The 54,975-nt window shown below is 64.6% G+C and carries 58 protein-coding genes and 2 tRNA genes (1 of these 60 only partly in view); 23 read left to right on the top strand and 37 right to left on the bottom strand.

Translation table 11 applies throughout. The annotated features are described in order from the left end of the window. From ABT23_RS04805 to ABT23_RS04940, 28 genes are all read right to left on the bottom strand, one after another. Nucleotides 1–73, bottom strand: a tRNA-Gly gene (locus ABT23_RS04805). Between the two features lie 47 nt (nucleotides 74–120). After that, nucleotides 121–693 (bottom strand): CDP-diacylglycerol--glycerol-3-phosphate 3-phosphatidyltransferase, encoded by a 573-nt coding sequence (gene pgsA, locus ABT23_RS04810; protein WP_296631938.1) that lies wholly within the window; start codon nucleotides 691–693, stop codon nucleotides 121–123. Next, entirely contained in the window at nucleotides 693–2,489 is a 1,797-nt protein-coding gene (gene uvrC, locus ABT23_RS04815) for an excinuclease ABC subunit UvrC (protein WP_296631941.1), read from the bottom strand. The genes pgsA and uvrC overlap by 1 nt, the downstream gene beginning before the upstream one ends. A gap of 180 nt (nucleotides 2,490–2,669) precedes the next feature. Beyond that, nucleotides 2,670–2,858, bottom strand: coding sequence for a 4-oxalocrotonate tautomerase family protein (locus ABT23_RS04820; RefSeq protein ID WP_296631946.1), 189 nt, complete (start codon nucleotides 2,856–2,858; stop codon nucleotides 2,670–2,672). Nucleotides 2,859–2,860: 2 nt separating this feature from the next. Beyond that, complete coding sequence (locus ABT23_RS04825; RefSeq protein WP_296632276.1) at nucleotides 2,861–3,484, bottom strand: uracil-DNA glycosylase; 624 nt, start codon at nucleotides 3,482–3,484, stop codon at nucleotides 2,861–2,863. A 55-nt stretch (nucleotides 3,485–3,539) separates the two neighbouring features. After that, nucleotides 3,540–4,019 (bottom strand): bacterioferritin, encoded by a 480-nt coding sequence (bfr, locus tag ABT23_RS04830; protein ID WP_296631948.1) that lies wholly within the window; start codon nucleotides 4,017–4,019, stop codon nucleotides 3,540–3,542. Nucleotides 4,020–4,175: 156 nt separating this feature from the next. Beyond that, nucleotides 4,176–4,388: a (2Fe-2S)-binding protein gene (locus ABT23_RS04835; RefSeq protein ID WP_296631951.1), complete on the bottom strand. Its 213-nt coding sequence runs from the start codon at nucleotides 4,386–4,388 to the stop codon at nucleotides 4,176–4,178. A gap of 282 nt (nucleotides 4,389–4,670) precedes the next feature. After that, nucleotides 4,671–5,237: a cytochrome b/b6 domain-containing protein gene (locus tag ABT23_RS04840; protein WP_296631954.1), complete on the bottom strand. Its 567-nt coding sequence runs from the start codon at nucleotides 5,235–5,237 to the stop codon at nucleotides 4,671–4,673. After that, on the bottom strand, nucleotides 5,237–5,503 hold the full coding sequence (locus ABT23_RS04845; protein ID WP_296631959.1) for a PepSY domain-containing protein: 267 nt from the start codon (nucleotides 5,501–5,503) through the stop codon (nucleotides 5,237–5,239). Before ABT23_RS04845 ends, ABT23_RS04840 begins: the two co-directional genes overlap by 1 nt. A 40-nt stretch (nucleotides 5,504–5,543) precedes the next feature. Then, entirely contained in the window at nucleotides 5,544–6,227 is a 684-nt protein-coding gene (locus tag ABT23_RS04850; protein WP_296631962.1) for a Fe2+-dependent dioxygenase, read from the bottom strand. A 78-nt stretch (nucleotides 6,228–6,305) separates the two neighbouring features. After that, entirely contained in the window at nucleotides 6,306–8,576 is a 2,271-nt protein-coding gene (locus ABT23_RS04855) for a TonB-dependent siderophore receptor (RefSeq protein WP_296631965.1), read from the bottom strand. A gap of 91 nt (nucleotides 8,577–8,667) precedes the next feature. Beyond that, the gene (locus ABT23_RS04860; protein WP_296631968.1) at nucleotides 8,668–10,602 is read right to left on the bottom strand and encodes a ferrous iron transporter B; all 1,935 of its coding nucleotides are present in this window, start codon (nucleotides 10,600–10,602) and stop codon (nucleotides 8,668–8,670) included. Continuing rightward, a complete protein-coding gene (locus tag ABT23_RS04865; protein ID WP_296631971.1) occupies nucleotides 10,599–10,859 on the bottom strand; it encodes a FeoA family protein in 261 nt (86 codons plus the stop codon). The genes ABT23_RS04860 and ABT23_RS04865 overlap by 4 nt, the downstream gene beginning before the upstream one ends. A 19-nt stretch (nucleotides 10,860–10,878) precedes the next feature. Next, a complete protein-coding gene (locus ABT23_RS04870; RefSeq protein ID WP_296632280.1) occupies nucleotides 10,879–11,304 on the bottom strand; it encodes a biopolymer transporter ExbD in 426 nt (141 codons plus the stop codon). After that, complete coding sequence (locus tag ABT23_RS04875; RefSeq protein WP_296631974.1) at nucleotides 11,304–12,059, bottom strand: MotA/TolQ/ExbB proton channel family protein; 756 nt, start codon at nucleotides 12,057–12,059, stop codon at nucleotides 11,304–11,306. The genes ABT23_RS04870 and ABT23_RS04875 overlap by 1 nt, the downstream gene beginning before the upstream one ends. 3 nt (nucleotides 12,060–12,062) lie before the next feature. Continuing rightward, nucleotides 12,063–12,824, bottom strand: a complete 762-nt coding sequence (locus ABT23_RS04880; RefSeq protein WP_296631976.1) for an energy transducer TonB — start codon at nucleotides 12,822–12,824, stop codon at nucleotides 12,063–12,065. Nucleotides 12,825–13,071: 247 nt separating this feature from the next. Further along, nucleotides 13,072–13,395: a hypothetical protein gene (locus tag ABT23_RS04885; RefSeq protein ID WP_296631979.1), complete on the bottom strand. Its 324-nt coding sequence runs from the start codon at nucleotides 13,393–13,395 to the stop codon at nucleotides 13,072–13,074. Nucleotides 13,396–13,453: 58 nt separating this feature from the next. Continuing rightward, entirely contained in the window at nucleotides 13,454–13,765 is a 312-nt protein-coding gene (locus ABT23_RS04890; RefSeq protein WP_296631982.1) for a hypothetical protein, read from the bottom strand. An 11-nt stretch (nucleotides 13,766–13,776) separates the two neighbouring features. Further along, nucleotides 13,777–14,298 (bottom strand): peroxiredoxin, encoded by a 522-nt coding sequence (locus ABT23_RS04895; protein WP_296631985.1) that lies wholly within the window; start codon nucleotides 14,296–14,298, stop codon nucleotides 13,777–13,779. 16 nt (nucleotides 14,299–14,314) lie between these two features. Next, nucleotides 14,315–14,557, bottom strand: coding sequence for a hypothetical protein (locus ABT23_RS04900; RefSeq protein ID WP_296631988.1), 243 nt, complete (start codon nucleotides 14,555–14,557; stop codon nucleotides 14,315–14,317). 97 nt (nucleotides 14,558–14,654) lie between these two features. Continuing rightward, nucleotides 14,655–14,873 (bottom strand): hemin uptake protein HemP, encoded by a 219-nt coding sequence (locus tag ABT23_RS04905; RefSeq protein WP_296631991.1) that lies wholly within the window; start codon nucleotides 14,871–14,873, stop codon nucleotides 14,655–14,657. Between the two features lie 201 nt (nucleotides 14,874–15,074). Beyond that, nucleotides 15,075–15,998: a cation diffusion facilitator family transporter gene (locus tag ABT23_RS04910; RefSeq protein ID WP_296631994.1), complete on the bottom strand. Its 924-nt coding sequence runs from the start codon at nucleotides 15,996–15,998 to the stop codon at nucleotides 15,075–15,077. Between the two features lie 40 nt (nucleotides 15,999–16,038). Further along, entirely contained in the window at nucleotides 16,039–17,118 is a 1,080-nt protein-coding gene (gene nagZ, locus ABT23_RS04915; RefSeq protein ID WP_296631997.1) for a beta-N-acetylhexosaminidase, read from the bottom strand. 22 nt (nucleotides 17,119–17,140) lie between these two features. Then, a complete protein-coding gene (acpS, locus tag ABT23_RS04920; protein ID WP_296632000.1) occupies nucleotides 17,141–17,521 on the bottom strand; it encodes a holo-ACP synthase in 381 nt (126 codons plus the stop codon). Then, complete coding sequence (locus ABT23_RS04925) at nucleotides 17,518–18,399, bottom strand: radical SAM protein (RefSeq protein WP_296632003.1); 882 nt, start codon at nucleotides 18,397–18,399, stop codon at nucleotides 17,518–17,520. The genes acpS and ABT23_RS04925 overlap by 4 nt, the downstream gene beginning before the upstream one ends. A gap of 57 nt (nucleotides 18,400–18,456) precedes the next feature. Beyond that, nucleotides 18,457–19,974: a glycosyltransferase family 39 protein gene (locus ABT23_RS04930; protein ID WP_296632006.1), complete on the bottom strand. Its 1,518-nt coding sequence runs from the start codon at nucleotides 19,972–19,974 to the stop codon at nucleotides 18,457–18,459. A gap of 56 nt (nucleotides 19,975–20,030) precedes the next feature. Continuing rightward, nucleotides 20,031–21,434, bottom strand: coding sequence for an ATP-binding protein (locus ABT23_RS04935; protein WP_296632009.1), 1,404 nt, complete (start codon nucleotides 21,432–21,434; stop codon nucleotides 20,031–20,033). Next, the gene (locus tag ABT23_RS04940; protein WP_296632012.1) at nucleotides 21,418–22,101 is read right to left on the bottom strand and encodes a response regulator; all 684 of its coding nucleotides are present in this window, start codon (nucleotides 22,099–22,101) and stop codon (nucleotides 21,418–21,420) included. Before ABT23_RS04940 ends, ABT23_RS04935 begins: the two co-directional genes overlap by 17 nt. Nucleotides 22,102–22,188: 87 nt before the next feature. Here ABT23_RS04940 and ABT23_RS04945 point away from each other — a divergent pair, with 87 nt between their 5' ends. Next, the gene (locus ABT23_RS04945) at nucleotides 22,189–23,262 is read left to right on the top strand and encodes a glycosyltransferase family 2 protein (RefSeq protein ID WP_296632015.1); all 1,074 of its coding nucleotides are present in this window, start codon (nucleotides 22,189–22,191) and stop codon (nucleotides 23,260–23,262) included. Beyond that, nucleotides 23,259–24,839 carry a glycosyltransferase family 39 protein gene (locus ABT23_RS04950; protein ID WP_296632018.1) on the top strand — a complete coding sequence of 527 codons (1,581 nt, stop codon included), beginning with the start codon at nucleotides 23,259–23,261 and terminating at the stop codon, nucleotides 24,837–24,839. The genes ABT23_RS04945 and ABT23_RS04950 overlap by 4 nt, the downstream gene beginning before the upstream one ends. Here the strand turns inward: ABT23_RS04950 and ABT23_RS04955 are convergent. Then, nucleotides 24,766–25,158, bottom strand: a complete 393-nt coding sequence (locus ABT23_RS04955) for a GtrA family protein (RefSeq protein ID WP_296632021.1) — start codon at nucleotides 25,156–25,158, stop codon at nucleotides 24,766–24,768. The genes ABT23_RS04950 and ABT23_RS04955 overlap by 74 nt on opposite strands. Before the next feature lie 38 nt (nucleotides 25,159–25,196). Here ABT23_RS04955 and ABT23_RS04960 point away from each other — a divergent pair, with 38 nt between their 5' ends. Further along, nucleotides 25,197–26,066 (top strand): ChbG/HpnK family deacetylase, encoded by an 870-nt coding sequence (locus ABT23_RS04960; protein WP_296632023.1) that lies wholly within the window; start codon nucleotides 25,197–25,199, stop codon nucleotides 26,064–26,066. A 10-nt stretch (nucleotides 26,067–26,076) separates the two neighbouring features. Here ABT23_RS04960 and ABT23_RS04965 read toward each other — a convergent pair. Beyond that, nucleotides 26,077–26,166: transfer RNA gene (locus ABT23_RS04965), tRNA-Ser, on the bottom strand. A gap of 375 nt (nucleotides 26,167–26,541) precedes the next feature. Here ABT23_RS04965 and ABT23_RS04970 point away from each other — a divergent pair. Then, entirely contained in the window at nucleotides 26,542–28,047 is a 1,506-nt protein-coding gene (locus ABT23_RS04970; protein ID WP_296632025.1) for a hypothetical protein, read from the top strand. Between the two features lie 13 nt (nucleotides 28,048–28,060). Here the strand turns inward: ABT23_RS04970 and ABT23_RS04975 are convergent, their stop codons facing one another. Beyond that, the gene (locus ABT23_RS04975) at nucleotides 28,061–28,594 is read right to left on the bottom strand and encodes an NUDIX hydrolase (protein ID WP_296632028.1); all 534 of its coding nucleotides are present in this window, start codon (nucleotides 28,592–28,594) and stop codon (nucleotides 28,061–28,063) included. Between the two features lie 126 nt (nucleotides 28,595–28,720). Here ABT23_RS04975 and ABT23_RS04980 point away from each other — a divergent pair, with 126 nt between their 5' ends. The 19 genes from ABT23_RS04980 (at nucleotide 28,721) to ABT23_RS05070 (ending at nucleotide 47,823) form a co-directional block, all read left to right on the top strand. Then, nucleotides 28,721–29,764, top strand: a complete 1,044-nt coding sequence (locus ABT23_RS04980; RefSeq protein ID WP_296632031.1) for a MoxR family ATPase — start codon at nucleotides 28,721–28,723, stop codon at nucleotides 29,762–29,764. A 6-nt stretch (nucleotides 29,765–29,770) separates the two neighbouring features. Next, on the top strand, nucleotides 29,771–31,027 hold the full coding sequence (locus ABT23_RS04985; protein WP_296632034.1) for a VWA-like domain-containing protein: 1,257 nt from the start codon (nucleotides 29,771–29,773) through the stop codon (nucleotides 31,025–31,027). Then, on the top strand, nucleotides 31,024–31,866 hold the full coding sequence (locus ABT23_RS04990; RefSeq protein ID WP_296632036.1) for an Hsp33 family molecular chaperone HslO: 843 nt from the start codon (nucleotides 31,024–31,026) through the stop codon (nucleotides 31,864–31,866). Before ABT23_RS04985 ends, ABT23_RS04990 begins: the two co-directional genes overlap by 4 nt. An 11-nt stretch (nucleotides 31,867–31,877) precedes the next feature. Beyond that, nucleotides 31,878–32,162: a hypothetical protein gene (locus ABT23_RS04995; RefSeq protein ID WP_296632038.1), complete on the top strand. Its 285-nt coding sequence runs from the start codon at nucleotides 31,878–31,880 to the stop codon at nucleotides 32,160–32,162. 115 nt (nucleotides 32,163–32,277) lie between these two features. Then, complete coding sequence (locus ABT23_RS05000; protein WP_296632040.1) at nucleotides 32,278–34,020, top strand: ATPase, T2SS/T4P/T4SS family; 1,743 nt, start codon at nucleotides 32,278–32,280, stop codon at nucleotides 34,018–34,020. Next, entirely contained in the window at nucleotides 34,020–35,246 is a 1,227-nt protein-coding gene (locus ABT23_RS05005; protein WP_296632043.1) for a type II secretion system F family protein, read from the top strand. Before ABT23_RS05000 ends, ABT23_RS05005 begins: the two co-directional genes overlap by 1 nt. Before the next feature lie 122 nt (nucleotides 35,247–35,368). Next, nucleotides 35,369–35,935, top strand: a complete 567-nt coding sequence (locus ABT23_RS05010; protein ID WP_296632046.1) for a type II secretion system protein — start codon at nucleotides 35,369–35,371, stop codon at nucleotides 35,933–35,935. Between the two features lie 13 nt (nucleotides 35,936–35,948). Further along, nucleotides 35,949–36,416: a type II secretion system protein gene (locus tag ABT23_RS05015; RefSeq protein WP_296632050.1), complete on the top strand. Its 468-nt coding sequence runs from the start codon at nucleotides 35,949–35,951 to the stop codon at nucleotides 36,414–36,416. Continuing rightward, nucleotides 36,406–36,966 (top strand): type II secretion system protein, encoded by a 561-nt coding sequence (locus ABT23_RS05020; protein WP_296632053.1) that lies wholly within the window; start codon nucleotides 36,406–36,408, stop codon nucleotides 36,964–36,966. The genes ABT23_RS05015 and ABT23_RS05020 overlap by 11 nt, the downstream gene beginning before the upstream one ends. Then, entirely contained in the window at nucleotides 36,950–37,768 is an 819-nt protein-coding gene (locus ABT23_RS05025) for a prepilin-type N-terminal cleavage/methylation domain-containing protein (protein WP_296632056.1), read from the top strand. The genes ABT23_RS05020 and ABT23_RS05025 overlap by 17 nt, the downstream gene beginning before the upstream one ends. Beyond that, nucleotides 37,765–38,199, top strand: a complete 435-nt coding sequence (locus tag ABT23_RS05030; protein ID WP_296632058.1) for a hypothetical protein — start codon at nucleotides 37,765–37,767, stop codon at nucleotides 38,197–38,199. Before ABT23_RS05025 ends, ABT23_RS05030 begins: the two co-directional genes overlap by 4 nt. Further along, nucleotides 38,196–41,486 (top strand): LamG domain-containing protein, encoded by a 3,291-nt coding sequence (locus ABT23_RS05035; RefSeq protein ID WP_296632061.1) that lies wholly within the window; start codon nucleotides 38,196–38,198, stop codon nucleotides 41,484–41,486. The genes ABT23_RS05030 and ABT23_RS05035 overlap by 4 nt, the downstream gene beginning before the upstream one ends. 68 nt (nucleotides 41,487–41,554) lie before the next feature. Continuing rightward, nucleotides 41,555–42,463 carry an agglutinin biogenesis protein MshI gene (locus ABT23_RS05040; protein ID WP_296632062.1) on the top strand — a complete coding sequence of 303 codons (909 nt, stop codon included), beginning with the start codon at nucleotides 41,555–41,557 and terminating at the stop codon, nucleotides 42,461–42,463. Beyond that, nucleotides 42,460–43,110, top strand: coding sequence for a PilN domain-containing protein (locus ABT23_RS05045; RefSeq protein ID WP_296632065.1), 651 nt, complete (start codon nucleotides 42,460–42,462; stop codon nucleotides 43,108–43,110). Before ABT23_RS05040 ends, ABT23_RS05045 begins: the two co-directional genes overlap by 4 nt. Further along, nucleotides 43,100–43,756 carry a hypothetical protein gene (locus ABT23_RS05050; protein ID WP_296632067.1) on the top strand — a complete coding sequence of 219 codons (657 nt, stop codon included), beginning with the start codon at nucleotides 43,100–43,102 and terminating at the stop codon, nucleotides 43,754–43,756. The genes ABT23_RS05045 and ABT23_RS05050 overlap by 11 nt, the downstream gene beginning before the upstream one ends. Continuing rightward, complete coding sequence (locus ABT23_RS05055) at nucleotides 43,741–44,064, top strand: hypothetical protein (RefSeq protein WP_296632069.1); 324 nt, start codon at nucleotides 43,741–43,743, stop codon at nucleotides 44,062–44,064. The genes ABT23_RS05050 and ABT23_RS05055 overlap by 16 nt, the downstream gene beginning before the upstream one ends. 19 nt (nucleotides 44,065–44,083) lie before the next feature. Next, nucleotides 44,084–45,748 carry a pilus (MSHA type) biogenesis protein MshL gene (mshL, locus tag ABT23_RS05060; RefSeq protein ID WP_296632071.1) on the top strand — a complete coding sequence of 555 codons (1,665 nt, stop codon included), beginning with the start codon at nucleotides 44,084–44,086 and terminating at the stop codon, nucleotides 45,746–45,748. After that, nucleotides 45,745–46,749 carry an AAA family ATPase gene (locus tag ABT23_RS05065; RefSeq protein WP_296632074.1) on the top strand — a complete coding sequence of 335 codons (1,005 nt, stop codon included), beginning with the start codon at nucleotides 45,745–45,747 and terminating at the stop codon, nucleotides 46,747–46,749. The genes mshL and ABT23_RS05065 overlap by 4 nt, the downstream gene beginning before the upstream one ends. Nucleotides 46,750–46,779: 30 nt before the next feature. After that, a complete protein-coding gene (locus ABT23_RS05070) occupies nucleotides 46,780–47,823 on the top strand; it encodes a tetratricopeptide repeat protein (protein ID WP_296632077.1) in 1,044 nt (347 codons plus the stop codon). Between the two features lie 442 nt (nucleotides 47,824–48,265). Here the strand turns inward: ABT23_RS05070 and ABT23_RS05075 are convergent, their stop codons facing one another. The 6 genes from ABT23_RS05075 to ABT23_RS05100 all read right to left on the bottom strand — a co-directional run. Next, a complete protein-coding gene (locus ABT23_RS05075; RefSeq protein ID WP_296632080.1) occupies nucleotides 48,266–49,435 on the bottom strand; it encodes a pyridoxal phosphate-dependent aminotransferase in 1,170 nt (389 codons plus the stop codon). Next, nucleotides 49,432–50,205: a M90 family metallopeptidase gene (locus ABT23_RS05080; RefSeq protein ID WP_296632082.1), complete on the bottom strand. Its 774-nt coding sequence runs from the start codon at nucleotides 50,203–50,205 to the stop codon at nucleotides 49,432–49,434. The genes ABT23_RS05075 and ABT23_RS05080 overlap by 4 nt, the downstream gene beginning before the upstream one ends. Continuing rightward, entirely contained in the window at nucleotides 50,202–51,494 is a 1,293-nt protein-coding gene (gene rmuC / locus ABT23_RS05085; RefSeq protein ID WP_296632085.1) for a DNA recombination protein RmuC, read from the bottom strand. The genes ABT23_RS05080 and rmuC overlap by 4 nt, the downstream gene beginning before the upstream one ends. An 85-nt stretch (nucleotides 51,495–51,579) precedes the next feature. Then, a complete protein-coding gene (gene typA, locus ABT23_RS05090; protein ID WP_296632087.1) occupies nucleotides 51,580–53,412 on the bottom strand; it encodes a translational GTPase TypA in 1,833 nt (610 codons plus the stop codon). 60 nt (nucleotides 53,413–53,472) lie between these two features. Next, nucleotides 53,473–54,729, bottom strand: a complete 1,257-nt coding sequence (locus tag ABT23_RS05095) for a hypothetical protein (RefSeq protein WP_296632089.1) — start codon at nucleotides 54,727–54,729, stop codon at nucleotides 53,473–53,475. Between the two features lie 2 nt (nucleotides 54,730–54,731). Beyond that, a protein-coding gene (locus tag ABT23_RS05100) for a group II truncated hemoglobin (RefSeq protein WP_296632091.1) crosses the window boundary here: on the bottom strand, nucleotides 54,732–54,975 show its 3' portion. Its footprint extends 107 nt past the window's final position; the window shows 244 of its 351 coding nt (coding positions 108–351); the start codon falls outside the window, past its right edge; the stop codon is at nucleotides 54,732–54,734.

Here is a 54,975-nt window from a genome sequence, read left to right on the forward strand (position 1 = left end):
AGCGGGAAACGAGGTTCGAACTCGCGACCTCAACCTTGGCAAGGTTGCGCTCTACCAGCTGAGCTATTCCCGCGTTGAAGGCTGCGCATTATGGTGATTTCGGTTTTTTCTGTCAACACCTCAGGGCGAAGATTTTTGCAGTGCACGCGCGGCCATCACGAGGTAATACGCCATTGATACGAGGGTAAGCAGGGCGGCCACCCAGATCAGCAGTGTGCCGATCTGGGGAATGGGCAGGCCGGCGAGGGGCTGGAAATACAGCAGCAGCACGATGGCGACCATCTGCGCCGCGGTTTTCAGTTTGCCGACGAAAGAGACCGCGACGCTGGCCGACTTGCCTGCTTTGGCCATCCATTCGCGCAGGGCGGAAATGGTGATTTCGCGGCCGATGATGATGAGGCCGATCAGCGGCGCCACGCGATCCAGGTCGATCAGGACGATCAGTGCGGCCGCCACCATCAGCTTGTCGGCCACAGGATCGAGGAAGGCACCGAAGGCCGAGGTTTGCCCCAGTTTGCGCGCCAGCCAGCCGTCGAGCCAGTCGGTCAGCGCCGCCACCCCGAAAAACGCGGCTGCCAGCAGATTGGCGTCGGACGGCGACACCCAGCCGTCGGGCAGGTAGAACACGCCCGCCATCAAAGGGATGAACAGAATGCGCAGCCAGGTGAGCAGATTGGGGAGATTGAGTGGCATCAGTGGAGCGCGTTATAAATGGTTTCCGCCAATTCTCGACTGATACCGTTCACACTGGCAAGCGCGTCGACGCCGGCGTCGCGTACGCCCTGCAGGCCACCGAAGTGTTCCAGCAGCTGTTTACGCCGTTTGGGGCCGATGCCTGCGATGTCTTCCAGCGTCGATTGCACGCGCGTTTTTCCGCGTTTGGCACGATGGCCGGTGATGGCGAAGCGGTGCGCTTCGTCGCGCACCTGCTGGATCAGGTGGAAGCCGGGATGGTCCTTGGCGAGATTGAGTTCGCGGCCGTCGGCGAAAATCAGCGTTTCCAGCCCGGGCTTGCGTGCCTCGCCTTTGGCCACGCCGAGCAGTGGCACGTCGTTCAGTCCCAGTTCGGCCATGGCCTCGACTGCCATCGCGATCTGTCCCTTGCCGCCGTCGATCAGCAGAAGGTCGGGCAGCACGCCATTCTCTTCTACGCTCTTGTGGAAGCGCTTGATCAGCGCGGCATGCATCGCGGCGTAATCGTCGCCGGGCGTGATGCCCGTGATGTTGTAGCGCCGGTAGTCGGATTTCTTCAGGTCGTCGCCTTCGTAGACGACGCAGGACGCCACGGTCGCCTCGCCCATGGTGTGCGAGATGTCGAAGCACTCGATGCGGTTGAGCGCCGGCAGGTCAAGTGTGTCGCGCAACGCGGCGAGCCGCTGCGACTGGTTGGCGCGGTCGGCGCTGCGGCGCTCGGCAGACAGGCGCGCGTTGGCCTGCGCCATGCCGATCCAGACCTTGCGTTCACCGGTGACGCGATGCAGAAGGGTGACTTTTTTACCGGCCTGCTCGGTGAGCAGCGTTTCCAGTGCGCTGGTCTCGATGGCTTCGCTCACCAGGATGCGCGCCGGGATGGGGTGGTCGAGGTAGTGCTGGACGATGAAGGCTTCCAGCGCCTCGGCCGGCGTCGCACCCTCGCCGTGCTGCGGGAAGAAGCTGCGGTCGCCGAGATGCCGGCCGCCGCGGATCATCGTCAGGTTGACTGCGATCACGCCGCCGGCCTCGGCGACCGCGACCACATCCGCGTCCGCATCGCTGCCGGTGGAGTCGACGAACTGCTTCTCGCGCACGGCGGCGAGCATGCGCAGGCGGTCGCGCAGGAAGGCGGCCGTCTCGAAATCGAGCGCAGCCGCAGCGGCGTTCATCTGCTCGGTAATGTGTTCAGTCAGTGCGCTGGCCTCGCCGTGCAGCAGCTGGGCTGCTTCATGGACGTCGCGCGCATAGGCGTCGGGCGTGATGTGTCCAACGCACGGTGCGGTACAGCGTTTGATCTGATACAGCAGACATGGGCGCGAGCGGTTGGCGAATACCGTGTCCTCGCAGGTGCGCAGTTGAAACACCTTCTGCAGCAACTGAATGCTTTCGCGCACCGCGTAGGCGTTGGGGTAGGGGCCGTACGCCTGGTCGCGCTTTTTGGGTGTGCCGCGGAAATAGGCCAGGCGCGGAAAGCGGTGCCCGGTCAGCAGCAGATAGGGATAGGACTTGTCGTCGCGGAACAGGATGTTGAAACGTGGCTTCAGCCCCTTGATCAGGTTGTTTTCCAGCAGCAGCGCTTCGGCCTCGGTGCGCGTGATCGTGGTGTCGATATGGTCGACACTCTTCAGCATCAGCTTGATGCGGGGGCTCTGGTCGCTTTTCTGGAAATAGCTGGAGACGCGTTTTTTAAGATCCTTCGCCTTGCCGACGTAGAGCACGGCGCCGGCCGCATCGATCATCCGATAGACGCCGGGCAGGGTGGGCAGCGAGGCGAGAAAGTCCTTGTCGACGCTCAAGGTCAGAGCCTAATTCGGCAGGAATCATGCCCCGCGCCGGTTGCCTGCGGGATGCAGGGCAAGGCGCGGGGCGTGAAGTTTGGTCGCTCCAAATGAGCGACTCGCAACGCGGCCATGCGCCCGCAGGCAACCGAGTCGCCGGGTCTCAACGTGGGGCATGATTCCTGTCGAATTAGGCTCTTATTCATCCTCGTCGAGCAGCTTGCCGGCGATCGCCCAGTTCTCGTCCGGCAGTTCCTCGAACGCGATATAGGTGTAGGAGGCCGGTTTTCCAGCATGGCGCTCCAGCGTGGCGGTGATTTCCTCGGCGACTTTCTGCTTCTGCTCGCGGGTGAGGCTGCCGGCGAGCTTGATGGTGACGACAGGCATGGTCAGTCCTTCGCTTGAATCCGGGTGAATACGGCTTCGAACATCTCAGGGGTGAGGCGGCGTGTCTGTGTATTGTAGCGAGAGCAGTGGTAGCTGCTGACCAGCCGCCGGCCGCCGGGCAGGTGGTAATCGCTGGCGTGGGCAAACGGGTAGTCCTTGAGCTTCAGTCCTTTCGCGCGAAGCACGGCCTGATGCGCGATCTGGCCCAGCGCCAGGATACTGGCGTGGCCGGGCAGGGCCTCCAGTTCGGCGGCCAGATAACGATTGCATTCGCGGATTTCGCCTGGCTCCGGCTTGTTGGCGGGCGGCAGGCACTTCACCGCGTTGGTGATGCGGCAGCCGGTGAGCGTCAGCCCGTCGTCGGCTGCCAGCGATTGCGGGGCGCTGGCGTAGCCGAATTTGTGCAGGGTTTCGTATAAGAGCACGCCGGCATAGTCGCCGGTGAAGGGCCGGCCGCTGCGATTGGCGCCGTGCATGCCCGGGGCGAGGCCGACAATGAGCAGACCGGGCGCGGGATCGCCGAAGGCGGGCACCGGGCGGGCATGGTAGTCGGGATGGCGGGCGCGCACCTCGTCGAGAAACGTGGCGAGGCGCGGGCAGGCGCGGCAGTCAGGGTCGAAGTGCATCGGAAGCAATAAAAAACGCCCCATGTCGGGGCGTTCATTGTACGCGAGGCGGTGCTCAGCCTTCGATCGGGCCGGCAGCGGTCTGCATGTAGTTCTGCTCACCCATGCGTTTGATCAGGTCGAGTTGGGTCTCGAGATAATCGATGTGCTCTTCGGTGTCGGACTGGATGCCGACCAGGATTTCTCGCGAAACATAGTCCTTGACCGATTCGCAGTGCGCGATGGCTTCGACGTAGAGCGCGCGGCCGACCAGTTCGAGCTTGAGGTCGCATTCCAGGCATTCGACGACGTTTTCGCCGATCAGCAATTTGTTCAGATCCTGCAGGTTGGGCAGGCCTTCCAGAAAGAGGATGCGCTCGATCAGCTTGTCGGCGTGGTGCATTTCCTCGATGGACTCTTCGTATTCGTGTTTGCCCAGCGCAACCAGCCCCCAGTTCTTGTACATGCGGGCGTGGAGGAAATACTGGTTGATGGCGGTCAGTTCGACCGTGAGCGCCTTGTTCAGGTACTGGATGACTTTTTTGTCGCCTTTCATGGTTCTCTCCTGAGAGTGGGCAAGCCCGTTTAAAGAGCCGTTGGCTGGGCGAATGCTGGCTAATAGGCGAATGGGACGCCTGTCATTCTAGGGGAAAAGCCGTGCGGGACAAGTATGGATGCGGTCCGTGCGGAGTGGTCGCGGGCAGAGCGGGAATCAGGCGGCTGCGGCGAATGAGGTGTCCGCCGAGCATCCCTGGCATTCGGCGAGGGCTTCCTGGAGCACGTCTTTCGCGCAGCGGGCGCAACGACCACATTGGGTGGACACGCCGAGTTCGTCGCGAAGCTGGCGCATCGTGGTCACGCCACGATGATGAACCATGCCACGGATTTCGTGGTCGGTGACCCCTTTGCAAAGACAGACGTACATGACGCACCTTCTGGTTTGGAACTCGGTAGCTGAATATTATGAATAATGAGAATGGTTGTCAATAACAAGATTGGAGTGGAGATTCCGCGCAAAAAAACGGCGAGGGAAATCCCCGCCATTCGTGAACGTCCTGTTCGCCGTACATATGCAGCGAACAGGACCGGGTTACAGCGACTTCGTACAGAAGTGCCAGTCGGTGCACTCGTAGCCTTTGTTCATGCGGGCCTCCGCGGCATTTATGTCCTGCGGCGGCGGGACGATGACCTTGTCGCATCGACGCTGTCAATCGCCAGGCATCGTCTCCGGATGTGCGAACGGCGCGGAATGCGTGCCCCGTATCTTGTAGCCGGTGAGCATGGCGCGCGGCAGGTTGATGCGGGTCTTGCGGCTGACCCATGCCACGCCGGCCACGTGCAGCGCGACGCACGCGAGCAGAACGTCGGAGAGCGTCTCGTGCAGGTCTTCCAGCCATTCCTCGCCCCAGTAGGCGTCGGTTCCCATCAGCCAGCCCGTGACGCCTAGCGCGATGACGAGGCCGAGCATCGCGAACACCATCACGGCGCCGAGCGGATTGTGTCCACGCATGGCGACGCCGGGCCGGGCGAGGTAGGCTCGGATGCGCGCCGGCGTGGGGAAAAAACCGGAAAAGCGGGCGTAGCGCGAGCCGATCACACCCCAGACGAGGCGCCCACCCACCAGCCCCAGTGCCGTGTAACCCGCCCAGCGATGCCACGGGCCGCCGCCGTCGAGAATGAACGCGTCGAACAGCACCAGGACGGCGAGGGTCCAGTGGTGCAGGCGGACAAAGCGGTCCCAGACGTACGCGCGTTCCACGACGTGCCCAGACATCAGTCGAGATAGGCCTTCACGGGCCGGCCGGTGACGGTGTCCATGTAGATTTCGACGCGCTGGCCCTTCTCGTTGTGGCCGTACATCTCGTAGCAATTGCCGTCGACCTTGAATTTCTTGATGGTGTAGCCGGCATCCTTCAGGGCGGCCTTGAGGTCTTCCTCTTTCATCCACTGCTCCTTGGGATGGGCCTCGCAGTCGGCCGCGGCGTGTGCCAGAACAGGAACGAGCGCCAAGGCGGCAAGGGTGAATCGCAGACTAGTCATGATGAGAGCTCCTTTTCTAAAGTGAGTGAAACAGGGGAATTCAGACCGTCGCCCACATCCGCATCAGGTTGTGATAACAACTGGTCAGACGGATGGCGGTATCGGTTTCGCCGTGTTCGCCGCGCAAGGCGGCGATGCTCAAATCCATTTCGTGCAGCAGCTCGCGCCGCTGCGGGTCGCGCACCATGCTTTCCAGCCAAGTGAAGCATGCCAGTCGCGCACCGCGTGTCACCGGCTCGACGCGATGCACGCTGTATGAGGGATACAGGATCAGATGGCCCGCCGGCAGCTTGACCGAGCGGCCGCCCATGCCGTCCTCGATGATGAGTTCGCCGCCATCGTAGTCCGATGGGTTGTTGAGGAAGAGCGTGAACGACAGGTCGGTTCGTACATGCTGCGCGGTGGCCGGATGGGTGCGGATGGCGTTGTCCACGTGATTGCCGAAGGAATTGGCTTCGTCGCCGTAGCGGTTGAACAGCGGCGGATAGATACGCTTGGGAAGGGCAGCGCTGAAGAAGGTGGGATTCTTCGACAAGGCTTCGAGGACGAGCGCGCGCAGCTGCTGCGCCACCGGGCTGGTTTCGGGCAGTTGCCGGTTGTTCTTCACCGTGGCGGCCTGACTGCCGGCGGTGACGCGGCCGTCGGTCCAGTCGGCCTGTTTTAGCAGTGCCGTGCAGTGCGCGAGCGTGGCAGCGTCGAGAACGTTTGGAATGTGCAGCAGCATGGTCGGGTCTCCTGTCAGGGATAGGGCGCTGCGCAGGCAACGCCCTATCCCTGCCAATGGTTGGCAGGGAAGGCAGGCTCAGAACTTCAGCTCGCCGGTGAGGATGAAGCGACGCTTCTGACCGGGCACGGTGAACGGACCGTTGTCGTAGATCGAGTCGTAGTACGTCTTGTTGAACAGGTTCTGCACGTTCAGGCGGACGCCCCAGGTTTTCTGGTCGTAGGACACCATGGCATCCCAACGCACGTAAGCCGGCGCGGTATTGGGGTTGAAGCCGCTGGGCTGGCCGTTCGTGGTGAACTGCGCATTGGCCGAGGCATTCGACGGGTTGTAGCCGTAGCGCTCGCCCTTGGCCTCGGCGCCGCCGCCGACCTTCCAGCCGCCGCCCAGCTTGTAGGTGGACCACAGGTTGAAGGTATACGGCGGGGTGTTGCGCGGGCGCTTGCCGACGAAGCGCGGATCGCCCACGGTGCCGCTGGATTGTTCGGCGACTTCGAGGATGGTGGCATCCATCAGCGCCAGCCCGGCGAAGACTTCCCAGTTCGGCGTGATGCGGCCGGCCGCTTCGAATTCGATGCCGTCGGTGCGGCGCTTCTTGGTCAGGATGGACGCGGTCGATTCGAGGTCGGTGTTGCGTTCCCAGTTCTTGATCGCACGGTAGAGTGCGGTGCGGAAAGTCAGGTCGCCGTCGAAGAACATCCACTTCGCGCCGACCTCGTAGACCTGGCTGGTCTCAGGCGGTTGTGGCGTGGCGGTCAGTTGGTAGAGGTCGGCCGTCGGGCTGAACGAATCGCTGTAGCCGACGTAGTAGTGCGCTTCCTCGGTAGGCTGGTAGGACAAGGCGGCGCGATAGCTCCATTCGCCGTATTTCAGGTGCGGCGAGGTGGCGCTGGAGTAGTCGGCGTCGAGTTCGTCGCGGCGCACGCCCAGCGTGGCCTTCCAGTCCGGGATGAATTCGACTGTGTCCTGTGCATAGAGGGCGTAGGAATTGCCGGTGAAATTGTTCAGCTGTGCACCCGTATATGACTCGACGTAAGGCAGGAACAAGGGAGGAATGCCGGACACGATGGTCGTCCCACCGAGATTCTGCAGACCTGAGCGGTGGCTGTTCTCGTGCAGGTATTCGACGCCAGTGAGGAATTCGTGCTTCATGCCCAACGCCTCGAATTTCCGGCTGTAGTCGGATTGGAGTGTGAGCGTTTCGTAATCGGACGAGCGGGTGGGTCCTACATTCCAGTTGCCGCCATTGCCAGGGAGAGTTCCGTCCACGTTCGGCGCAACCGTGGCGCTCGGCGTGCGCGCCCAGTAGCTGCGTTCGTAGTCGCCGTAGCGGACCGTGGTGCGCAACTGGCTGTCATCGGCGAAGCGGTGCGTCCAGGTTCCCGTGGTGACGTTCACGTCGCTGTTGTCGAAGTTGCGGTCGATGCCCCAGAAAGTGTCGACCGGGAACGCGGTGTTGGGGCGGTGGGTGGCGTTGTCGAACGAGAAGCCGTAGTCCGGCGTGTCGCGGTTGCGCATGTACAGGTGCGAGAAGGTGAATTCGTCGTCGGTGTTCATGCCGAGCGCGAGGCTGACCTGCGCACCGCCGCGATTGACGTCGGGCTCCGCGCCGCTGGCGGGATTTTCGCGCCAGCTGCCTTCGTCGCGTTTCATCAGATTCACGCGTACTGCGCTGTGTTCGCCCAGCTGCTTGTTGAGGTCGGCGGTGACTTCGGTGTAGTTGTCGGTGCCCACGCTACCGGTCAGTTTGTAGGCATCGGCCAGCTTGGGCGTCTTGGAGACAAGGTTGATGACGCCGCCGGCCTGGCCGCGGCCGAACAGCATCGAGGCGGAGCCGCGCAGCACGTCGACCTGCTCGAGGAAGAAGGTTTCGCGGTTGTATTGCGCGGTGTCGCGGATGCCGTCGAGGTAGACGTCGCCGAAGGTGTAGAAGCCGCGCAGCATCATGTTGTCGCCGGCGCGGCCGCCCTCGGCGGCATTGAAGGTGAGCCCCGACACGTTGCGCAAGGCGTCGCGCAGCGAACCGACATGTTGCTCCTGCATCAGCTGCTGGGTCACGACGGTGATCGCCTGTGGGATGTCCTGCGGGTCCTGCTTGGTCTTGCCGACGCGGGTCTGCGTGCCCTGGTAGCCGTTATTGACCTCCATGGGGTCGGACGTGTCTTCCACCTTGACGGTTGGTAGCGTGGTTTGGGCGGTATTCGCCGGATCCGCAGTCTGTGCCAGCGCGGCGGGGGCCAGCATCATGAAGGCGAGCGAAGCGGCAGCCGGCATGGCGGCCGCGGGTTGCAGGCGCGCCATCAGCTGGCGCAGGATGCCCGAGGGCGGGCGCGGTCGTACGTGGGACATGGTTTGCTCCTGGTCTGAATGATCGACTGGCTGGCGGAGCAAACGCTTGGCTGGCTGGCGGTTGAAAAAAACGGAAGGCGGTGGGCATGGGTCATCCCCAACCCGCTGCGACGGCGAGGTGATACACGATGAAACACGCGAGCCAGGCCAGGCCGAACAGATAGCCGGCCATGACGAGCGGCATTTTCCAGCCGCCGGTTTCGCGCTTGACGGTGGCGAGCGTGGACAGGCACTGCGGCGCGAAGACGAACCAGGTCAGCAGCGACAGCGCAGTGGCGAGGCTCCAGCTGTGCGCGATCAGCGGTGTCAGGGCTTGTGCAGTGTCGTCGCCGCTGGCCGACAGCGCGTAGACGGTGCCGAGCGCGCTGACCGCGACTTCGCGCGCAGCCATGCCCGGCACCAGCGCGACGCTGATCTGCCAGTTGAAGCCGATGGGCTCGAATATCGTGGCGAGGCCGTGACCGAGCGTGCCGGCGAGGCTGTATTCGATCGCCGGGCCGGTCGCGCCGGCGGGCGGCGCGGGAAAGCTGGCGAGGAACCACATGACGATGGTGAGCGCCAGGATGATGCCGCCGACGCGCTTGAGAAAGATGGATGCGCGCTGCCACAGGCCGATGGCGACGTTGCGCGGCGTCGGCCAATGGTAAGTCGGCAGTTCCATCATCAGAGGCCGCGGCAGGCCGCGGGTGGTGAGGCGCTTAGCCAGCCATGCGATGCCCATCGCACTGATCACGCCGGCGACGTAGAGACCGAACAGCACCAGGCCCTGCAACTCGAACACGCCGGCCACGTCGCGCTTGGGGATGAAGGCGCCGATCAGCAGCGCATATACCGGCAGTCGCGCCGAGCAGGTCATCAGCGGCGCGATCATGATGGTGACGAGGCGGTCGCGCGGACTGGCAATGGTGCGCGCGGCCATGATGCCGGGGATCGCGCAGGCGAAGCTGGACAGCAGCGGGATGAACGAACGGCCCGACAGGCCCACGCTGCCCATCAGGCGGTCGAGCATGAAGGCGGCGCGCGGCAGGTAGCCCGACTCTTCCAGGATCAGGATGAAGAAGAACAGGATGAGGATCTGCGGCAGGAACACCAGCACCCCGCCGGCGCCCGAGATGATCCCGTCGACGAGCAGACTGCGCAGCCAGCCGTCGGGCAGCGCAGCGGTGACGCCATTGGCCACCCATGTGGTGGCTGCTTCGATCCAGCCCATCGGCGCCTCGGCCCAGGCGAACACGGCCTGGAACATCAGGAACAGCACCACCATGAGCAGCGCCATGCCGATGACCGGATGCAGCACCACGCGGTCGATCCGGTCGGACAGCGTGTGTGGCGCATGCATGTCGAGGCCGAGGCTGACGAGGATGCGCTGGACCGTGTCGTGGTCGGCTTCCACCGTGACGGCCGGGGCGTCGGTTCCCGGTACGGACGAGTGTGCTGCCTCGCCGCGCCAGGCCTCGGCCGGCGCATCGAGCAGCGTACGCAGGGCGGTTGCGCCGTCCTTCCTGACGGCGACGGTCTTGACGACCGGCACGCCGAGTTCGAGGGACAGCTTGTCCACGTCCACGTGGATGCCGCGCCGTGCCGCCAGGTCGGTCATGTTGAGCGCCACCACGCAGGGCAGGCCGAGGCGTTTCACGGCCAGGACGAGGCGAAGATTGCGCCGCAGGTTGGTGGCGTCGACCACGCAGACGACGCGGTCCGGGCGTTTTTCGCCGCGCGCGCGGCCCATCAGCACGTCGACTGTCACCTGCTCGTCGGGCGAGCGCGGGTTGAGACTGTAGGTGCCCGGCAAGTCGAGCACGCGTAGCGCCTTGCCCGCCGTCGTGAGGTAGCGGCCTTCCTTGCGTTCGACGGTGACACCGGCGTAGTTCGCCACCTTCTGCCGGCTGCCTGTCAGGACGTTGAACAACGCCGTCTTGCCGCAGTTGGGGTTGCCCACCAGGGCGACCAGCGGCCCGCCGCGATGCACATGAACGACGGCGGACTGGGCGTGGTCGTGGCGGACCGAATCGTGGCAGGCGCTCATGCGGCCCCCGTCGCGTTATCCAGCAGCGTGACTTCGATGCAGGCGGCCTCGGCGCAGCGCAGGGCGAACGTGGACGAGCCGACGCGGACCACCAGCGGATCGCCGCCCGGCTGCGCGCGTGCCATCAGCATCACTTTCTCGCCGGGGATGAAACCCAGCTCCTGCAGCCAGTCGTGCCATTCCGGCGCATGCTCGGGCGTGTGGATGCGCTCGATGCGGCAAAGCTGGAAATCGTCCGAACGGTCAAGGGTGAACATGTCTATGGATCCCTGCGGTTCAATGGGTCGCGGTTTTCGGTTCGGTGACGAACCCGAGCTTGGTGAGTCCTGCGCGCGCGGCGTCGGACATGATCTGCGCGACGTTGCGATAGGCGAGATCGCCGTCGGCGCGGATGTGGATTTCCGGCTGCGGGGTCTGTTGTGCGGCGAGGTCCATCTTCGCCTGCCAGGCGGTCGCGTCCACGGGTTCGGCGTTCCAGAATACCGAGCCGTCGGCCTTGATCGACAGGTTGACCGTCTCCGGTTTGTCCTCGTTGGGCTGGCTGGATGCCACGGGCAGGTTGACCTTGACCGCATGCGTCATCAGCGGCGCGGTAATGATGAAGATGACGAGCAGCACCAGCATCACGTCGATCAGCGGAATCATGTTGATTTCCGCGTTGTCGCCGTCGCCGGCGTCGTTGAGCATTCCGCCGAAGGCCATCATGCGCTCCTGACGGCCGGAGCGGCGTAGACACGCGGTACGTCGTTGTCGACGCGGGTGTTGTTGCGCACGCCGGTGGACATGAAGGCGAACAGGTCGTGCGCGAAGCCGTCCACTTCGGACAGCATCTGGCGCTTGGCGCGATTGAAGAAGTTGTAGGCGAGCACGGCAGGGATGGCGACCGCCAGGCCGAGCGCGGTCATGATCAGCGCCTCGCCCACCGGACCGGCCACCTGGTCGAGGCTGCCCGAGCCGCTCATGCCGATGTTGACCAGCGCGTGGTAGATGCCCCACACCGTGCCGAACAGGCCGACGAAGGGCGCGGACGAGGCGATGGAGGCCAGCATGGTGTGGCCGTACTCCAGGCGCGCGGTGTCCTGGTTGATCGCGCGGCGCAGGGCTCGGGTGAGGAATTCGTCTTCCGAATCCGACTCGATCAGGCGGGCGCCGGTCTTGCCGCGGAACTGCTCGGCTGCCTTGAGGCCGTGATGGGTGAGATGCGAGAACGGATCGTTGATGCCGTTCTTCTGTAGATAGTCGCCCACGGCCGCCAGCCCGGACGCATTCCAGAAGCGTTCCAGGAAAGCCCGTGCGTTTTTTTTCATGCGCCAGTTGGCGATGCTCTTGGAGACGATGAGATACCAGGTGATCACCGACATCGCCAGCAGGATGGCGAGCAGAACATGCGCGAGCATGTCGGCCTGGGCGATGAAGTGTGCGAACCCCAGTTGAGCGGGGTGAGTGACGGTTTCCATGGTTTAGCTCCTGAGGGTGAACTGAATCGGCACGATGACCCACGCGGCCACCGGTTTGCCAGCCTGGCGGGCCGGCTCGAATTTCCAGCTGGACTGGACGGTTTTCCGGGCCGATTCGTCGAGCCGCGCATAGCCGCTGCTCTTGACGATTTCCAGTTGCGCGACACTGCCGTCCGGGTTGACCAGGATGTTCAGCCGTACGACGCCTTCTTCGCCGAGGCGCTTTGACAGCGCCGGATAGGGCGGTTTGGGATTGTTCAGATAGTCCGCGGGCCGGGGCGGTATTGGCGGCGGCGGGGGCGCGGGTTTTGGCGCTTCCGCGACAACCGGTACGGGCGGCGGTACCACCTCGGGCACCAGCACGGGTTCAGGGTCGGGTTTGGGTGCCTCGACGACGGGTTGCGGCGTGGCAAGCGGCTTCTCGGCGATCAGCACCGGTGGCGGCGTCAGCGGTTTGACGCGCGGCTTCGGCGGCTGCGGCCTGGGTTCGGGTATGGGCTGCGGGTCGGACTCTTTCACCTCGGGCTCGATCAGGCTGACCGTAATCGGCAGTGGCGGCGTGATCGGTTCGGGGGTGTGGGCGACGAACAGCAGCGCAGCCAGCAGGCCGGCATGCGCGAGCACCACACCGGCAAGCGACGCGCGCGACAGCCGGGCCGAGTAGGGCAGCGCGGCAGCCGCGAAACGCACTGCGTTCGGCAGATCGGCTTTCACGGCGGAGGGAGCGGTCAACGCGGCGGTCATCCCGGGCAAATCCAGTTCCATTCAGAGGCTCGCCGGGCAATCGTCACAAGGGCTGCGCGGTTGTTTCGTTCCCGCGGCACGTTCAGACGGATCACGTTACGGCGATGTGGTAACAATGTAAAGTAATGATAATAATTCGCATTAAACAAGTCAATTGATTCGTTGCGGTTAATCTTCTTCAACCAGGAGAAAGCGATATTGGGCGGGACCCAGATGCATACCCGGGCCTGTGTTTAGGATGCGGCGGAGCGGTTCACCCGTGCGTGGGTCAGGTGGCGTGCTTACCCGTTTGAAGGGCGGATTCCGCCTTGTCGATGTGGGTCTCGATCGGCCTGGCGAACGCGTCGCGCGCAAGGCCCATGCCGTTCACCATCCAGACGCCGATCCAGGTACGGGTGAACCGCTCGAAGCTGGTTTGGTCATCCCAGGCCAGCCGCAGCGTAAAGGCGTCGCGCCGGTCGCGCGGCTCCGCGAAATCGTGGGCACGCAAGCCGACGGTATGGGTCAGTGCATCGCGCGCAGCCTGCCAGGCGTGGCGGAACGTATCGTGATGGCGCGGCAGCACATGAAAATGATAGGCAATGGCGAGCATCAGACACTCTCCCTGTGGAATGACGAAAACGATCGGGAAGCGCGCTTGCGGTCGCGATTCATGCCGGCCTGCCTTTCAAGCCGTGCGCCAGGAAGTGTCTGGAATGCTGTGTTGTCCGTCGTTCAGGATTGGGCGCGGCATGCCTGTGCCGCGTCGTATTGGTGGGTGCACGCACGGGAGCGGGGTCAGCGCGTTCGATGTCGAGATCGTCAGCGAGGTTGCGGCAGGCTTCGCGCTCGACAGGCGTGAGGCTGTCGTACTCGGCGGCGCGTTCGAGCAGCAGACGGGCGGCGGCCTTGTTGCGCGCGCAAGGCTGGCGCAGCACGACCAGCGCGGCAACAAGAAGGGAGGCAACGGGCGAGGTATGCATGGCGGGGTTCCTCAGGCGGCAGCGACAAAGGACTGGCCGGGCTGCCACTCGCAGGCGGTGAGCTCGCCGCTTTGCAGGGCGTGCAGCAGGCGCAGCGTTTCGCGTGCCGAGCGCCCGACGTTGAGGTCGTTGGCAGCGATGCTCACGACCCGGCCTTCGGGATTGATGATGAAGGTGGCGCGTACCGCCACGCCGCTCTCGGCGAGGACGCCGAAGCCTTGCGCAAGGCTACGCGAGACGTCGCCGAGCATGGGGAATTTCACCGTGCCGAGCCCGTGCCGCACCCTGGCGCGATGAACGTGTGCGGAATCGACGCTGGCGCCGAGCAGTACCGCGCCGGACAGGTCGAAATCGTGGCTGAGGTCGGAATAGGCGCGTATTTCCGTCGGGCAGACGAAAGTGAAATCCAGCGGCCAGAAGAATAGAACCAGCCATTTGCCGCGATAGTGCGCGAGCGCAAGAGGTTCGATGCGGCCGTCCGGCAGATAGGCTTCGCAGGTGACGGCGGGGATCGTGTTACCAATCGAGATCATGTGGGCTCCTTGTCAATCAATGCAGGATGGGGGGCGTGGGACGCATGGGCGTGCCGGTCGAGACCGCACGCCATTCGAACGACAGTCGCCGGCAGGCATCGACCAGGCGTGGGCTGGTTGCACGATCGTGCATCCAGGCGAGATGTTGTTCGATCATGTGCGCGAGCTTGCGGCAGCCGGTTTTCTGGTAGCGGTGCATCAGCCATAGCGTGGCTGCGATGACGATTTCGTGGGTGTCGTGTGGCTGCGATGTGTTCATTGCCAGTCTCCTTGCAAGTGGGGGGGCTGGCTGGCACGGATGCGCGGGCGGGCGGGGTGGGTGGCCTCGAGGCCGGCAGGCCAGGCCTGCGAACGGTTTACTTGGTGAGGATCAGCTTGCCGTTCTTGGTGATGCGCAGGCGATAGTGCTCGCCTTTGTGGCTGATCAGGATTTCCTGGCTGCCCTGGAATAAAAAATCCGCCGGGATGATCCCGGGCGGACAGGTCCGCGTTCCAGGCTCGACCGGAAGACGGATGGAGGAGGAGGGCGCATTCGGCATGGCGTGAGGATCCTGTGCGTCAGATTCGGGGTTCATTCGGGGAATCGCCAGTCAGTGTGTTACGAATAATAACGATTCTCATTTGTATGTCAAGCGCTCACGGGAAGAACCCCGGCATTGAAATGAAAAAAGCCCGCACAGGCGGGCTTGATAGGGGCAGTACGGGGAGCCGTTACGCCGGCTTATCTATAATTCTGGCGAAGCGCTTGGTTGATCAGTCAGGTGCAGCTGCGCGGATCAGTGTGCGGCTTTGCCATCGACGCCGGCGCGGGACGCCCATTCGCCTCGCACCAGCGGTGCGATGTTCAACACCTCGGGCTGGAGCGTGACGTGTGCGATGCCGTGCTGCTTCGCAAGCATGTCGCGGGCTGCGGCCAGAATGTGCAGCCAGTTGGCAAGATCGCGGATGTCGAGGTGCGCGGACAGGGCGACGGTGCCCGACGACAGCGTCCACACGTGCAGGTCGTGCACGCGCTGTACGCCGGGCAGGGCGGCGAGGTCGTGGCCGACGGATTCGAGTTGGATCTGCAGGGGTACACCCTCCATCAGCACGTGTACCACCTCGCGCAGCAGCCGCAAGGCCGAGACCAGAATCAGCACCGCCACCAGCAGGGACAGCAGCGGGTCGATCGGCGTCCAGCCAGTGGTGACGATGACGATGCCGGCGCTGATCGCGGCGACCGAGCCGAGCGCGTCGCCCAGCACGTGCAGCATCGCGGCGCGGCTATTGAGGGTGTGTTCGCCGCGGCTCAGGATCCATGCGACGAGCAGGTTGATGCCGAGACCGATGACGGCGACGCCGATGACGGTACCGCCGGCGATCGCATGCGGGGAATTGAAGCGGTCTATGGCCTCGTGCACGATGTAGCCGAGCACGACCAGCATCATCAGGCTGTTGAATAGCGCAGCCAGCACCTCGGCGCGCACCAGGCCGTAGGAGTGCCGGATGCTGGGCGGCCGCCGTGCCAGCCAGGCCGCCGCCGCGGCCAGGCCCAGCGCGGACGAGTCGGTGAACATGTGCGCCGCATCGGATAGTAGCGCGAGCGAACCCGACCACCAGCCGGCCAGGGCCTCGACGCCGGTGAATGACAGCGTCAGCAGCAGGGCGAGGATCAGCTTGCCGTTGCCGCCTTCAGATGCATGCACATGAACGTGATGCATGCCATGGCCATGACCGTGGTCATGCGCGCTGTGATCGTGGTTATGCGCGTCCACAGTAATCCGTCGGGTCGACCTGCAGGTTGAGGTCTGCGCTATCCTGCCCCAGCCCGGCGATGTGGTGCAGCGCATTGACATAGCGCGTCGACTCGCGCAGCTGGGTCAAGGTCTGCGGGTGCGGGTGGCCGTGCATGCGAGCAAGGCGTGCACGGGACGGGGCGGGCCAGTCGACTTTCAGGTTGGCCAGCACGTCGTCGGCCAGGTCGGGCCGGTTGCAGACCAGCGCCATGTCGCAGCCGGCTTCCAGCGCCGCCGTCACGCGTTCGACCACGCCGCCGGCCACGGCGGCACCCGCCATGCAGAGATCGTCGCTGAACGCCGCGCCGTCGAATCCCAGCTGGTGCCGCAGCAGTTTCTGCAGCCAGACGCGCGAAAACCCAGCCGGCTTGTTGTCGACATTCGGGTAGATCACATGCGCCGGCATGATCGCGGCCAGCCCGGCCTCGATCATCAGGCGGAAAGGCACCAGGTCGGCGACGGCAATATCGGCCAGGGTGCGATTGTCGACCGGAACGTCGACGTGCGAATCCGCCACCACGAAGCCGTGACCGGGAAAATGCTTGCCGCAGGCGGCCATGCCAGCATCCTTCATACCCAGCATCATGGCCTGGCCCAGCTGGAACACGGCATGCGGATCGGCATGAAAGGCACGGTCGCCGATGACCGACGAGGCACCGTAATCGAGGTCGAGTACGGGCGCGAAGCTGAAGTCGATGCCGTGCGCGCGCAGTTCGCTCGCCAGCACGAAGCCGGTTTCGCGTGCGAGGTGTTTCGCCTGTTGCGGATGGGTGTTCCAGATTTCGCCGAAGGCGCGCATCGGCGGCAGGCGGGTGAAGCCTTCGCGGAAACGTTGCACCCGCCCCCCTTCGTGGTCGACGCCGATCAGCAGCGGCGCGGGCTTGAGCGCGTGGATCTCGGCGGTTAAGGCGGCCAGCTGGGCCGGGTCGCGGTAGTTGCGGGAGAACAGGATCACCCCGCCGACGAGCGGGTGGCCCAGGCGGCGTCGGTCGTCGTCGGTCAGTTCAGTGCCTGCCACGTCGAGCATCAAGGGGCCGAGCGTCATATCCGCTCCAACAAGGACAGTGTCATGTTGCCTCCAGAATCACATAAGCCAGGACGAGATCGCTTTCGTCGGACAAGGACACATGATGAGCGCTTATTCCGCGTGCTGCCAGCCAGGCATCCAGTTCGGGCGCGCATTGCAGGAAGGGCTTGCCCTGCGTGTCGCGCAGCACGGCGATGTTGCGCAGCGTCACCGGCGCACGCAGGCCGGTTCCCGTCGCCTTGGCGAAGGCTTCCTTGGCGGCGAAGCATTTGGCCAGGAAGCGTGCCGGGTCGCGGCTGGCACGATAGCCGGCCTGTTCGGCCGGGGCGAGAATGCGCTCCGCATAGGGCTCGCCGAAGCGGGCCAGCCCATTGCGGATGCGCTCGGCGTCGAGCAGGTCGGTACCGATGCCGTGGATCATGGCGACACCTTCACCGGCAAGCCGGCAGCCCGGATGGCGTCCGCGAAGGTGTCGAGCCATGCGGCGGGCAGGGCGGACAGCCGGTCGGCCTGCGGCTGCATCGAGGGGCGCGCGAGGCCATAGAGCAGCACGCCCCGGACGGGAATCCCCTGCACGCGGAGGCGTTCCACTGCGTTCAGGTAGGCCGCCTGTTCGGCGGCGGATGGCGGCGCGCCGTCGCGTGCGAATACGCAGGTCTGCAGCCAGGTCGGACACAGGCGCGCGGCCGTGGCCAGGCGTTCGAACTGCCTGTCCGGCGCGATGCGCGTCTGGTTGATGGCGCGCATGCCGCTGGCGGTCGCACTGTCGAACTTGAACCACACTTCGCCGTTCAGCGTGGCCATTTTCCGCAGGCCCGCCTGGACGCGCGGCCGGTCGGCCAGGCTGCCGTTGGTGATCAACACCAGCTTGATTTTCTCGATCAGGTCGAAGTCCGCCATCACCCGGCCGATGCATTCGATGACCTGTGGAAATTCCCGGGCGCTGGTCGGTTCGCCGTTGCCTGACAACGCGATGTCGTTCAGGCGCCGTGCGCCCTCGGGCACGCGCGTCTGCATGAAATCGCCGCGGAGAATATCCGTGAGCAGCGTGCGCAGCTCGTTTTCAAGTTGAGCCAGATCGATATCCGGCGCGGTGCCGCGCGTCAGGTTCGGTACCTGGCAATAGACGCAGGCCCAGTTGCATGCGTTGTTGGGGTTGAGGTTGATCCCGACCGACACCCCGCCGGCGCGGCGCGAGACGACGGGATAGACGTACGTCATCCCCGCGCTGTCGCGGTCGTGGTTGGTGGAGGTGAGCTGGGCAGACACGTTGCGGGGCGGGAATGGGCGAACGCCCATTCTACTTGAGCCGCTGTCGAACCGGACGCCGATCCGCTGCACGGGACGGCCTGCAAATCAATGCGGCTGGAGGGGTTTCCACATCAGCACGGCGTAGCGTTGCTGGCCCAGCTGCCGGGTTTTCGGGTCATATACGGTGTAGACCAGTTGCCGGGTCTGGTCGGGAGGGCCGAACAGGGTTCGGGCGGCGGCAGGGCAGGCGAGCGCGTCGGTCACGCCGAAACGCAGGGTCCCGCACACGGCAATCCGGTTGCCCGATTCCAGCGCGCGGGCGTCGATCCAGGGAGATTGGGTGAGGTCGGGCCCGGCGAGATCAAATCCATACAGGCCATGCGGATGGTCGGGCGAGTAGAAGCTCAGGATGTAGGGCAGGGGAAACGTCCCGGCTGCGTACTCGATGGGTTCGGCATAGGCTTCGTGGTACAGGCGCGTCGCGTCCTCGGCAATGCGCTGCGGCAGTGCGTAGGCCGGTTGCGCGGGGTAGGTGCGGTACTGTCTGTCCCAGATCGCGGCCGCAACAAGCGTCACCAGGAGATAGATCAGCCCGACCCGATAGATTCGTCGTGCGAGCCATCCGTTGTCGAAACGGGCGGGCGTGAGATCGACCAGGGCCCAGCCGAGGAACAGCAGGGCTGGAATCAGCCAGGACGACACGGGGCTGATCCCCTGTGCGAGCGCGGCCAGCAGGGTCAGTGCGACGCTTATAGACAGAATGCTCAAGCCCAACCGGGGCGGTCGCGGTGCTTGATCAAGCGGAACGGTGGGAAGTCGAACGAGGCTTGCGCCCCAGGCCAGCAAGGCGACGCTGCTGAACCCCAGCACGCCCACCAGGGCGACACCATAGGCTTTGGCGCCATCCGCTGCGCCGAGCACTTCATGCGCTTCGTGCATGTAATGCAGGCTGGGCCAGCCGTGCCGGATGGACCAGACAATATGCGGCGTGACCAGCAACAGCGCGGTTGCGCTGGCGATGACCGTGCCTTTGAGCAGCGGGATCAGCGGGGGACGCAGGCCGATCAGGATGGCCAGCCCGATCGCCGCGATGAGCACGAGCGCATAGTATTTGGTGAGCAGGGCGGCGGCGGCGAACACGCCCGCAAGAACGAACCAGCGGGCGCGGCCTTGCTCGACCGCATGCAGCAGGCTCCAGACGAAGCCGGCGACAAACGGCAGCAAGGCGGTGTTGGCGTTGTACTTGAATCCGCTATCGGGGCCGAAATGGGTGCCCAGCGTGGTGAGCACCACGGCGACCAGCACCGCATCCCAGCTGAGGAGGCGTTTCATCGCCAGTGCCAGCAGCCCCAGCGCGATGGCCAGATTGACCTGGTTGAGCAGGTAGTAGGCGTTGTCGCCGACCGGAAACAGCCTGAACCAGGCCGCCGTGATCCAGCCGAACAGCGGCGGATGCTTGTTGGTGCCCCATTGCCATTCCATGCCCCAGGCATAGTTTTCCACCATGTCGGCGCCGTCCAGGTAATGACGGGTCGCGGCGAAAATGCCCCACCAGACGAGACAAAAGGCCAGGATGTACAGCAGGGTGCGACGGGCTGAGGGGGAATCGGGGCGAGCGTTCAACAGGGGGACGCCGGGCGGCGCGATCGGGAAGTCGGGCGCAGTATCCGGATCCCGGATTACGATTGGCTTACAGCTTCGTCTTCGAACCGGAATTCGAACAGTGCACCGCCCAGCGCGCTTTTTCCCGCGGTGACGACCGCGCCGTGCTTGCGCGCCACTTCCTGGACGATGGCCAGCCCCAGACCGCTGCCTTCCGCCGTGCTGCTTTCCGGCGCCCGATGGAAACGTTTGAAGATGAGCGGCAATTCCGCTTCGGGGATGCCCGGCCCGCTGTCGGCCACGGAAAAGGTCGGCGGGAAGGCCTGGACGGATGCAGTGACCGTTCCGCCTTCCGGGGTGAACTTGAGCGCATTCTCCAGCAGGTTCTTCATGGCTTCCTGGATCAGGACGGTGTTGCCCCGCACCGGGATTGCCTGTTCCGTGCCCTCGAAACCGAGATCGATCCGCCGACGCGCGGCTGCCGCGACAAACTCGGTCGTCACCTCGCGCGCCAGTTCGGCCAGGTCGAACAGCGTATGGGTCGCGCTTTCATGCACTTCCGAGTGTGCCAACGCCAGCAGTTGGCGCACCAGATGGGTGAGCCGGGCGGCGGCTTTCTGCAGACGGTCATAGGTGGGCTGCGCGCACGGGCAGGCCGTATCCGAACGGGCCAGTTCGATTTCCGCCATCAGCACGGCGAGCGGGGTCTTGATCTGGTGTGCCGCATCGGCCGTGAAGCGGCGTTGCTCTTCCTGTACCGCCCGGAATCGCATCAGCAGGTCGTTGAGGGCGGTGACGACGGGCCGCAACTCCCGCGGGATGTTGTCGATCGGGATCGCATCGAGGTCCTGGGCAGACCGGTGGGTGATGCGGCGGCGCAGTTCCTCGAGCGGGCGCAGCCCTCGGCTGATGCCGAACCAGACGAGCGGGAGCGAGAAGAGAAGGGCGTATGCCTGCGGCACGAGCACGCCGCGGAGCAGGTGGAGGGTCAGCCGGTCGCGCCTGACCGTGGTTTCCGCCACCTGGATTTCGAAGCCCGGAAGCTCATCCCGCTCGCCTTTCAATACGGCGCGCCTCAGCATCTTGCCGTTTAGGGAAATGGTGTCGAATGCCGCGCGTTCGTCGCCGCTGCTGCCGACCGGTACGCGTACCAGTCGGCGGTCCCCTGCCAGCAATGTTCCGCTGGCGTCGTAAATGGCGAAATAGCGCTGGTCCCGGGCATCGCGGATGAGCACGCTGAATGACAGAGAGTCCGGGTCGATCTTGCGGTCGGCTTTATAGCTGGTGGAAACGAGTTCCTCCAGATCATCCGTGATCTCTTCCAGGACGAGGTCGCGTTCCGTTTCCGCAAGATGGGAAGCATTGCGGTAGGTGGTATAGGCACTGACCGCCAGCAGGACCACAAGCGGGATCAGCAGCCATCCCAGCAGGGCGCGGGTCAGGGTGGGATCGGCGCGGCGCATTTCAGTCAGCGGGGCCATCGGACGACTCGATCAGGTAGCCCAGCCCGCGCACGGTTCGGATGGAGATGCCTGCGGGTTCCAGTTTCTTGCGCAGGCGATGGATATAGACTTCAATTGCGTTCGATCCCACGGTCGCGTCCCAGCTGGAAATGGCGGCGGTCAGCGCCTGCTTGGAAATGACCTTTCCCGCCTTGTGCAGCAGACTGGACAGGACTTCCCGCTCGCGGCTGGACAGTTCGATTTCGTCGTCGTCCAGAAAAACCTGCCGGCTCACGGTGTCGTAACGCAGTCTGCCCAGTTCCAGGCTGGCCGACGCCGCACCGCCGTGATGGCGCCTGACGAGGGCGCGCAGGCGGGCCTGCAATTCCGCGAGGGCGAACGGCTTGGACAGGTAGTCGTCCGCGCCGCTGTCCAGCCCCGCCACCCGGTCGGCGATCGCCTCGCGCGCGGTGAGGATCATCACGGGCAGGTGGCTGCCGCGTTTGCGCAGGCGCTTGAGCACATCCAGTCCGTCCATGCGCGGAAGGCCCAGATCCAGCACCAGGGCATCGTAGGTTTCGCTGCCGAGGGCGAGATCGGCCGCCACGCCGTCGCTGACCCAGTCGACGCTGTAGCCTTCCTGCCGGCATGCGCGCAGGAGCAGATCCGCCAGCGCAGGATCGTCTTCGGTCAGCAGGATGCGCATCGAGGCGTGTCGGGAATCGTGTAAGGAGTTTGAAAGGCAGTCAGGCGCATTCTGCATCAACCCCTACTGGATGCGAAACCGGAACCGATGCGCCCATACAAGCTTCATTCCCACGATCTTTCCGTTCTGCCCGTTGCGGAATGGAAAACCTTCCCGTCGACGGCCGAGAAGAACATGGCCGATCGACAGCACTTTTCCGTCCAGCCGCGCGACTGGATTCCGGGACTGTCGATCGTCATCCCGTGCTACAACGAAGCGGAGAATCTGAACCGCCTGCTGCCCCGTTTGCAAAGCGTGCTGCAGTCGCTGGTGACGGACTGGGAGGTCATCCTGGTGGACGACGGCAGCCGCGACGCCACGCACGAAGTATTCGCCTTCTGGTCGGCCCAGCCGGGATTCCAGGTCATCCAGCTGTCGCGCAATTTCGGCAAGGAGGCGGCACTTACCGCAGGCCTGGAGTCGGCGCGTTGCGAAACCTGCCTGATGATGGACGCCGACCTGCAGCATTCGCCGGAACTGATTCCCGCGATGCTGGCGCAATGGCAGCAGGGCTACGACGTGGTCTACGCCGTGCGCGAGCACCGCCGCGATGAAGGGCTGTTCAAGCGTCTGGGCGCCCGCTGGTTCTACCGGCTGGTGAATGCCGGCGCGCGTTTCCAGGTGCCTGCGGATGCCGGCGATTTCCGTCTCATGGACCGGGCGGTGGTCGACGCGCTGCTCGCCCTGCCGGAGCGCAACCGCTTCATGAAGGGGCTGTATGCGTGGGTGGGATTCAAGACATCTGAAATTGCCTACGTGCCGGATGCCCGGGGCAGCGGACGCAGCACCTTCAACCCGTTCCATCTGCTGCGGCTGTCCTTCGACGGCCTGACGGCGTTCACCACCTGGCCGTTGCGTATCGCCAGCCTGCTGGGCTTCATCCTGGCGTTGCTGGCATTCGCCTATGGCGGCTACCTGGTCGTCGACTATTTCCTGAAGGGGATCGCCGTTCCGGGCTGGACCACGATCGTGGTGGGCCTGATGTTGTTTTCCGGGATACAACTCATCGGGCTGGGTGTGCTGGGCGAGTATGTCAGTCGCATCTTCGAGGAGGTCAAGGGGCGCCCCTTGTACGTGGTCCGGCGTCGCGCCGGACGGGGCTTGCGGGATGCGCAGCCATGATCGCGGGATGGAACAGAAAGGAAGCGGGATGGTTCCTGCTGGCACTGGCCTGGCTTGCGTTGACGCTGGGGGTCAGGCCGCTGGCCTTGCCTGACGAGGGGCGCTACGTCAGCGTGGCCTGGGAAATGCTGAGTTCGGGCAACTGGCTATACCCCACCCTGAACGGCCTGCCCTTCTTCCACAAACCGCCCCTGTTTTACTGGATCACGGCGAGCAGCCTGGGCATGTTCGGTCTCCACGAGTGGGCCGCTCGCCTGGCGCCGCTGTTCGGGGCCGGAATCGCGGCCTTCACCCTGTATGGCTTCGCCCTGCGACAAAAAGGCACGACGGTCGCGCGCTGGTCCTTGTTGATCCTGGTGACCCAGCCTTTTTTCTTCGGCGCTGCCCAGTTTGCCAATCTCGACATGCTGGTGGCTGGCCTGATTGCTTCCACCATCCTGCTGGCGGCTGAAGCGGGATTGAATGCCGAAAGGGATCTGCCCTACAAGGGCTTGTTGGCAGGTGCGTATCTGGGTGCGGCGCTGGGCGTTCTGGCCAAAGGGCTGATCGGCGCCGTGCTGCCGGGAATGGTGCTGGTCGCCTGGCTGGCGTGGAATCGCCGCCTGGTCCTGATGCGCAAGCTGGTCTGGCTGCCTGGCCTGGCCATTTTCCTGCTGGTTGCCGTCCCCTGGTTTGTCGCCATGCAGGCGCGGTTCCCCGAATTCCTGAATTACTTCTTCGTCTACCAGCAGTTCCAGCGATTTGCCGAAGGCGGATTCAACAATCCCATGCCGTTCTGGTTTTATCCGCCCGCCATCCTTCTCCTCATCCTGCCCTGGTCCTGGTGGCTGCCTGCCGCGTTGAAACGCACCCGGCTGGAGGCCGAGACGAAGCCGACGATCCGCTCCCTGATGTGGATCTGGCCGGCCGTGATCGTGGGCTTCTTCTCCATTCCGTCCTCCAAGCTGGTGGGCTACGTGCTGCCCGTGCTGCCGCCGTTGGCCTACCTGATAGCCGAGGGGCTGGTACGCAAATGGGGGGATGTGCCGAACCCGCGTTTCCTGAAGGGGTTCGCGCTCGTCGCCGCTGCGGTGTGCCTATCCGCGATCGTGGCCAACAACCTGTTCAACCACAAGACGGACCGGCACTTGAGCAGCCTGATCGCCGCGCAGCGCCAGGCAAGCGAGCCCGTCATGTTCCTGCGGGAGCAGTATTTCGACATGCCGTTCTATCTCGGGCTGACCGAGCCGGTCGAAATATTCGACGACTGGAGTGTGGCCAATACCTCGAAAAACGACAACTGGCGCAAGGTCATGGCCGACGCGGGAAAATTCGACCCGGAAAGGGCGAACCGCTTGCTGATCGACCATGCCCGCCTTGAACATTACATTTGTAGCCACCCGGTTTCATGGCTGGTCGCGCCGAAAGGGACGGAGGGCGAATATCCCTCCCTGCGGAACATCGCGCCGCTGGCGACGCACAAATCGACCGTGGTCTGGCGGCTGACGCGCAGCGAGGTGTCGTCTAGGGGCGGATGCCGGCAAACGCCCAGCGACGACTCAGCAGATAAGTCACCACCGCTACGCACAGCAGGATGATCGCCAGCAGGAAATGATAGGGAACCCGGCTGGTGTGCAGCAGAATGGCATAGGCCGATTCATTGATGGCGAACCCCGCGGCGGACAACAGCAGGAAGCGGCTGGCCGATTGCAGCACCGGTGCGTCGTGATCGGCAAAGGTGAGCAGCTGGTGGCCGCCGTACGAGACGGTGAAGGCGCACAGCCAGCCGCCGACGTTGGCGACCAGGGGCGCGAGATGCATCTTTTCCACCAGCAGGATGACGGTGAGGAGATGGACGAACGCGGCGGTACTGCCCACCAGGATGAAGACAACCGGGCGGTGACGAAGCAGAAACATGGGGGATTCGCCTGGGAAGATCTCCGGCATTCTACGGGATGACGACGCCGCCACAACCTGAACGGATATCCGCACGACGCGTCATCAGCGTGTGCGTGGACGACTTCGGCCAGCACGAAGGCATCAACCGGGCTGCGCTGGAACTGGCGGACCGGCGTCGCGTTTCCGCGGTCAGCTGTCTTGTCGACGGACCGGCCTGGTCTTCGGGCGCCCATGCGTTGCGGGCGCGGACGGACAACGTGGAAGTGGGCCTGCATCTCAACTTCACCGAGGATTTCGGCCAGGGAGGGTGCCATGCGCTGGCCGGGCTGATAGCCCGTGCCTATGGCTGCCAACTCGATCGCATCCGGATCCGCACGGCGGTTGATCGGCAGTTCGATCGTTTCGAGCAGGCCATGGGACGGTTGCCGGATTTCATTGATGGCCACCAACATGTGCATCAGCTGCCCGTGATACGCGACCAGCTCATTGCAGTCATGGATCAACGGTATGGCGCGGCGGTCAGGCCCTGGGTGCGCTCGACGCTTCCGGCAGACGGCTGCCCGCCGTCCACTGCATTCAAAGCGTGGCTGATCGGCCGGCTGGGCGCGAACTCCTTGCGCACGCTGGCCGGCCGGCACGGGTATCCGCAAAGCAATCATCTCGTCGGCGTATACGGATTCGATCTTTCCGAAGCGGACTACCTGGTGAGAATGAAAGCATGGCTCGCCTGCGCACGCGACGGCGACGTACTGATGTGCCACCCGTCGCTGCCGTGGCCGGGCGGGGATGGCTTGCAGGACGCGCGGAACCGGGAATACCGGGCGTTGGCGGGCGAGGCTTTTTCCGCGTTGCTGGAATCTGCCCGGCTGGAAATCGGTCCGCTGTGGGGCCGGGCCGGGAAAGAAGGGAATCGGTGTCAGCCGTAAATCCGGAATCTGGCGGAAGCGGTGAGATTCGAACTCACGGATGGCTTGCGCCATCGCCGGTTTTCAAGACCGGTGCCTTAAACCGCTCGGCCACGCTTCCCTTTGGGTGGAATGCACACGCCGGTTTTAGTTCCGGCCGCCGCTTGCGCGGCTTAACTTGCTGTCGCAAGTGAGCCTGCACTAGCCGACTGCTGCGCAGTGCGGCCAAGACCGGTGCCTTAAACCGCTCGGCCACGCTTCCACGGCGCGCATTGTAGCGGGTTCGCCCGGCCTTGTGCGCGACACGAACCATCAGGAACGGGTTGACGTGGCTTCAACACGAGTTGTCGGATTTTCGTTAGCGCATGCTGCGCGGACGCGGCGCGGGTCGTTCAAAGCTGAGCAAAACCAAGGTGTTGACCACGGCAGCGGGTAGCCGCTTGTTTGGCATAAATGGTGCTGGTCTGCAGACGTCAGAAACCAGCCGACGCCAGCCATGAGCGATTTATTCGAGATGTTGAGCACGATTACCCGCCGCAGAAAAGCCGAGGCGGGCTCGCCGTTTGCCTCCGTGAAGGCGACCGAGAAATGGCTGAAAAATCTGCATGCGGATTCGGATTACGATGCGCACCATGTGTTGGTCGAAGGCCTCGAACGGTTCAACGCGGAAAATGAACCGGCCACGCTCGGCCGAATGAAATCGTTGATGAAGCTGGAAGAGGCGGGGTTGCCCCTGCAGTCCCGCATCATCGAACAATATGTGCGCAACCAGGCCGCCTTCCGCCTGGCGCGCCAGGCGCTGTGGCGCGAGTCATGGGTGTTCTGGTCGCTGCTGGCGGAGGCCTGGCTCTGCTTGCTGAAGCAGGCGTACCGCAATCCGGCCAGCGCCGAACTCAAACCGTTTGCCGCCGAAATGGCCACCCGTGCGGTGCGCTATGCCGGGCGGGTCATGCGCTGGGACTACCATCAGGCGCGCAATCCTGCCGCATCGGCGTGGCGCCGCGTGCACAAGATCTATCGCCTGATCGAGCGTGACGGGTTTGCCACCCAGGCGGTGCAGGTCGATGGACAGCCCACGCACTGCGCCCGCGAATACACGCTGGTCGTGCTGATGGGGCTGGTGCATCCGCTCGGCTACCGCGCGCAGGAAATCGAATCCATCGCCCGGCTTCTCGAACGCTACGAGCCCCTGCCGTTGCCCGCCACCGTGCCGCTGCGCGATGTGCATACCCATCTGGTGGATCTCTCGCTGAGCGAGGGAGCGGCTGTGCTGGAAAGCGAGTGGGTGCAGGGCCGCCGCCTGCGTTACTTTGCGTTGAGCCCGCTGGTCGATTACCTTAAATCGCTCGACGAGGCTGCGACGGAAGTCGACAGTGGACTGACCCGCCAGGTCGCGAGCCTGATCGAGCGCGGCGGCATCCGCCGCGGACGCCAGCGTACGAACCGTTTCGGGCGCGTGTGGGTGGCGGCCGGCATGGAGAAGATTCTGAGCGCGCTGTCCCACCCCGATTCGTCCAAGGGCAGTCCTGACCTCGAACCGTGGATGCTGCGCGACGAGAGCACCGAGGGCATGGGATTTTCCCTGGCCGAGTCGACGGCGTTGCCGCATGGCCGGCTGGTGGCTGTGAGTTGGGACCCGTCGGAGAATGTGTGGCAATTGCTGGCGATACGCTGGGACCGTGAGGAAGGCGGTCAGCATCTGGTGGGGACCCAGCGCCTGTCGCGCCATCCCAAGCGGGTGGAAGTCTATTTCGACGTGGAGGTGCCGGGCATGACCCGCGAACCGGCTTGGGCCGTGTTTCTGCCGATGACCCACACCGAGCAGGGCGTGAGCAATCTGCTGCTTCCGAAAACGCATTACCAGTTGGGCGCGCCGTTGATGCTGCGCGACGGCGACATTGTCTATCGGTTGCGGCTGGGCGAAGTGCAGGAAGGCCACGAAGGCTGGCTGCGCGTCGGCATGGACGTGGTCGGGCGGGAGCAGTTCGTCGCCGCCGCCTGATGTGTCCGGCGCATCAGCGCGTGCGGATGTCGCCGAAATGAAAGTCGAATGAGCCGGTGCGACGGTCGTTGAAATACTGTTCTAGCGTCGCACGCACCGTGCGGAAAGCGATGTCGTCCCAGGGGATCTCGGCTTCGGTGAAGAGCCGGGTTTCGAGCGATTCGATGCCGGGCTGAAAGTCGAGATCGAGCAGCCGGGCGCGGAACATGAAGTACACCTGATTGATATGCGGCAGGTTGTACAAGGTATACAGGCCGCCCACTTCGATGCGCGCGCCGGCTTCTTCCCAGGTTTCGCGCGCCGCGCCTTCGAGCGTGGTTTCGCCGTTCTCCATGAAGCCGGCAGGCAAGGTCCACAGGCCGTATCTGGGTTCGATGGCACGCCGGCACAGCAGCACCTTGTCCTCCCATTCGGGAATGCAGCCGACGACCATCTTGGGGTTCTGGTAATGGACGGTGCCGCAGTCGGGGCAGACATGACGCGGCAGGTGGTCGCCGCTTGGCACGCGCAGCACCACGGCGCTGCCACATTCACTGCAAAAGTTCATGCTGCTTCCAATTCGGTCTGTGTGCAGGCACGGTATCAAAATCCCCCCACCTCGATCAAGGGTGAAACTGGATGCCGGCCGCCCGAGCGATTATCATTCAAGGCCTTACTGTTGTTCTAATTGGCCATGCGTCCCTCCCATATCGAAACCATCCTCAACCGCGAATTCGAGAGCGCGGCCGACGGTCATCACACGCCGGTGATGCTGTGGGGCCCGCCGGGCGTCGGAAAATCGCAGATCGTCGCCAAGATCGCCCAGCAGCATGGCGTGTCGCTGATCGACATCCGGCTGTCGCAAATGGAGCCGACCGACCTGCGCGGCATCCCGTTCCGCAGCGGCCAGCTGGTCGAATGGTCGATCCCTTCGGTGCTGCCGGATGCCGAACGCCACGGCCCGTCGGGCATCCTGTTTCTCGACGAGATCACCTCGGCCCCGCCGTCCGTGTCGGCCGCGGCCTATCAGCTGATTCTCGACCGTCGCCTGGGCGAATACAAAGTGCCGGACGGCTGGGTGATCTTCGCCGCCGGCAATCGCCAAGGCGACCGCGGCGTGACTTATGCGATGCCGGCGCCGCTGGCCAATCGCTTCACGCATTACGAGGTCGAGGTGAACCTGGACGACTGGGTGGACTGGGCGCACAGCGAGGACATCGATCCGCGCGTGATCGCCTTCCTGCGCTTCCGCCCCGATCTGCTGTTCAGTTTCGACCCGGCGCACACGCCGATCGCCTTTCCCAGCCCGCGCTCGTGGGAATACGCGCATCGCGCGTTGCAGAAATTCGACAAGACCGATCTGCTGGCCGATGCGCTGATGGCCTGCGTCGGACAGTCGGCCGGCCTGGAACTCAAGACCTTCGTCGACAACATGGCGCAGATGCCCGACATCGATGCCATCATCGCCGGCGAGGTGGCGGACGTCCCCGAAGGGATCGACCTGCAGTACGGCGTCGCGGCTGCACTGGTCCGGCGCGCGCTGAAGGCGGCCGACAGCGGCAATGCCACGGCGGTGTATGGCAATATCCTCAAGTACGCGCAGCGTTTCCCGCAGCGCGAAATGGGCGTGATGCTGGTGAGCGATCTGCATCGCGCGGTGGGGCGCCCGCTGTTCGCCGTGCCGGCCTTCGCCGAATGGGCCAACAGCATCACCGATCTGGTTTTATACGAGCATTGATGTCCCATGGCTGAAGCCAACGACGCCACGCTCGAACCCATCCTGACCAAGCTCGCCGCGGCGCGCACGCGACTTATCATGGAGCGCCCGTTTCTCGGCGCGCTGGTGATGCATCTGCCGCTGAAGGTCGGCGGCGAGGGATGCACGACCACCGGCACCGACGCGCAGGCCTTCTATTTCAACCCGAAATTCATCGACAACCTCAATCTCGCGCAGACGCAGTTCGTGCTGGCGCACGAGGCGATGCACTGCGCGATGGGGCATACCCACCGGCGAAACCATCGCGTCAAACGGCGCTGGGACGTGGCCTGCGATCATGCGGTCAACCTGATCCTGATCGAGGAAGGCCTGAAACCGCCGCTGCACGGCATCCTTGCCGACCAGAATTACATGACGCTGTCGGCGGAGGAAATCTATCCGCTGATCCCCGAGGACACGCCGGAAGAGTCCTTCGACCAGCACATGTTCGACAACGACAACGACGCCGGTGCCAGCCCCGACGAGAACCAGCGCCAGGACAACCCCGATGCCGGCGAATCCGGGGGGCAGGGCAGGGAAGGCCAGAGCCAAGCCGAGGAAAAAGAGGGCAGCGGCAGCCAGGCCTCGCAGAAGCCGAACGAGTTGTCGCCCAGCGAGCGCGAGGAACTCGCCGAGCAGTGGAAGAATCGCCTGGCCGCCGCCGCCCAGGCCGCACGTCAGGCTGGCAAGCTGTCGCAGTCGATGATGCGCTGGGTCGACGATCTGCTCGCCCCCAGCCTGCCCTGGCGATCGCTCCTGGCGCGTTTCTTCGCGGTCAATCAGCGTGACGACTATTCGTGGCGCCGGCCGTCGCGGCGCGAGGGCGACGCGCTGCTGCCGCGCCTGTCGAGCGAGGGCATCGACGTGGTGGCGGCGATCGACACCAGCGGCTCGATCAGCGACGAGGAATTGCGCGAGTTCGTCACCGAGCTCGATGCCTTGAAGGGCCAGGTGCGTGCACGCGTCACCCTGCTGGCGTGCGACAACCATGTGGCGGAACAGGCCCCGTGGGAATTCGAGCCCTGGGACACCATGCAGCTGCCGACCGAGCTCTCAGGCGGCGGCGGTACCGATTTCCGCCCGGTATTCGACTGGGTCGAGCACGAAAACCGCAGCCCCAACATGCTGGTGTATTTCACCGATGCCGAAGGCGATTTCCCCAAAGTCCCGCCGAATTACCCGGTGATCTGGCTGGTCAAGGGCAAGGGCGTAGTGCCCTGGGGCGAACGGGTGCAGCTGAATTGAGCGGGCCACCCGACCGCGTCCGCAGCTTCCTGTTCGAGCAGCTTGACATCCGGGGCGCCTGGGTACAGCTGGGCGGCGCCTGGCGCGAGATGACGGCGGGGCGCGATTACCCTGAGCCCGCGCTCGAATTGCTGGGCCAGTTGGCGGGGGTGACCACGCTGATCGCCGCCAACCTCAAGCAGGCAGGGCGACTGACTTTCCAGCTGCGCGGCGACGGCGAAGTGTCGCTACTGGTGATGGACTGCGACGAGCAGTTGCGCCTGCGCGGCATGGCGCGCACGCCGCCGCATCTGTCCGCGGGCAGTCTGCCGGCCCTGCTGGGCGACGGTGCGCTGACCCTGACCCTCGATACCGCCGACATGCGCCAGCCCTACCAGAGCCATGTCCCCTTGCAGGGCGATACGCTCGCCGCCGTATTCGAGCATTACCTCGCGCAGTCCGAGCAGGCGCCGACCCGGTTGTGGCTGGCGGCCAATCACGAGACCGCGGCGGGCCTGTTTTTGCAGGCCTTGCCGGGCGCAGCCATGCGCGATGCCGATGGCTGGAATCGGGTGCAGATCCTGGCCGACACGGTGCGGGCGGACGAATTGCTCGGCCTCGGCGCGATCAAGCTGATCGAGCGCCTGTTTCCGGAAGAGGACGTGCGCGTGTACGATCCGCGCCCGGTCAGTTATCACTGCCCGTATGATCCGGACAAGATCTACTCCATGTTGCGCAGCGTCGGGCGCGCAGAATGCGAAGACATCCTTGCCGAGCAGGGCGAAATACGGGTGCACGACGACATCTGCAACCACGAGTACGTGCTGGATGCGGCCGCGGTGGCGGCTTTGTTCGAATGAAAGGGGGAGCGATGCGGACAGGATGGATACTGGCAGGGCTGCTGATTTTCGCGAACGGGGCACAGGCGGAGGACGGACGCTACCAGGCGTTGCCGCTGGCCGGGGCCGAGGGCGGCAAGGGTGGCGGGCGGGCGCTCATTCTCGATACCCGCGACGGCCATGTATGGATCTGGAGCGAGAACGAACTCATTACCGCGCCGGATGGCCACCGCCGTTATGGCACGGGCTTCATCTATCAGGGCAGGCTGCGCCCCGGCAACCAGGCGGGCGAATTCATCGAACAGCAGGCCAAGTGAACGCGCGACTTCGTCTGTCGCCCGGTCTTGGGTGGGGCGGCGGACGGCCTATGGCTTAAGGCGAAGCCTGTCCGGGCCGATATGTGCTCATACTTGCGCACCCATCCGAGAAAAAATGCAGACCGAGTCAGCCCCCCAACCCGCTTCCCCACAGGCCGGACGCCAGAAAATCCGCCTGGGCGACCTGCTCGTCGAGCAGAAAGTCATCTCCAGCGCCGACCTGGACATCGCACTGGCGGCGCAGAAGAAAAGCGGGCGCCGCCTGGGCCGCATCATCGTCGAAAGCGGGCTGGCAGGCGAAAACGACATTGCGCAGGCGCTGGCGCGGCAATTGAATCTTCCCTTCATCGATCTCAGGAAATTCAATCCGGATGCCTCCATCCTGCAGCTGTTGCCGGAAACGCAGGCAAGGCGTTTCCGGGCCATGCCGCTGGCGCGGCGGGACAGCAGTATTTTCGTCGGCATGGCCGATCCGACCGATCTGTTTGCCTACGATGAAATCGCCCGGTTGATCCCGGACGATATCCAGCTTGCCGTGGTGGCGGAAGGCGACCTGCTGGCGGCCATCGACCGGATCTACCGGCGAACCGACGATATCCACGGCCTGACCGAGGAACTCGCGCGCGACATGGGCGAGAGCGAGGCCAGCATCATCGGCCTGGAAGCGCTGGGCGAAGGGCAGGCCGATGCGCCCGTGGTGCGCTTGCTGCAGACCCTGTTCGAGGATGCGCTGCAGGTCAATGCGTCCGACCTGCACATCGAACCGCAGGAAAAACAGCTGGCCATCCGTTTCCGCATCGACGGCGTGCTGCATCCGCAGACCCAGGCCGATCTCAAGATTGCGCCGGCGCTGGCCCTGCGGCTCAAGATCGTGTCCGGGCTGGATATTTCGGAAAAGCGCCTGCCGCAGGACGGCCGCTTTGCGGTCAAGGTGCGCGGCCGCACCGTCGACGTGCGGCTGTCCACCATGCCTACGCAATACGGCGAGTCCGTGGTGATGCGGCTGTTGAGCCAGGGCGACAACATGCTTGCCGTCGACAGCCTCGGCATGCCACCCGACATGCAGGAACGCTTTCGCGCCATCCTGCACCGTCCCAACGGCCTGGTCCTGGTGACTGGTCCGACCGGCAGCGGCAAGACGACTACGCTCTATGCCGCGCTCGGCGAACTCAACGACCCGGGCACCAAGATCATCACGGTCGAAGACCCGGTGGAATACCGGCTTGCCGGCATCAATCAGGTGCAGGCGAACGACAAGATCGACCTCAGCTTTGCCCGGGTGCTGCGCGCCATCCTGCGCCAGGATCCGGACGTGATCCTGGTCGGCGAGATGCGCGATGCCGAAACCGCGCAGGTCGCGCTCCGGGCGGCCATGACGGGCCATCTGGTGCTGTCCACCCTGCACACCAATGATGCGGCCTCCACCCCGGTTCGCCTGCTCGACATGGGCGTTCCCGCGTTCATGGTGGCGACGTCGGTACAGGGCGTGCTGGCGCAGCGCCTCCTGCGCAAGGTGTGCGGCCATTGCAAGGCCCCGCATGTGCCGACGCCGCAGGAGCGGGTCTGGCTCGGGCGGGCCCAAGCCGACCAGGCCGACGACGGCTATGTCGCGGGCACGGGCTGCGACCGCTGCCATGGCACCGGTTATTCCGGACGCCGTGCCGTCCATGAGTTGCTTGAAATCAATACCGCGCTGGCGGAAAGCCTGGCGCGCAAGAATCCGGCCGAATTCGTGGCCGCCGCACGCGCGTCCATGGCCGGCCATACCCTGCGCGACCAGGCCATCGCGTTGGCACGGGCCGGCGTGACCTCGCTGGCCGAGGCGATGCGCGCCAGCGCCCAGGACGAGACAAGCTGATGCTGCGCTTTGCCTATACCGGCCGCACCCGAAGCGGCGAGAAGGCCCAGGGTATTCTTGAGGCGGACAATGCTGCCGCATGCGCCAGCAACCTGCTGAAAAACGGCATTTCGCCCGTCACCATCCAGGAAACCGGGCAATCCGAGCGGCGCGGGGCGAAGCCGAAAAGCCTCAGTCTCTTCGAGCCTGCCGTCCAGCCCATCGACGTGCAGCTGTTTTCGCGCCAGCTCTACACCCTGATGCGCGCCGGCGTTCCGATCCTGCGGTCGCTATCGGGCCTCCTCGAGTCGACCACCAATGCGGCCTTTGCCCGGGTGATCACGTCGCTGAAGGAATCGCTCGAAGCGGGACGCGACCTGTCGACGGCGATGCGCCAGCATCCCGCGGTCTTTTCGCCGTTTTACATTGCGATGGTGCGGGTAGGGGAGGCGACCGGACGCCTGGACGAAATCTTCCTGCGCATGTTCGAGCACCTCGAATTCGAACGCGAGACCCGCGCCCGCATCCGCGAAGCGCTGCGTTACCCGATCTTCGTGCTCATCGCCATGGTGGTCGCGATCGCCGTCATCAACGTCTTCGTCATCCCGGCTTTTGCCAAGGTCTACGCCGGCCTCGGGGCGGAGTTGCCGCTGATGACGCGCATTCTCATCGAAACCTCGCGCCTGACCATCGCCTATGGCTGGCTCATGCTGGCCGGGCTGGTGCTGGCCATCATGGGATTCCGCATGTGGCGCGTCACCCCCGGCGGGCGCCTGCTATGGGACCGCTTCAAGCTCAGGCTGCCGCTCACCGGGTCGATCATGCTGCGCAGCACGCTGGCCCGTTTCGCGCGCACGCTGGCGCTGTCGCTGAAAAGCGGCATTCCCGCGGCGCAGGCGCTCTCGGTGGTGGCCGAAGTCACCGACAACGCCTGGATCGCCTCGCGCGTCGAGCAGATGCGCAACGGCATCGAGCGCGGCGAATCGGTCCTGCGCACCGCGCAGAACGCAGCCGTGTTCAACCCGGTGGTGCTGCAGATGATCGCCGTCGGCGAGGAAACCGGCAGCATCGATGAGCTCATGCAGGAAGTCTCCGGGATGTACGAACGCGAGGTGGACTATGAAATCAAGACCCTGGCCGCCCGTATCGAACCGCTGATCATCGTCGCCCTGGGCGGCGTCGTGCTGGTGCTGGCACTCGGCGTGTTCCTGCCGATGTGGGACCTCGCCAGCGTCGCCATCAAGTGACGTCCTGATCGTAATTTCATGTTTTTGTTCAAGTCTCGGCCGAGTGCGCCGAAATAGGTCCTGTGGCTGCCGCAGGCGGCCGGCGCATGAGACCAACCTATTCGAATAAGCAGGAGAACACTATGCACACCCTGAAGGACATGAAAACCAGGCAGCGCGGCTTCACCATGATCGAACTCATCGTCGTCATCGTCATCCTCGGCATCCTCGCCGCGGTGGCGCTGCCGCGCTTCACCAACATCCAGCGCGATGCCCGGATTGCCAAGCTGAATGCGGCGCGGGGCGCGGTGTTGGCGGCGTCGGGAATGATTCATGGCGCGGCTCTGGTGCGCGGCGGCGTGGCTGATACAGCCAATTGCCCAGTGAACTTGGGGCCAGCCCCCAACCGCGCTGACAACACGACCAACCTGTGTACTGAATCGGGGCGTGTCGCGATCGTTAACGCGTACCCTGCGGCCACGTGGGACGGAATTGTGAATGCGGCGGGACTCACCTCCACCTTCGCCAACACCTCGGCGGCTTTGGACGCTGCGCTTACAGCTGATGGTTATGCGCAGGTGGCATCGGGCGCGAACATCCGGATTCAGGTGCTCGGTGGCAGCAACCCGGCCAACTGCCGCTTCCAATACAATCCGGCGGCTGCCAACGGCGCACCGGTAATCAGTGCAATTACCACAACTGGCTGTTGATTCGCCATTGATCATGCTTCATTTGAACCGCGGCTCAAGCCGCGGTTTTACCATGGTGGAACTGATCCTGGTGATCGTCATCGCCGGCATTCTCGCGGCGGTGGCCGCGCCGCGCATGATGGGCCGCAGCGGCTTCGACACCCGCGGCTACGCTGACCAGCTGGCTTCCACCGTGCGCTTCGCGCAGAAGCTGGCCGTCGCCCAGCACGCCGATGTCTACGTGCAACTGACGGCAAACGATGCCACCCTCTGCTATCTTGCCACCATGCCGTGCCCGGTTGCCAGCCAGGCGCCCGGGCCTGGCAGCGAAAAGCCCTACACCGTCAACGCGCCAAGCGGCGTGGCAATCACGCCGACTACAACGCTCCACTTCGATGCCGGCGGGCGCCCCGTGAATCTCGCTGCCCGGCTCGACATCCACGTCAACGGCAGCGGGACGCATCATGTGTTCGTCGAGCAGGAGACCGGCTATGTCCACTGACGAACGCGGCCTCAGCCTGATCGAGTTGCTGGTGTTCATCGTGGTGGTGGGCATTGCGGTGACCGGGGTGCTGTCGGTCTTCAGTCTGAACGCGCGGACCAGCGCCGATCCGGTGGTGCAGAAACAGGCGCTCGCCATCGCCGACTCGCTGCTCGAGGAAGTGCTGGCCAAGCCCTACACCTATTGCGATCCCGACGATGCCAATGTGGAGACGGCACAAAATGCATTGGTGGGCCCCTTGGATTGCGCCACGACTCCGGAAAGCATGGGGCCTGAGTTAGCTCAAGGTGAGTCGCGCAATGCCAACCTCACGCCGTTCGACAACGTCAACGACTACAACGGCTTTGCTATGACAGGCATCGTCGACCCCAGCGGCAATGCGGTTCCCGATCTGAATGGCTACACGGCCACGGTTCAGGTACAACCAGCCGGCGCATTCAACGGCATCCCCGCCGGTGAAACCCTGCTCGTCACCGTGACCGTCACCGGCCCTGGCAACCACAGCGTCACCTTGTCCGGCTACCGCACACGCTATGCGCCCAACCTCTGACCACGCCGGTTTCACCCTGATCGAGATGATCATCGTCATCGCGATCACCGCCATCGTCGGTTCGATGGTGGCAGTGTTCCTGCGCGCGCCGCTGGAGAGCTACGTGGCCCAGGACCGCCGCGCACGCCTCGCCGACGCGGCCGACACCGCGCTGCGGCGCATGGGGCGCGACATCCGGCTGGCGCTGCCCAACAGCGTGCGCGTCACCACGGATGCGGCCGGCGTGGTGTATCTGGAGTTTCTCGGCACCCGCAGCGGCGGGCGCTACCGCGCGCAGGGCGGCGGCGACATCCTCGATTTCACCGTGTCCGACACGGGTTTCGACGTGCTCGGCCCCGGTATCGATATGAAGGCCGGCGACCTGATCGCCGTATACAACCTCGGCATAACCGGGGCCGACGCCTGGGCGGGCAACACGCTCGCGGCCTATGCGGGTGCGCCCGGTAACGTGACTCATATCGCCATTACTTCCAAGCAGTTTCCGCTGGCCTCGCCCGGCAACCGCTTCCAGGTCGTCGACGGGCCGGTGACCTATGTGTGCGCGCCGAACCCGGCGAATCCTGCGCTGGGTACGCTCACACGCTACTGGGGGTATGCCATCGCCGCGGCTAAGCCCACGCCGCCCGCGCCGCCCGCGCCCGCCTCGAGCGCGCTCCTGGCGACCAACGTCAGCGCATGCAGCTTCACGTACCAGCCCGGCGCCACTGAACGCGGCGGGCTGGTCAGCATGACGCTTGATCTGAGCCAGGCGGGCGAAACCGTGCGCCTGTATGCCACGACGCAGGTGAGCAACCAGCCATGAACCGGATGCCGCGCACCGAGTCCGGTTTCGTCCTGCCGACCGCGATCTTCCTGCTGGTCGTACTGGCCGCGCTGGCGACCTACATGGTGTCGCTGTCGCGCACCAGCCACATCAGCAGCGCGCTCGACGTCCAGGGGACGCGCGCCTATCTGGCGGCGCGCGCCGGCATCGAGTGGGGGGCGTGGCAGGTGGTCGATCCGCAACACCTCCAGCCGAGCCCAGCACCATGCCCGGCTTCGCCCTACACGCTGACGGGGCTCGGCGGAACGCTTGCCGCGTTTACCGTGAAAGTGACCTGCACCCAGTCCGCCCCCTACACCGACGGGGCCGATACGGTCACGGTTTACCAGATCACCTCGACCGCGACGTCGGGCGCGCCCCACGAGGTGGATTACGTCGAGCGGCAGATCCAGGCGAGTTTCTCGAAATGAACAGGATCGCCAGGCGCCTCGTGTTCGCCGCCGTTCGAATGTTCGGCCGCCTCGTCTTGGGCAGGTGGCTCGTCCTGTTGTGTGGCGGTCCGCTTGGGATTGCGCTGGCCCTCGCGCCGGCGCACGCGGCGACCTATTCCAGCATGGCCACGACCTCGAACTGGGTCAATCCGTCCGCGCATACGCACGTCACCTGGACGCACGGTGCATCCTGCAGTTCGGGCTACGCGGGCGCGCCCGTCGACGACGACATCACGGCGCAGCTTCCCCTGGGGTTCACGTTCAATTTCGGCGGCGTGAACTACACGCAGGTGCAGATCATGAGTAACGGCCGCCTGCAATTCAACAACGGATACTGCGGCTATGGTACCCAGACGGTAGGGCCGCCGCCGACCTATACCTATCCGTATCCCACCGCCAGCGTGTCCAGGACCCTGCGCATCTATGGCGTGGACCTGGATGCCACGCCAAGCGGGCCGTCGGGGGTGTGCCCCACCGCGACCTGCTATGTGAGCTACGCCACGGAAGGCACAGCACCCAACCGCCGTTTCGTCGTGACCTGGGTGAACGTCCCGGAGTGGGGCGCCACGACGCGTACCGGGAGCTTCAATCTGCAGATCATTCTTGAGGAAACGACCAACGAGTTCGTCTACCAGTTCGGCCCGAGCAGCCATCCCACCGGCGGCTCCGCGCAGATCGGCTGGCAGTTGAGCCCGACGGATTATGCGGTGTGGTCCACGCCCGTCGTGCCGCCTGCCAATTCAGCGGTGCGGTTCTACGTGCCGGGACCGATCGCCGAATTCCACATGGACGAGCCGATCTGGTCGGGCGCGGCGGGCGAGGTGCTGGACAGCGCCGGCCACGGCTACGACGCGACGGCGACCAACGGTGCGGCCACCAGCAGCGCAGCACCGGCGATTGCGGGCACGCCGGGCACCTGCGGCTACGGCGTGTTCGACGGCAACAACGACTATGTTGCGATCCCCGCAAGCTTTCCCAACCTCGCCACGGACTTCACCCTGACCGCGTGGATACGCACCACCAACAACGCCAAGAGCGGCCAGCGCATTTTCATCGACGACCAGAACAATACCGGCGGCTATGGCTTCAGCCTGGGCGATGGCGGTGCCGGCAGGCTGCGTTTCTATACGCGGGCGCTCAATCCGATCATTCTGGATACGCCCAACGTCATCCAGAACAACACCTGGTATTTCGTCGCGGCGGTGGCGGATCTCGGGGCCAGGACCAAGAGCTTGTACGTCTACAACCAGGCCGGCACCCAGCTTGCCTACGTCACCCAAACCTACACCGGAACCTGGGGCACCGATGTCGGCGCGGCGTCGATCGGTGGCGAGAACAATGCCTCCACGGAAAACGGGTCGAGCTTCAGGTTCAGCGGCAATCTGGATGAGGTCGGCGTGTACAAGGGCGCAATGAACGCGGCGCAACTGAGCCAGGTGATGGGCCAGAAACGGCCGTGCAGCATCGTCACGGTGATCGCGCCCGCCGGATTCAACGCATTCGAGACCGGCACGCCGGCGGGCAGTGCAAGCGGCGTGATCCATACCAAGGTGTCCGCCGGCGCGTTCAACCTGGCCGTGGTCGCGCTCAAGAGCGGCGGCGCGGCCGTCGAAACCGCCTTCACCGGCAATGTGAAACTGGAACTCGTCGACGCATCGGCGGGCGCCAGTTGCGGGGCCTATGGCCTGATCCGCAGCATGGGCACGCTGACGTTCGCTGCGGGCGACGCGGGGCGCAAGACGCTGGCTGGTATCGTCGAACCGAATGCCTGGCCCAACGCGCGCATCCGCATGACGTATCCGGCGACTGGCGCGCCGACGATCGTCGCCTGCTCGACCGACAACTTCGCCATCCGGCCGGCGAGCTTCGGCGGCGTGACGGTGAGCGATGTCGACAGTGTCAGCGCCGGAGCCACTCGCACGCTTGCCAATACCGCGGTGTCCGGCGGCAACGTCCACAAGGCCGGGCAGCCATTCCAGATCGTGGCGACGGCCGCTAACGCGGTGGGCGCCGCCACCACGAACTACAGCGGCAATCCCGCGGCCAGCCTGACGGCCTGCGTGCTGCCCGCCACGGGCTGCACCCTGGGCACGCTCGCGACCGGCACCTGGTCTGCCGCCGCCGGCACGGTGACGACCACCGGTGCCCGCTATTCCGAAGTCGGCGCCTTCGCCATGAAGCTCTCGGACGCCAGCTTCGCAGCGGTGGATGCCGCGGACGGCTCCAGCGCGGTCGAACGGACGATCGAATCGGCGGCCTTCAACGTCGGCCGCTTCGTGCCCGACCATTTCGACCTGACGAAGGCCAGCACGCCCGTCTTCAAGACCTTCAATGAAGTGGATGCGAATTGCCCCGCCCCAACCAAGCGTTCGTTCACCTATGTCGGCCAGCCCTTCGGCTATCTCACGCTGCCGCAGGCCACGATCACGGCGAAAAATGCCGCCGGCGCCACCACGCTCAACTACACGGGCGCGCTGTGGAAGCTCGCGCCCGCAGGCGCCGTGCAAACCTATACCCCCGTCACCGGCAATCTGGATATCGGCTTGCTGGGGGCGCCGACCGTCACCGCGGGCGGCGCCGGGGCAGGTACCCTGGTGGCCAATGCGGCGGACGAAATCGCGTTTGTGCGCACCACCCCGGTTGCGCCCTTCATTGCGGACATCAGCCTGTCGATGAGCATCCAGGACATCGCCGAGGCGGGCGTGTCCGGCAACGGCACCGTTGACACCCTTGCGCCCGCGCTGTTCGCAAGCATCGCCTTCGACGCGGTCACTGCGGCCAATGCGGGCAAAGAAATCCGCTTTGGCCAGCTGGTCCTGACCAACGCCCTCGGTTCGGAACTGCTCGGCCTGCCGGTGCCGATCGAGACCCGCTACTGGAATGGCAGCGGGTTTGTCCTCAATACAGCGGATTTCTGCACCCGACTTGCCGCCAACACTGTGACGCTCTCCAATTGGCAGCGTGCGCTCAATGCCTGCGAGACTTCGGTGTCATTGTCCGGCCGTTTCAACGCGGGCCGTGGCAACCTGCGGTTGTCCTCACCGGGTGCGAACAATACCGGCAGCGTTGACCTTACTGTGCAGCTGGGTGCCGTGGCCAGCGGCAGCACATGTCCGGCGGGACCGGCCGTTGCGGCATCGCAAAGCTGGCTGCAGGGCCACTGGAGCGGTGCAGGCGTGACGTACGACCAGGATCCCGCGGCGCGCGCCAGTTTTGGCCTGAATCGCGGCAGCAAACCGCTGATCTATCTGCGTGAGATGTATTGAGCCAGATTAAATCCTTTGACAACAACAGCTTATTTATTTAAGTTCAGAAAAATTTTCAGGTCCGACCCATGCAGCTTTTCCGTCGATCGAGCGAACAGGGCTTAACTGCATATTTGCGTCTTCCCGGACGCATTGCGTATGCGCGCGTCGACCGCAGGGTGGCCGTTCCCAGGCTGCTCGCTGCCGGCGTGGCGACAGTCAAGGGCGACAACTGGGGCGAGGCGCTGGCCCAACTGCATGGAAAAGGGCCGGTCAGTCTCGTGTTGAAACCGGCCGATTACCGGCTGCGTTTGCTCGACGCACCGAACGTGCCCGCCGATGAACTCAAGTCCGCGGTGCGCTGGCAGATCCAGGACATGCTCGATTTCCACGCCGACGACGGCACGGTGGACGTGCTGGAAGTGCCGCATCCCGAGCATGTGAGCCATGCGAAGCAGATTTTCGCGGTGGCGGCAAAAAACAGCCTACTGGCCGAAGAGGCCGTACTCGCGACCAACGCCGGGCTGAACCTCACCATCATCGACATCATGGAAACCGCCCAGCGCAACGTGGCTACCCGGCTGGAAACCCCGGGGCGTGCACTGGCGCTCTTTTCGTTCATCGAAACCGGCGGCCTGCTGACGCTCACACTGGACGGCGAATTGTGTATGGCGCGCACGCTGGGCGTGAATCAGACGGTACTGGACATCGAAGGCCTGGAGAGCGTGCTCGAACGTCTGACGCTGGAAATTCAGCGTAGCCTCGATCATTTCGACCGTCAGTTCGGCGGGATTCCCGTCGACCGCCTGCTGCTTGCGCCGATGGAGAATGTCGAAGGCCTGTGTAACGGCCTGGCCGGCAATCTTGCCTTGCCGGTCAAGCCGCTCGACCTGGCGGAAGTGTTGGATATCGCCGCCTTGCCGGAGGCGAACGCCTTGCCGCCGCACTGCTTCCATGCCATCGGCGCCGCCTTGCGGATGGAAGAGACCAAGCCATGAGCCAGCAGATCAACCTGATCAGTCCGTTGCTGCTCAAGAAGCGCTATGCGTTCGGTCTGCGGGAAATGGGGGTGGGGCTGGGAGTGGTCCTGGCGGCGGCGCTGGCCTGGTCGGGGGTTCTGACCTACCGAGCGAACACGCTGGAAAAAGAGGCGGCGCAGCTGGAAAGCCAGCAAGCAATCGCGCAGCAGGAACTGGATCAATTGGGGGCTGCCGCGACCAGGCCGGCGAGTGCGCTCCTGTCCGGGCGCGTCAAGGCCATACAGGCCCAGGTGGCACAGCGCGAGGCGCTGCTGGCATCGATGAGCCGCACCATCGAAAGCACGTCAACGGGATTTTCTTCCCGCCTGCGCGCGCTCGCGCAAAGCAGCACCGAAGGTGTCTGGCTGAACGGCTTCACCCTCTCGCCGGATTACGTGGCACTCGAGGGCTCGGCGCTGAATGCCGGCCTGGTGACGACCTACATGGATCGGCTCGGCAAGCAGGCGGCTTTTTCCGGTATGAAATTCACCGGCATGAATGCCGAGCTTGCGCAGGCTGCAGGGGATAGCCAGGTTCGCTCCGATATCCCCGAGCACATCGACTTCGCCCTGTATGCGGGCAGCCGGAAGAACCTGGCGGACAAGGGAGAATCCGATGAACGCTGAAAAATGGCGCGAGATCGGCGTGCGGATTGGTGCGATGAGTTTGCGGGAGCGCCTGTTCGTCTTTGCCGCAGCGGTGGTGGTGGCGGGGGCGCTGGTGCAGACCCTGCTGATCGATGCGGCGCAACGGCGCGTGCAGAATGCCGACGATCGTCTGCAAGGCGCTCATGCAGCACTGGTGCAGATCGGTCAGCAGCAGACGCTGCTGGCCAGCCAGGGGGGAAGAGATCCCGATCGGGCGATGCGGGAGGCGCTCGCTGCACAGGAAGCACGCCTGTCCGCATTGAATGCGGAGCTTGCAAGCCGCGAACGCGTGCTGATTCCGCCCGAGCGGATGGCCCAGGTGTTGAAGGATGTGGTGCGCAGTCAGGCCGGTATCCGGATCGTCGGGTTCAAGACGCTCAGCCCGCGCCCCGTATCGCTGCCGGAGGCAGCCGAAGGAAGTCCGCCGGGATTTTATCGGCACGGTTTTGAGATCACGGTGAGCGGATCCTATTCCGACCTGGTTGCCTATCTCGAACGCCTGGAAGCCCTGCCCTGGCGTTTCAGCTGGGTCGAGGCGACGCTCGACACGTCTGCCCGTCCCGACCTGAAACTGACCCTCGTCGTCCACACCCTGAGCCTGGAGGAAGCATGGCTGCGCGTATGATGCTGTGTGCCGCGATTGCGTTGCTGACATCCCCCGGCGTCTGGGCAGATCTGCCGGATCCCACGGCGCTGCCGGTTGCGCCTGCCGCAAAAGACAGCGCCAGCCCGGGCATTTCACTCACGGCCATCAAGCGGCGCGGCGCGCAGAGGCTGGCCGTCATCGATGGCCAGGAAGTGGCTGTGGGCGGGCGCTACCAGGGTGCCCGCGTGGTGCGCATCACCGAAAGCGAAGTGGTGCTGCGCCGAGGGACGGATGTCACGGTGCTCGAACTGTATCCGCACGTCGAGAAACGACCGCGCGGCAAATAAGAAAAGGGAGACATTGCGGATGATGAAGCGCTACACCATGATCGTTGTCGGTTCGCTGGTTCTGCTGGGGTGCGCCGGCCCGCTGACGCCGCGCGATACACAGCAGGCGATCCGTCAGGAAATCGCCCAGGCCGCCCAGGCGCAGCCCGCGCCGCACGCGGTGACAGATGCACAGGCCCAGGCTGCGCTACTGCCCCCGCTCAAGCTGGAACTGCCCAAGAATGCGGCCGAGCCGGCCGAGCCGCGTTTCGACCTGGTCGTCAACGGTGCGCCTGCGCAGGACGTGTTCATGGCGATCGTCTCCGGCACGCGCTACAGCATGCTGGTGCATCCCGAAGTGGCGGGCACGATTTCCGCCAATCTCAAGAACGTCACCGTGCCCGAGGCGATGTCCGCCATACGCGAACTGTACGGTTACGACTACACGATGGAAGGACATCGCATCGTGGTGCGGCCGCTGACGCCGCAGACCCGCATCTTCAAGGTGAACTACCTGGCAGGGACCCGCACCGGTTCGTCGGACATGCGCGTGATTTCCGGCTCCGTCAGTTCCGCGGGCACCGGCGGCACGAGCGGCGTGACCGGCGCGGGTTCGACGCAACAGTCGCTGGAAACCAGCCGGATCGACACGAAGCTCAATTCGGATTTCTGGGGTGAATTGAAGGCGGCGCTGGAAACCATCGTCGGCGAGTCCGGCAAGGTGATCCTCAGCCCGCAGTCGGGCATCGTGGTGGTCAGGACCACGCCGCGCACGATGCGGGATGTCGAGCACTTCCTCAAGGCCACCGCCTCGGCGGTCGAACGCCAGGTCATGCTGGAGGCGAAGATACTCGAGGTGCAGTTGAACGACGGTTATCAGACCGGCATCAACTGGTCGGTGCTGCACAACGGCCAGCACAAGTATTCCTCGGGCGCCAACGCCGGCAATTTCGATCTGCTGACCGGTGCCGCCAGCGGTTCGCTGGCGGATGTGCTCGGCAGCGGGCTGCCTGCGGCGTCGGGCACCTCGTCCGGCATCTTCGGCCTCGCATTCCAGACCAAGAGCTTCGCCGCGCTGATCAATTTCCTGGAAACCCAGGGGTCGGTGCACGTGTTGTCGAGCCCACGCATTGCCGCGCTGAACAACCAGCAGGCCGTGCTCAAGGTCGGCACCGACGATTTCTTCGTGACCGATGTGTCGACCACCAGCAATACCGGTGGGGCCGGCACCACGACCACGCCCAGCGTGACGCTGCAGCCCTTCTTCTCGGGCATCGCGCTCGATGTCACGCCGCAGATCGACGAGAAAGGCCGCATCACGCTGCATATCCGTCCCTCGGTGAGCGTGGTGACGGAGAAGATCAAGAACATCGACGCCGGCCAGGCCGGAAAGCTGACGCTGCCGCTCGCTTCCAGCGCCGTCTCGGAAACCGACAGCGTCGTGCAGGTGGAGGATGGGCGCATCGTCGCCATCGGTGGAATGATGAAGCAGTCCTTCGACGGCAGCGCCAACCGTGTGCCCGGGCTGGGTCAGGTGCCGCTGTTGGGGTACTTCTTCGGCAATACCAATCAGAGCTCGAAGAAGAGCGAACTGGTGATCCTCATCAAGCCGACCGTCATCGACAGCCAGGCGGACTGGCAGGCGGATGCGGAAGCGACCCAGGCTCGCCTCGACAAGATCGAGCGACAACCGGCGACGCCATGACGGCAGTGGCTTTCTCCAACGCCGATCATTCGCTGGGCGCAGCGAGCGGATTATCGGATGGCGGAAAGTCGATTCCTTCGACCGGCAGCCGCCATTCCCTCTCCTATCTTGCCCATTTCGGGCTTGCCGAAGCGCCTTTCGGACTGACCCCCGATACCGATTTCTTTTTTGCCTCGCCACCGCATCAGGAAGCGCTGGACACGCTCCTCCATGCGCTGGAAAGCGGTGAGGGCTTCATCAAGATCGTCGGCGCGGTCGGAACCGGGAAAACCCTGCTGTGCCGGACCCTGCTGGCCGAGTTGCCCAGACGCTGCCGCGCGCTCTATCTCCCCAACCCCGCGCTCGATCCGCTCGGGATCCTGTGTGCCGTCGCCGAGGAACTGGGCCTCAAGCTGACGGGACAGGAAAGCTATTACCGCGTCCACAAGGCGATCCAGTCGCGGTTGATCGCGCTGGCCAGGCGTGGCACCCGCGTGGTGCTGATTCTCGACGAGGCCCAGGCGATCTCGCTGGAGAGCCTGGAAACGATCCGGCTGCTGTCCAACCTGGAAACCGAGAAGCGGAAATTGCTGACGATCGTGCTGTTCGGCCAGCCAGAACTGGATGCGCGGCTGCAGGCCATTCCGCAGCTCAAGACCCGGATCAGTTTCCATGATCGTCTGCGTCCCCTGCAACGCGAGGAACTCGTTGCCTATCTGTCCCATCGCCTGGCGCGCGCGGGTTTCGAGCCTACTGCCTTGCCGCTCAGCCCGCGTGCCGTCGGGTTTTTGTACGAAGCCAGCGCCGGCGTTCCGCGCGTCATCAATATCATTGCCCACAAGGCGCTCATGCTGGCATATGGAAAAGGCCTGCATCGCGTCGGCGGGCGCGAGATGCGGGAGGCTGCACGCGACACCCTGGCGGCCAAGGCGGTCAATCACACTGCACGATGGGTGCTGTTCGTTCTGGCGACGCTGGGGGCGGGCGCTGCAGCCGCAGGCTGGTTGTACCTGATTGCGTAGACCGTTCCATGCCGGATTTCGATTGAACGTATGAGTATCATCAACCAGACGTTGCGTGCGCTGGACGCGCGCCAGACCGATCGCGCGTCTCGTCGGACGCCGCCGCCTCCACCCGTCTGGGCGAAGCGGCCTCGGACGCGGCTGTGGGGCAGCGTTGCCCTGTTATCGTCACTTGCCGGACTGGCAATCTGGCTGGCCGCTGAACGTCGCCAGCCGCCTCCCGTGGAAAGCGAGCGGCATGTCGCGATGCAGCCTGTGGCCGTGTCAGCGCCTATGCCGCACACGTCGCCTGCCGTGCCCCCCACACAAATTTCGGTCAAGACATCCGCCGTCCCCGTTGTCGCCGAGCACCAAGCCGGGCCTGTGGATGAGAAAAAAGACAAGCAACGGCCTGGACCGGCCGCCCCGCCCGAACTGCCCGGACCCGCCGTGGCGGTCGCGACGGCAGACGTGTCGGATCACGCTGTGGCGCAGCAGCCAGTCATCCGCAAGGAAGCCAGCCAACCCACTCCCCGCGAAGCAGCTGACGAACGCTATCGCAAGGCATTGACGTTCATCCGGGCAGGGCAGGCAGATCGGGCCCGGGTGCTGCTGGAAGAGGCGCTTGCATTGTCGCCGGAGCATGTCGCGGCGCGCGAGGCGTTGGCCGCGTTGTTGAGCGATGCCGGCCGCAACCAGGAGGCCGAGAAGGTCTTGCGCATCGGGCGTGCGGCGAGCCCTGAGCATGCGTGGTTTGCGCTCAGCCTCGCTCGCCTGCTGGCGGCGCGTGGGGATACGGAAGGCGCCGTCGCAAGCTTGCAGAGCGGGATGGGCGGGCACGGGGTCGATGCCGATTACCATGCGACGTTCGCGGCGCTGCTGGTGCAGCTCAAGCAATATCCCGATGCCGTGCGGCAGTACAAACAGGCGCTTGAGATGCAACCGGGCCCGGGAACCTGGTGGGTGGGCTTGGGACTCGCCCTGGCCGCCCAGGGAAAGAACGACGAAGCGCGTTCCGCCTACCGACGCGCGCGCATGGCAGGCAATCTGCCGGATACGCTCGAAGAATTCGTCCGTGCCAAACTCGCCGACTAACAATCGGCTGGCACGGTGAATACCTTGAAATCACAGGGTTTGCGCGAACGCAACCAGGGCGTGGCCCAAGGGTTGTGGTAATTACACAACGCAAATTTTCCGCAATGGAAGAAAATTAATAGATTGTGGTTTTCTTTTGCCGATTTGTTAGAATTCCGCGCGTCGGCTGGATCTCAAGTCCCGGACCGATCTCTGGTGTGGGTTTTTATATTCGTAATAAAGGGAAATCAAATGAAATATTCCGTTCTCCGCGCCGGCTCCGGAAGCTGCTGCTCCGATGGAAGCTGCTCCTGCTGCTCCTGCCGCTCCGGAAGCTGCCGCTCCCGCTGCTGACGCTGCTGCACCTGCTGCTGACGCTGCCGCTCCTGCTGCTGCGCCTGCTGAAGCTCCTGCCAAGTAATTCCTGGCTCAGGAACGAGAACCGGCCTTCGGGCCGGTTTTTTTATGCCTGCAGGAAACGATCGAGCCGCGCCATGGCCTCGGCCAGGCGTGGCAGCGGCTGGGTATAGGCGAAGCGGATATATCGCGCCGGCTGGTAGGTGCCGAAATCGACCCCGGGCGTCGTGGCGATACCTGCTTCCTCGAGCAAACGATTGGCCAATACATGGCTGTCCTGGGCCAGGCGGCTGCAATCGGCATACAGGTAAAACGCGCCCTGTGGCGTGGCCGGGATGACGAAGCCGCGCTCGCGCAAGGCCGGCAGCAGGTAATCGCGACGGGCGCGCAACTCGGCCTTGCAGGCTTCGAGCATGTCCAGGCTTGCGGGAGCGAATGCTGCAAGCGCGGCATGCTGCGCCGGGGTGGGGGCGGCCAGATACAGATTCTGTGCGAGCCGTTCCAGCGCCGGCATGGCCCAGGCGGGGGCCGCCAGCCAGCCGAGCCGCCAGCCGGTCATCAGGAAGAACTTCGAGAAACTGTTGACGACAAACACGTCATCCCAGCGGGCGGCGCTGTGTTCGAGGCCGTCGTAGGTCAGCGCCAGATAGATCTCGTCGACGATCAGGGCGATGCCGTGCGTAGCGCACCAGTCGTGGATGCGTTCGAGCTCATCCGCTGCCATGGCGGTGCCGGTGGGGTTGGACGGGCTGGCGATCAGCACCGCACGAGTGGCCGTGGTGGCATGACGCTCGATCAGTTCGAGCGTGAGCTGGAAGCCGCTGTCGGCATCGACCGGCACGTTGATCGCGTGCGCTTCGCAAAAACGAGCGAAGTGGCGATTGCAGGGATAGCCGGGGTCGGCCATCAATACGGTGTCGCCGGGCCCGGCCAGCAATCCCAGCGCCAGCAGCAGCGCGCCGGATGCGCCGGGGGTGACGACGATGCGCCCGGGTTCGACCGGGGCCTGCCAGCGCGAGGCGTAAAATCCGGTGATGGCCGTGCGCAGCTCAGGCAGGCCCAGGGCGCCGGTGTAGTGCGTATGGCCGGCACGCAATGCGGCAATGCCGGCCTCGACGATGGGCGGTGGCGTGGCGAAGTCGGGTTCGCCGATTTCGAGATGGATGATGTCGCGGCCGGCTGCCTCCAGGGCCTGTGCCCGCGCCAGGATATCCATGACGTGGAAGGGTGCGATGTCGTCGATACGTGCGGCCGTTCCCGGCAGTTTCGAATTCATGCTTTCGCTCCCTGAGGGTGTAGCGGATGCTGGCGATAGAACTGCTGTAACTGCCGGTAGACGGCCGGGTACTCCGCATCGAGCAGCGCCGGCGTTTCGAAAAACACCTCGGTGAGCACTGCAAAGAACTCGGCGGGATCGGCCGTGGCATAGGGATCGATGGCCGTGTCCTCGCCGGCGTCGACGCGGCTGCACAGATCCGCGTAGGCCACGCTGAAATCGCGTGCCCAGGCGCTTGAGTCCATGCCGCGATGCAGCGGTGGAAACCCATTGGCGTCGCCGTTCAGCATGTCGAGCTTGTGGGCAAACTCGTGCAGCACGACGTTGACGCCGTCGGCCTGGCCGCTGACCTCGACGTCGGCGAGCGACAGGACCAGCGGGCCGCCGTGCCAGGATTCGCCCGCCAGGATGTCGCGCGTATGGTGCACCACCCCGGCCTCATCCACCTCCTCGCGGGCGCGCAGGAACTCATCGGGATAGAGAATGATTTCGCTCCAGCCGCGGTAGCTGTCCTCGCCAAGGTTGAGCGTCAGCAGGCAGGCTTGCAGGGCAATGGCGAGCCGGATGGCCGAATCGACCTCGGCGCCGCCCGCCGCGGAAAACGTCTTGTCGTGAATGAACAGGCTGACGGCCTCATGCAGGCGCGCCCGTTCCGAGGCATCCAGCCGGTGCAGAATCGGCAGGCGGGCGAGCGCGGCGTCGAAATCCCCTGGCGGGATGGCGTGCCGCTCGAGGATGCGGGCACGGCGCCAGCGGCCAAACCAGCTCATTCGTCGTCGTCGAGCAGGCGCGCGTTGGCGGCGTCCGGGTGCTCGAGCTCGACCCGCTCGATCTGCTGAAAGCGGCGACTGATCTTGTCGCTGGAAATGCGAACCTCGCTCACATCCTTGTTGGCCTGCTCGATGTGGGTGGCGAGCTTCTTCATGCGCTCGTCGAAGCGGGAAAAATCCTTCGCCAGCTTGCCCAGCTCATCCTTGATGACGTGGGCCATGCGCCGCGTCTCCGAATCGCGAATCACCGCGCGCGCGGTGTTGAGCACGGCCATCAGCGTGGTCGGCGAGGTCAGCCACACCCGCTTCTTCTGCGCGTGCTCGACGAGGTCGGGATGGTAGGCGTGGATCTCGGCGAACACTGCCTCGGCCGGCAGGAACATCACGGCGCCGTCGGAGGTTTCGCCTTCGACGATGTACTTGGCGGCAATGTCGTCGACATGCTTCCTGACATCAGCCTTGAACTGCCGTCGTGCGGCGTCGCGCTCGGCCGGCGGCAGGCCGTCGTCGAACATGCGGCTGTAGTTTTCCAGCGGGAACTTGGAATCGACGCAGACCATGCCGGTCGGGGCGGGCAGGATCAGCACGCAATCGGCGCGCGCGCCGCTTTTGAGGGTGTGCTGGAACGCGTAGGCGTCCGGCGGCAGGCTGTTCCGCACCAGCGCTTCCAGCTGAACCTCGCCGAAGGCGCCGCGCGAACGCTTGTCGCCCAGTATTTCCTGAAGCGAGACGACGTTGGACGCGAGGCCCTCGATCTTTTTCTGCGCCTCGTCGATCACCGCCAGCCGTGTCATCACCGAGGTGAAGGTCTCGTTGGTCTTCTTGAAGCCTTCGTCGAGCCGCTCGGCCACCTTGCCGGATATTTCATTGAGGCGGCCGTCGACCGTCTGTGACAACTGCTGGACGCGCTCGTTGAAGTGCGCGGTCATGCCCTTGAGCGTGTCCTGCAGCAGGCTCTGCTCGGCGCGTCCCTGCTCGATCAGCTTTTCCAGCATCGCGGTCTGGAACAGGGTGAACTGGCCGGTGACGGTTTCGCGCGTTTCCGCCAGCCGTTCGCTCTGCGCCACCTGCAAGGCGGCGAGCTGGGTCTGCATGCGGTCGGATTGCTGTGACAATCCGGTGTGCAGGTCGGTCAGCACCGCGCGGTGGCGGGCTTCCATGTCCTGAGCCAATAGCGCGGGCAATCCGAGTTGCTCCCGCCGCAGCGCGCCCAGGCGAAGCAGCAGGATGGCGATCATGAGGATGAGGACGGCAAGGCCGGCGAGGAGGCCGATTTCGACAGGTTGCATGCGCGGATTTTACCTGTGCCGCCATAAAAAAACCCGGCCTGAGCCGGGTTGGGTCAAACCAGTCCCGGCTCACGCCGGTACGGGATTACGCCGCCGCGCGGTTGGCGCGCTTGCGCTCGTGTTCCTGCAGGTGGCGCTTGCGGATGCGGATCGATTTGGGCGTGATTTCCACCAGTTCGTCGTCGTCGATGAATTCCACCGCGGACTCCAGTGTCAGCTTGATCGGGGTGGTCAGGCGTACGGCCTCGTCGGTGCCGGAGGCACGCACGTTGGTAAGCTGCTTGCCCTTGATCGGGTTGACCACCAGATCGTTGTCGCGGCTGTGGATGCCGATGACCATGCCTTCATACAGTTTGTCGCCGGGCGAGACGAACATGCGGCCGCGGTCTTCGAGTTTCCACAGTGCGTAGGCGACGGCCTCGCCGTTGTCCTGTGACACCAGCACGCCGTTGTGGCGGCCGGGCAGGTCGGCTTTCACCGGGCCGTAGTCGTCGAACACGTGGCTCATCAGGCCGGTGCCGCGCGTCATGGTCATGAAGTCGGATTGGAAGCCGATCAGGCCGCGCGCCGGAATGTGGTATTCCAGGCGGGTGCGGCCGCGGCCGTCGGATTCCATGTTGGTCAGTTCGCCGCGACGGCGGCCGATCTCTTCCATCACGCTGCCCTGGTGTTCGTCTTCCAGGTCAATGGTGAGGTTTTCATACGGTTCGCACTTCTCGCCGTTGATCTCCTTGTACACGACGCGCGGCTTGGCGACGGCCATTTCGAAGCCTTCGCGGCGCATGTTCTCGAGAAGAATCGTCAGGTGCAGTTCGCCGCGGCCGGAGACGCGGAACACGTCGGCGTCGCCGGTGTCGTCCACGCGCAGCGCCACGTTGGTCAGCAGTTCCTTGTTGAGGCGGTCGCGGATCTGGCGACTGGTGACGAACTTGCCTTCGGTGCCGGCGAGCGGCGAGGTGTTCACCATGAAATCCATGGTGAGCGTGGGTTCGTCGACTCCGAGTACGGGCAGGCCGACCGGGTTTTCCTTGTCGCAGATGGTGACGCCGATGCCGATGTCGTCGAGACCCGAGATGATGATGATGTCGCCGGCTTCGGCCTCGTCCACCGGTATGCGGTCGAGGCCTTTGAAACCGAGCACCTGGTTGATGCGGCCGGTGGCAACCTGGTCTTCGTGGTTCATCACGACGACCGACATGCCGGGTTTGATGCGGCCATTGAGTACGCGGCCGACGCCGAGGCGGCCGGTGTAGGTCGAGTAGTCGAGCGCGGCGATCTGCAGTTGCAAGGGCGCGTCAGCCGAGCCGGGCGGGGTGGGAACGTGAGTGAGCACGGTGTCGAACAGCGGCTTCATGTCGGCCGCGCTGCCACCTTGCGAAGGCGCGTCCTTGAGGTCGAGGCAGGCCCAGCCGTTGAGGCCGGACGCGTAGATGATGGGGAAGTCGAGCTGGTCGTCGGTGGCGCCGAGCTTGTCAAACAGGTCGAAGGTCTGGTCGACGACCCAGTCGGGGCGCGACCCGGGACGGTCCACCTTGTTGATCACGACGATGGGACGCAGGCCGAGCGCCAGCGCCTTCTTGGTGACGAAGCGCGTCTGCGGCATCGGGCCTTCGACGGCGTCGACCAGCAGCACCACGCCGTCGACCATGCCGAGCACGCGCTCGACCTCGCCGCCGAAGTCGGCGTGGCCGGGGGTGTCGACGATGTTGATGTGGTAGTCGCCGTAGGTGATCGCGGTGTTCTTCGCCAGGATGGTGATGCCGCGTTCCTTTTCCAGGTCGTTCGAGTCCATGACACGCTCGTCAACCGCCTGGTTGTCGCGGAAGGTGCCGGATTGCTTGAGAAGCTGGTCGACCAGCGTGGTCTTGCCATGGTCGACGTGCGCGATGATGGCGATGTTGCGGAGCTTGCGGGACATGATGGGGGCCGGGATTCGGGGAAACCCGGCATTATAACAGGGTTTTGTGACGGAACCCGTTTATTGGGCCAGGGGATGCGCGGCCAGCCGGGCGTCGATGCCCTGGATCACCCGCTGGTAGCGTGCGCTGCCGATGGGCCCGAAACGGCGGTCGAATTCGGTCTGCGGCATGAATTCCGGCAGGTTGCGGAAATCGGGCAGCAGGTCGGTGTCGCTGTGGGAGACAGCCAGCAGTTGTCGCACCCGGGCCGCGGCATCACCGGTCGCGTGGGTGCCGAGCTTCACGCCGGCACGATCGTTGGCCAGGTCGGTGAAACTGAAGCCCGAGCCCCGGTCGGCGTCCTCTTCTTCCTTCATCAGGCCGATGGCATTGGCCAGGCGACTGCCGCCGTTGGCCGATAGGGCGGCGGAAATCACGAAATGCTCGGCAAAGTCGCGCCGCCCGTGGATCGATAGCAGTACGCGAGGTGCCCGGCGGATCGAATGGCTGTCGCCCTCCAGCAACTTGGGCAGGCTGATCCCTCCCAGGTACGCCGCCAGTGCAGTGAGGGCGGCGCGGTTTTCCTCGCGCGCGTCGTTGCCGTTTTGCAGGGCGTAGGTAAACAGCGGGCCCATGATGCTCACCAGCGGCACCGTGCTGCCGCGCGGGTGGGGCTTCAGCAGCGTATCCAGCCGTTCGGCATAGGCCAGCATGCGGGCCTGGTCTTCCGGTGCAAGCAGCAGTTCGGCGCTTTTTCGCTCGATCCGCGTCAGCAGCTCGGGACGCCAGCGGTAATCCAGCGTGGCCTGGTTTTCATCGAAACTCACCTGCGTGAACGCATCAGCCAGTGCCGCATAGGTTTTGTCGCGCCGCAGCCAGCGATGCGCCAGACGTGCCGTCCAGTCGGCCAGCGTACCTGGCAGCGGCAGGCTGCCGAGCTGCAGGCTCCGGATGCGGATGCCACCGGGCACATCGGCCACTTCGGCGGTGATGTTGAGGTAGCGTCCAAACGGGTTCGACGGGACGGTGAGCGTGGCGGTAAGGGTGGCCAGTCCCGGCGTAAGTTCGGCGGCAATGCCGCTGACGCGGCGCAGTTCGACAGCGTAGTTGAGCAGCCGGTTGAGCTCGGCCTCGTCGAGCTGGATGCTCTGGACGACATCGGGCGTCTGCCCGCGCGGGTCGTGCTTCTCGAACAGCGATTTGATCCAGGCGAGGTCGGTGCGACGGAATTGCGCCGGCGGCTCGATGGCGGGTGCGTCGTCCAGCGCCAGCCAGGGCAGCACGATGAGCGCGGCCAGCACAACGAACAGTCCTCCCCAGCCGATCAGCCGCTTCATGATCATCCAGGCTGGTTGCGCATGAAGTCGGCGGTCTTGAAGAATGCTGCGGTCAGTTCCTGCTGCATGGCGGCATCCACGCCCACGTCCTGCATGGCGCGGATCATGCAGCCCATCCACTGGTCGCGTTCGGCCTCGCCGATGGCAAAGGGCATATGGCGGCGGCGCAGGAAGGGATGGCCGAAGCGGTCGATATATTCCGGCGGACCGCCGGTCCAGCCGGACAGGAACCAGAACAGCTTGTTG

This window comes from Thiobacillus sp. SCN 63-57 (genome assembly GCF_001725555.1).
Taxonomy (GTDB): domain Bacteria; phylum Pseudomonadota; class Gammaproteobacteria; order Burkholderiales; family Thiobacillaceae; genus Thiobacillus.

Bases quoted from the DNA above. Each gene is read 5' to 3' on its own strand.
- pgsA (WP_296631938.1), bottom strand. From the start codon at position 693: ATGCCACTCAATCTCCCCAATCTGCTCACCTGGCTGCGCATTCTGTTC.
- ABT23_RS04820 (WP_296631946.1), bottom strand. From the start codon at position 2,858: ATGCCTGTCGTCACCATCAAGCTCGCCGGCAGCCTCACCCGCGAGCAG.
- ABT23_RS04825 (WP_296632276.1), bottom strand. From the start codon at position 3,484: ATGCACTTCGACCCTGACTGCCGCGCCTGCCCGCGCCTCGCCACGTTT.
- bfr (WP_296631948.1), bottom strand. From the start codon at position 4,019: ATGAAAGGCGACAAAAAAGTCATCCAGTACCTGAACAAGGCGCTCACG.
- ABT23_RS04835 (WP_296631951.1), bottom strand. From the start codon at position 4,388: ATGTACGTCTGTCTTTGCAAAGGGGTCACCGACCACGAAATCCGTGGC.
- ABT23_RS04840 (WP_296631954.1), bottom strand. From the start codon at position 5,237: ATGTCTGGGCACGTCGTGGAACGCGCGTACGTCTGGGACCGCTTTGTC.
- ABT23_RS04845 (WP_296631959.1), bottom strand. From the start codon at position 5,503: ATGACTAGTCTGCGATTCACCCTTGCCGCCTTGGCGCTCGTTCCTGTT.
- ABT23_RS04850 (WP_296631962.1), bottom strand. From the start codon at position 6,227: ATGCTGCTGCACATTCCAAACGTTCTCGACGCTGCCACGCTCGCGCAC.
- ABT23_RS04855 (WP_296631965.1), bottom strand. From the start codon at position 8,576: ATGTCCCACGTACGACCGCGCCCGCCCTCGGGCATCCTGCGCCAGCTG.
- ABT23_RS04860 (WP_296631968.1), bottom strand. From the start codon at position 10,602: ATGAGCGCCTGCCACGATTCGGTCCGCCACGACCACGCCCAGTCCGCC.
- ABT23_RS04865 (WP_296631971.1), bottom strand. From the start codon at position 10,859: ATGTTCACCCTTGACCGTTCGGACGATTTCCAGCTTTGCCGCATCGAG.
- ABT23_RS04870 (WP_296632280.1), bottom strand. From the start codon at position 11,304: ATGGCCTTCGGCGGAATGCTCAACGACGCCGGCGACGGCGACAACGCG.
- ABT23_RS04875 (WP_296631974.1), bottom strand. From the start codon at position 12,059: ATGGAAACCGTCACTCACCCCGCTCAACTGGGGTTCGCACACTTCATC.
- ABT23_RS04880 (WP_296631976.1), bottom strand. From the start codon at position 12,824: ATGGAACTGGATTTGCCCGGGATGACCGCCGCGTTGACCGCTCCCTCC.
- ABT23_RS04885 (WP_296631979.1), bottom strand. From the start codon at position 13,395: ATGCTCGCCATTGCCTATCATTTTCATGTGCTGCCGCGCCATCACGAT.
- ABT23_RS04890 (WP_296631982.1), bottom strand. From the start codon at position 13,765: ATGCATACCTCGCCCGTTGCCTCCCTTCTTGTTGCCGCGCTGGTCGTG.
- ABT23_RS04895 (WP_296631985.1), bottom strand. From the start codon at position 14,298: ATGATCTCGATTGGTAACACGATCCCCGCCGTCACCTGCGAAGCCTAT.
- ABT23_RS04900 (WP_296631988.1), bottom strand. From the start codon at position 14,557: ATGAACACATCGCAGCCACACGACACCCACGAAATCGTCATCGCAGCC.
- ABT23_RS04905 (WP_296631991.1), bottom strand. From the start codon at position 14,873: ATGAACCCCGAATCTGACGCACAGGATCCTCACGCCATGCCGAATGCG.
- ABT23_RS04910 (WP_296631994.1), bottom strand. From the start codon at position 15,998: ATGCATCACGTTCATGTGCATGCATCTGAAGGCGGCAACGGCAAGCTG.
- nagZ (WP_296631997.1), bottom strand. From the start codon at position 17,118: ATGACGCTCGGCCCCTTGATGCTCGACGTGGCAGGCACTGAACTGACC.
- acpS (WP_296632000.1), bottom strand. From the start codon at position 17,521: ATGATCCACGGCATCGGTACCGACCTGCTCGACGCCGAGCGCATCCGC.
- ABT23_RS04925 (WP_296632003.1), bottom strand. From the start codon at position 18,399: ATGGGCGTTCGCCCATTCCCGCCCCGCAACGTGTCTGCCCAGCTCACC.
- ABT23_RS04935 (WP_296632009.1), bottom strand. From the start codon at position 21,434: ATGGCCCCGCTGACTGAAATGCGCCGCGCCGATCCCACCCTGACCCGC.
- ABT23_RS04940 (WP_296632012.1), bottom strand. From the start codon at position 22,101: ATGCGCATCCTGCTGACCGAAGACGATCCTGCGCTGGCGGATCTGCTC.
- ABT23_RS04945 (WP_296632015.1), top strand. From the start codon at position 22,189: ATGCGCCCATACAAGCTTCATTCCCACGATCTTTCCGTTCTGCCCGTT.
- ABT23_RS04950 (WP_296632018.1), top strand. From the start codon at position 23,259: ATGATCGCGGGATGGAACAGAAAGGAAGCGGGATGGTTCCTGCTGGCA.
- ABT23_RS04955 (WP_296632021.1), bottom strand. From the start codon at position 25,158: ATGTTTCTGCTTCGTCACCGCCCGGTTGTCTTCATCCTGGTGGGCAGT.
- ABT23_RS04960 (WP_296632023.1), top strand. From the start codon at position 25,197: ATGACGACGCCGCCACAACCTGAACGGATATCCGCACGACGCGTCATC.
- ABT23_RS04970 (WP_296632025.1), top strand. From the start codon at position 26,542: ATGAGCGATTTATTCGAGATGTTGAGCACGATTACCCGCCGCAGAAAA.
- ABT23_RS04975 (WP_296632028.1), bottom strand. From the start codon at position 28,594: ATGAACTTTTGCAGTGAATGTGGCAGCGCCGTGGTGCTGCGCGTGCCA.
- ABT23_RS04980 (WP_296632031.1), top strand. From the start codon at position 28,721: ATGCGTCCCTCCCATATCGAAACCATCCTCAACCGCGAATTCGAGAGC.
- ABT23_RS04985 (WP_296632034.1), top strand. From the start codon at position 29,771: ATGGCTGAAGCCAACGACGCCACGCTCGAACCCATCCTGACCAAGCTC.
- ABT23_RS04995 (WP_296632038.1), top strand. From the start codon at position 31,878: ATGCGGACAGGATGGATACTGGCAGGGCTGCTGATTTTCGCGAACGGG.
- ABT23_RS05000 (WP_296632040.1), top strand. From the start codon at position 32,278: ATGCAGACCGAGTCAGCCCCCCAACCCGCTTCCCCACAGGCCGGACGC.
- ABT23_RS05005 (WP_296632043.1), top strand. From the start codon at position 34,020: ATGCTGCGCTTTGCCTATACCGGCCGCACCCGAAGCGGCGAGAAGGCC.
- ABT23_RS05010 (WP_296632046.1), top strand. From the start codon at position 35,369: ATGCACACCCTGAAGGACATGAAAACCAGGCAGCGCGGCTTCACCATG.
- ABT23_RS05015 (WP_296632050.1), top strand. From the start codon at position 35,949: ATGCTTCATTTGAACCGCGGCTCAAGCCGCGGTTTTACCATGGTGGAA.
- ABT23_RS05020 (WP_296632053.1), top strand. From the start codon at position 36,406: ATGTCCACTGACGAACGCGGCCTCAGCCTGATCGAGTTGCTGGTGTTC.
- ABT23_RS05025 (WP_296632056.1), top strand. From the start codon at position 36,950: ATGCGCCCAACCTCTGACCACGCCGGTTTCACCCTGATCGAGATGATC.
- ABT23_RS05030 (WP_296632058.1), top strand. From the start codon at position 37,765: ATGAACCGGATGCCGCGCACCGAGTCCGGTTTCGTCCTGCCGACCGCG.
- ABT23_RS05035 (WP_296632061.1), top strand. From the start codon at position 38,196: ATGAACAGGATCGCCAGGCGCCTCGTGTTCGCCGCCGTTCGAATGTTC.
- ABT23_RS05040 (WP_296632062.1), top strand. From the start codon at position 41,555: ATGCAGCTTTTCCGTCGATCGAGCGAACAGGGCTTAACTGCATATTTG.
- ABT23_RS05045 (WP_296632065.1), top strand. From the start codon at position 42,460: ATGAGCCAGCAGATCAACCTGATCAGTCCGTTGCTGCTCAAGAAGCGC.
- ABT23_RS05050 (WP_296632067.1), top strand. From the start codon at position 43,100: ATGAACGCTGAAAAATGGCGCGAGATCGGCGTGCGGATTGGTGCGATG.
- ABT23_RS05055 (WP_296632069.1), top strand. From the start codon at position 43,741: ATGGCTGCGCGTATGATGCTGTGTGCCGCGATTGCGTTGCTGACATCC.
- mshL (WP_296632071.1), top strand. From the start codon at position 44,084: ATGATGAAGCGCTACACCATGATCGTTGTCGGTTCGCTGGTTCTGCTG.
- ABT23_RS05065 (WP_296632074.1), top strand. From the start codon at position 45,745: ATGACGGCAGTGGCTTTCTCCAACGCCGATCATTCGCTGGGCGCAGCG.
- ABT23_RS05070 (WP_296632077.1), top strand. From the start codon at position 46,780: ATGAGTATCATCAACCAGACGTTGCGTGCGCTGGACGCGCGCCAGACC.
- ABT23_RS05075 (WP_296632080.1), bottom strand. From the start codon at position 49,435: ATGAATTCGAAACTGCCGGGAACGGCCGCACGTATCGACGACATCGCA.
- ABT23_RS05080 (WP_296632082.1), bottom strand. From the start codon at position 50,205: ATGAGCTGGTTTGGCCGCTGGCGCCGTGCCCGCATCCTCGAGCGGCAC.
- rmuC (WP_296632085.1), bottom strand. From the start codon at position 51,494: ATGCAACCTGTCGAAATCGGCCTCCTCGCCGGCCTTGCCGTCCTCATC.
- typA (WP_296632087.1), bottom strand. From the start codon at position 53,412: ATGTCCCGCAAGCTCCGCAACATCGCCATCATCGCGCACGTCGACCAT.
- ABT23_RS05095 (WP_296632089.1), bottom strand. From the start codon at position 54,729: ATGAAGCGGCTGATCGGCTGGGGAGGACTGTTCGTTGTGCTGGCCGCG.